General features: G+C 63.3%; 53 protein-coding genes and 1 riboswitch (2 of these 54 only partly in view). Of the genes, 31 read left to right on the forward strand and 22 right to left on the reverse strand.

Annotation, left to right across the window (positions count from 1 at the left end; all coding sequences use genetic code 11):
• The 3 genes in view from NCR93_RS28420 to NCR93_RS28430 are tightly spaced (each overlapping or abutting the next) and all read right to left on the reverse strand, a layout consistent with a single transcriptional unit that may run on beyond the window.
• A protein-coding gene (locus NCR93_RS28420; protein WP_175980173.1) for an ABC transporter ATP-binding protein crosses the window boundary here: on the reverse strand, nt 1–756 show its 5' portion. It extends 42 nt beyond the left edge of the window; the window shows 756 of its 798 coding nt (coding positions 1–756); its start codon is at nt 754–756; its stop codon lies off the left edge, out of view.
• On the reverse strand, nt 753–1463 hold the full coding sequence (locus NCR93_RS28425) for an ABC transporter permease (protein ID WP_175980172.1): 711 nt from the start codon (nt 1461–1463) through the stop codon (nt 753–755). The genes NCR93_RS28420 and NCR93_RS28425 overlap by 4 nt, the downstream gene beginning before the upstream one ends.
• The gene (locus NCR93_RS28430; protein ID WP_008346526.1) at nt 1460–2155 is read right to left on the reverse strand and encodes an ABC transporter permease; all 696 of its coding nucleotides are present in this window, start codon (nt 2153–2155) and stop codon (nt 1460–1462) included. Before NCR93_RS28430 ends, NCR93_RS28425 begins: the two co-directional genes overlap by 4 nt.
• A 178-nt stretch (nt 2156–2333) precedes the next feature.
• Here NCR93_RS28430 and NCR93_RS28435 point away from each other — a divergent pair, with 178 nt between their 5' ends.
• Nucleotides 2334–3416 (forward strand): M14 family metallopeptidase, encoded by a 1083-nt coding sequence (locus NCR93_RS28435; RefSeq protein WP_008346529.1) that lies wholly within the window; start codon nt 2334–2336, stop codon nt 3414–3416.
• Here the strand turns inward: NCR93_RS28435 and NCR93_RS28440 are convergent, their stop codons facing one another.
• Complete coding sequence (locus NCR93_RS28440; RefSeq protein WP_008346531.1) at nt 3417–4271, reverse strand: IclR family transcriptional regulator; 855 nt, start codon at nt 4269–4271, stop codon at nt 3417–3419.
• Nucleotides 4272–4574: 303 nt separating this feature from the next.
• On the opposite strand from NCR93_RS28440, the gene NCR93_RS28445 reads away from it, so the two are divergent.
• Nucleotides 4575–5750, forward strand: a complete 1176-nt coding sequence (locus NCR93_RS28445; protein WP_175980170.1) for an aminotransferase class V-fold PLP-dependent enzyme — start codon at nt 4575–4577, stop codon at nt 5748–5750.
• A 27-nt stretch (nt 5751–5777) separates the two neighbouring features.
• On the opposite strand, the gene NCR93_RS28450 is transcribed toward NCR93_RS28445, so the two are convergent.
• Nucleotides 5778–7331, reverse strand: a complete 1554-nt coding sequence (locus tag NCR93_RS28450; RefSeq protein WP_175980169.1) for an amino acid adenylation domain-containing protein — start codon at nt 7329–7331, stop codon at nt 5778–5780.
• Between the two features lie 241 nt (nt 7332–7572).
• Nucleotides 7573–8604: an AraC family transcriptional regulator gene (locus tag NCR93_RS28455; RefSeq protein WP_175980168.1), complete on the reverse strand. Its 1032-nt coding sequence runs from the start codon at nt 8602–8604 to the stop codon at nt 7573–7575.
• Between the two features lie 311 nt (nt 8605–8915).
• Here NCR93_RS28455 and kce point away from each other — a divergent pair, with 311 nt between their 5' ends.
• Genes kce through NCR93_RS28470 form a run of 3 tightly spaced genes read left to right on the forward strand, consistent with a single transcriptional unit; the run spans nt 8916 to nt 12035 of the window.
• Entirely contained in the window at nt 8916–9854 is a 939-nt protein-coding gene (kce, locus tag NCR93_RS28460) for a 3,5-dioxohexanoate:acetyl-CoA acetone transferase (RefSeq protein ID WP_008346539.1), read from the forward strand.
• Nucleotides 9855–9881: 27 nt separating this feature from the next.
• A complete protein-coding gene (locus NCR93_RS28465; protein ID WP_033536003.1) occupies nt 9882–11216 on the forward strand; it encodes an MFS transporter in 1335 nt (444 codons plus the stop codon).
• A 27-nt stretch (nt 11217–11243) separates the two neighbouring features.
• Nucleotides 11244–12035: an SDR family oxidoreductase gene (locus NCR93_RS28470; RefSeq protein WP_175980167.1), complete on the forward strand. Its 792-nt coding sequence runs from the start codon at nt 11244–11246 to the stop codon at nt 12033–12035.
• A gap of 57 nt (nt 12036–12092) precedes the next feature.
• Here the strand turns inward: NCR93_RS28470 and NCR93_RS28475 are convergent, their stop codons facing one another.
• The gene (locus NCR93_RS28475) at nt 12093–12842 is read right to left on the reverse strand and encodes an SDR family oxidoreductase (protein ID WP_008346543.1); all 750 of its coding nucleotides are present in this window, start codon (nt 12840–12842) and stop codon (nt 12093–12095) included.
• Nucleotides 12843–12956: 114 nt separating this feature from the next.
• Here NCR93_RS28475 and pdxR point away from each other — a divergent pair, with 114 nt between their 5' ends.
• Complete coding sequence (pdxR, locus tag NCR93_RS28480) at nt 12957–14435, forward strand: MocR-like pyridoxine biosynthesis transcription factor PdxR (RefSeq protein WP_175980166.1); 1479 nt, start codon at nt 12957–12959, stop codon at nt 14433–14435.
• On the opposite strand, the gene NCR93_RS28485 is transcribed toward pdxR, so the two are convergent.
• The 4 genes from NCR93_RS28485 to NCR93_RS28500 form a co-directional block, all read right to left on the reverse strand.
• Nucleotides 14432–15052 carry an FMN-dependent NADH-azoreductase gene (locus NCR93_RS28485; protein ID WP_175980165.1) on the reverse strand — a complete coding sequence of 207 codons (621 nt, stop codon included), beginning with the start codon at nt 15050–15052 and terminating at the stop codon, nt 14432–14434. The genes pdxR and NCR93_RS28485 overlap by 4 nt on opposite strands.
• Entirely contained in the window at nt 15049–15513 is a 465-nt protein-coding gene (locus tag NCR93_RS28490) for a GNAT family N-acetyltransferase (RefSeq protein ID WP_175980164.1), read from the reverse strand. The genes NCR93_RS28485 and NCR93_RS28490 overlap by 4 nt, the downstream gene beginning before the upstream one ends.
• 152 nt (nt 15514–15665) lie before the next feature.
• A complete protein-coding gene (locus NCR93_RS28495) occupies nt 15666–16907 on the reverse strand; it encodes an NAD(P)/FAD-dependent oxidoreductase (protein WP_008346551.1) in 1242 nt (413 codons plus the stop codon).
• A gap of 24 nt (nt 16908–16931) precedes the next feature.
• Nucleotides 16932–17714, reverse strand: a complete 783-nt coding sequence (locus NCR93_RS28500) for an ABC transporter substrate-binding protein (RefSeq protein ID WP_008346553.1) — start codon at nt 17712–17714, stop codon at nt 16932–16934.
• A gap of 184 nt (nt 17715–17898) precedes the next feature.
• Between NCR93_RS28500 and NCR93_RS28505 the strand changes: the two genes are divergently transcribed.
• Both NCR93_RS28505 and NCR93_RS28510 read left to right on the forward strand, forming a co-directional pair.
• Nucleotides 17899–18900: an ornithine cyclodeaminase family protein gene (locus tag NCR93_RS28505; RefSeq protein ID WP_239295319.1), complete on the forward strand. Its 1002-nt coding sequence runs from the start codon at nt 17899–17901 to the stop codon at nt 18898–18900.
• Between the two features lie 43 nt (nt 18901–18943).
• Nucleotides 18944–19597: a helix-turn-helix transcriptional regulator gene (locus NCR93_RS28510; RefSeq protein ID WP_033536029.1), complete on the forward strand. Its 654-nt coding sequence runs from the start codon at nt 18944–18946 to the stop codon at nt 19595–19597.
• Between the two features lie 300 nt (nt 19598–19897).
• On the opposite strand, the gene NCR93_RS28515 is transcribed toward NCR93_RS28510, so the two are convergent.
• Nucleotides 19898–20221 (reverse strand): hypothetical protein, encoded by a 324-nt coding sequence (locus NCR93_RS28515; protein WP_175980163.1) that lies wholly within the window; start codon nt 20219–20221, stop codon nt 19898–19900.
• A 1303-nt stretch (nt 20222–21524) separates the two neighbouring features.
• Between NCR93_RS28515 and NCR93_RS28520 the strand changes: the two genes are divergently transcribed.
• The 5 genes from NCR93_RS28520 to NCR93_RS28540 all read left to right on the forward strand — a co-directional run bounded on the left by NCR93_RS28520 (nt 21525) and on the right by NCR93_RS28540 (nt 27196).
• The gene (locus NCR93_RS28520) at nt 21525–23015 is read left to right on the forward strand and encodes a sensor histidine kinase (RefSeq protein WP_175980353.1); all 1491 of its coding nucleotides are present in this window, start codon (nt 21525–21527) and stop codon (nt 23013–23015) included.
• The gene (locus NCR93_RS28525; protein WP_175980162.1) at nt 23000–24370 is read left to right on the forward strand and encodes a sigma-54-dependent transcriptional regulator; all 1371 of its coding nucleotides are present in this window, start codon (nt 23000–23002) and stop codon (nt 24368–24370) included. The genes NCR93_RS28520 and NCR93_RS28525 overlap by 16 nt, the downstream gene beginning before the upstream one ends.
• A gap of 148 nt (nt 24371–24518) precedes the next feature.
• Nucleotides 24519–25283 (forward strand): hypothetical protein, encoded by a 765-nt coding sequence (locus NCR93_RS28530; protein ID WP_175980161.1) that lies wholly within the window; start codon nt 24519–24521, stop codon nt 25281–25283.
• Between the two features lie 49 nt (nt 25284–25332).
• On the forward strand, nt 25333–25884 hold the full coding sequence (locus NCR93_RS28535; RefSeq protein WP_175980160.1) for a hypothetical protein: 552 nt from the start codon (nt 25333–25335) through the stop codon (nt 25882–25884).
• A 79-nt stretch (nt 25885–25963) separates the two neighbouring features.
• Nucleotides 25964–27196, forward strand: coding sequence for an MFS transporter (locus NCR93_RS28540; RefSeq protein ID WP_175980159.1), 1233 nt, complete (start codon nt 25964–25966; stop codon nt 27194–27196).
• Nucleotides 27197–27259: 63 nt separating this feature from the next.
• On the opposite strand, the gene atzF is transcribed toward NCR93_RS28540, so the two are convergent.
• The 7 genes from atzF to NCR93_RS28575 form a co-directional block, all read right to left on the reverse strand.
• Complete coding sequence (gene atzF, locus NCR93_RS28545; RefSeq protein WP_175980158.1) at nt 27260–29080, reverse strand: allophanate hydrolase; 1821 nt, start codon at nt 29078–29080, stop codon at nt 27260–27262.
• Nucleotides 29081–29099: 19 nt separating this feature from the next.
• Nucleotides 29100–32699: an urea carboxylase gene (gene uca / locus NCR93_RS28550; protein ID WP_175980157.1), complete on the reverse strand. Its 3600-nt coding sequence runs from the start codon at nt 32697–32699 to the stop codon at nt 29100–29102.
• Between the two features lie 174 nt (nt 32700–32873).
• Nucleotides 32874–33515 (reverse strand): urea amidolyase associated protein UAAP2, encoded by a 642-nt coding sequence (locus NCR93_RS28555; protein ID WP_008346571.1) that lies wholly within the window; start codon nt 33513–33515, stop codon nt 32874–32876.
• 22 nt (nt 33516–33537) lie between these two features.
• A complete protein-coding gene (locus tag NCR93_RS28560; RefSeq protein WP_033536001.1) occupies nt 33538–34242 on the reverse strand; it encodes an urea amidolyase associated protein UAAP1 in 705 nt (234 codons plus the stop codon).
• A 15-nt stretch (nt 34243–34257) separates the two neighbouring features.
• A complete protein-coding gene (locus tag NCR93_RS28565) occupies nt 34258–35049 on the reverse strand; it encodes an ABC transporter ATP-binding protein (RefSeq protein WP_008346574.1) in 792 nt (263 codons plus the stop codon).
• Nucleotides 35046–35861 (reverse strand): ABC transporter permease, encoded by an 816-nt coding sequence (locus NCR93_RS28570; RefSeq protein WP_175980156.1) that lies wholly within the window; start codon nt 35859–35861, stop codon nt 35046–35048. The genes NCR93_RS28565 and NCR93_RS28570 overlap by 4 nt, the downstream gene beginning before the upstream one ends.
• Before the next feature lie 31 nt (nt 35862–35892).
• Nucleotides 35893–36963, reverse strand: a complete 1071-nt coding sequence (locus tag NCR93_RS28575; protein WP_008346580.1) for a putative urea ABC transporter substrate-binding protein — start codon at nt 36961–36963, stop codon at nt 35893–35895.
• A 60-nt stretch (nt 36964–37023) separates the two neighbouring features.
• Nucleotides 37024–37123: riboswitch (guanidine-I (ykkC/yxkD leader) on the reverse strand.
• A gap of 409 nt (nt 37124–37532) precedes the next feature.
• Here NCR93_RS28575 and NCR93_RS28580 point away from each other — a divergent pair.
• The 6 genes from NCR93_RS28580 (at nt 37533) to NCR93_RS28605 (ending at nt 42161) form a co-directional block, all read left to right on the forward strand.
• Nucleotides 37533–38195, forward strand: coding sequence for a CsgE family curli-type amyloid fiber assembly protein (locus tag NCR93_RS28580; RefSeq protein WP_175980155.1), 663 nt, complete (start codon nt 37533–37535; stop codon nt 38193–38195).
• Nucleotides 38196–38253: 58 nt separating this feature from the next.
• Nucleotides 38254–38694, forward strand: a complete 441-nt coding sequence (locus NCR93_RS28585; protein ID WP_008346584.1) for a curli assembly protein CsgF — start codon at nt 38254–38256, stop codon at nt 38692–38694.
• Nucleotides 38695–38712: 18 nt separating this feature from the next.
• Complete coding sequence (locus NCR93_RS28590; protein WP_175980154.1) at nt 38713–39645, forward strand: CsgG/HfaB family protein; 933 nt, start codon at nt 38713–38715, stop codon at nt 39643–39645.
• A 24-nt stretch (nt 39646–39669) separates the two neighbouring features.
• Entirely contained in the window at nt 39670–40200 is a 531-nt protein-coding gene (locus tag NCR93_RS28595) for a hypothetical protein (RefSeq protein WP_008346589.1), read from the forward strand.
• Nucleotides 40201–40326: 126 nt separating this feature from the next.
• Nucleotides 40327–41604, forward strand: a complete 1278-nt coding sequence (locus NCR93_RS28600; RefSeq protein ID WP_175980153.1) for a hypothetical protein — start codon at nt 40327–40329, stop codon at nt 41602–41604.
• 326 nt (nt 41605–41930) lie between these two features.
• A complete protein-coding gene (locus NCR93_RS28605) occupies nt 41931–42161 on the forward strand; it encodes a hypothetical protein (RefSeq protein WP_144403629.1) in 231 nt (76 codons plus the stop codon).
• Nucleotides 42162–42244: 83 nt separating this feature from the next.
• Here NCR93_RS28605 and NCR93_RS28610 read toward each other — a convergent pair whose 3' ends face one another.
• Together NCR93_RS28610 and NCR93_RS28615 are read right to left on the reverse strand one after the other, a co-directional pair.
• Nucleotides 42245–43603, reverse strand: coding sequence for an epoxide hydrolase family protein (locus NCR93_RS28610; RefSeq protein WP_175980152.1), 1359 nt, complete (start codon nt 43601–43603; stop codon nt 42245–42247).
• Between the two features lie 273 nt (nt 43604–43876).
• Nucleotides 43877–44218 carry a YciI family protein gene (locus NCR93_RS28615; RefSeq protein ID WP_175980151.1) on the reverse strand — a complete coding sequence of 114 codons (342 nt, stop codon included), beginning with the start codon at nt 44216–44218 and terminating at the stop codon, nt 43877–43879.
• Nucleotides 44219–44620: 402 nt separating this feature from the next.
• On the opposite strand from NCR93_RS28615, the gene NCR93_RS31960 reads away from it, so the two are divergent.
• Nucleotides 44621–46831, forward strand: a complete 2211-nt coding sequence (locus tag NCR93_RS31960; protein WP_241814120.1) for a hypothetical protein — start codon at nt 44621–44623, stop codon at nt 46829–46831.
• Between the two features lie 34 nt (nt 46832–46865).
• Here the strand turns inward: NCR93_RS31960 and NCR93_RS28625 are convergent, their stop codons facing one another.
• Nucleotides 46866–47198, reverse strand: coding sequence for a hypothetical protein (locus tag NCR93_RS28625; protein ID WP_008346602.1), 333 nt, complete (start codon nt 47196–47198; stop codon nt 46866–46868).
• A 211-nt stretch (nt 47199–47409) separates the two neighbouring features.
• On the opposite strand from NCR93_RS28625, the gene NCR93_RS28630 reads away from it, so the two are divergent.
• The 11 genes from NCR93_RS28630 to NCR93_RS28680 form a co-directional block, all read left to right on the forward strand.
• Complete coding sequence (locus NCR93_RS28630; RefSeq protein WP_034470174.1) at nt 47410–47985, forward strand: isochorismatase family protein; 576 nt, start codon at nt 47410–47412, stop codon at nt 47983–47985.
• Nucleotides 47982–48959, forward strand: a complete 978-nt coding sequence (locus NCR93_RS28635; RefSeq protein WP_175980149.1) for a GlxA family transcriptional regulator — start codon at nt 47982–47984, stop codon at nt 48957–48959. The genes NCR93_RS28630 and NCR93_RS28635 overlap by 4 nt, the downstream gene beginning before the upstream one ends.
• A gap of 277 nt (nt 48960–49236) precedes the next feature.
• Nucleotides 49237–50667 (forward strand): 3-isopropylmalate dehydratase large subunit, encoded by a 1431-nt coding sequence (leuC, locus tag NCR93_RS28640; RefSeq protein ID WP_175980148.1) that lies wholly within the window; start codon nt 49237–49239, stop codon nt 50665–50667.
• A 1-nt stretch (nt 50668) separates the two neighbouring features.
• Entirely contained in the window at nt 50669–51265 is a 597-nt protein-coding gene (gene leuD, locus NCR93_RS28645; RefSeq protein WP_175980147.1) for a 3-isopropylmalate dehydratase small subunit, read from the forward strand.
• Between the two features lie 36 nt (nt 51266–51301).
• Nucleotides 51302–52372, forward strand: coding sequence for a 3-isopropylmalate dehydrogenase (gene leuB, locus NCR93_RS28650; protein WP_008346610.1), 1071 nt, complete (start codon nt 51302–51304; stop codon nt 52370–52372).
• A 107-nt stretch (nt 52373–52479) separates the two neighbouring features.
• Nucleotides 52480–53505, forward strand: a complete 1026-nt coding sequence (locus NCR93_RS28655; RefSeq protein ID WP_008346612.1) for an ABC transporter substrate-binding protein — start codon at nt 52480–52482, stop codon at nt 53503–53505.
• Nucleotides 53502–54356 (forward strand): ABC transporter ATP-binding protein, encoded by an 855-nt coding sequence (locus NCR93_RS28660; RefSeq protein ID WP_175980146.1) that lies wholly within the window; start codon nt 53502–53504, stop codon nt 54354–54356. The genes NCR93_RS28655 and NCR93_RS28660 overlap by 4 nt, the downstream gene beginning before the upstream one ends.
• Nucleotides 54337–55143 carry an ABC transporter permease gene (locus NCR93_RS28665; RefSeq protein WP_008346615.1) on the forward strand — a complete coding sequence of 269 codons (807 nt, stop codon included), beginning with the start codon at nt 54337–54339 and terminating at the stop codon, nt 55141–55143. The genes NCR93_RS28660 and NCR93_RS28665 overlap by 20 nt, the downstream gene beginning before the upstream one ends.
• 28 nt (nt 55144–55171) lie before the next feature.
• Complete coding sequence (locus NCR93_RS28670) at nt 55172–55927, forward strand: SDR family NAD(P)-dependent oxidoreductase (protein ID WP_008346617.1); 756 nt, start codon at nt 55172–55174, stop codon at nt 55925–55927.
• Between the two features lie 13 nt (nt 55928–55940).
• Nucleotides 55941–56783, forward strand: a complete 843-nt coding sequence (locus tag NCR93_RS28675; RefSeq protein WP_175980145.1) for a fumarylacetoacetate hydrolase family protein — start codon at nt 55941–55943, stop codon at nt 56781–56783.
• A 50-nt stretch (nt 56784–56833) separates the two neighbouring features.
• Nucleotides 56834–57066 carry the beginning of an ABC transporter substrate-binding protein gene (locus NCR93_RS28680; protein WP_175980144.1) on the forward strand. The gene runs 793 nt beyond the window's last position, so 233 of the gene's 1026 nt are visible here — the first part of the coding sequence; its start codon is at nt 56834–56836; its stop codon lies off the right edge, out of view.

The following is a 57066-nucleotide window of genomic DNA, read 5'->3' on the forward strand; positions in this document are numbered from 1 at the left end:
ATTGGCGAACAGGTCCGCCGGTTTTCCTTGCTCTTCGATTCGTCCTTCATGCAGAAAAATGATCTCGCTGGAAACATTGCGGGCGAAGTTCATCTCATGCGTCACCACGATCATCGTCCGTCCTTCCGCCGCGAGTTTCTGCATGACCTTCAACACTTCGGACACGAGTTCGGGATCGAGAGCGGAAGTCGGCTCGTCGAAAAGCAGAACGTCGGGATCCATCGTCAGTGCGCGGGCGATTGCGACGCGCTGTTGCTGGCCACCCGAGAGATGCGCAGGGTAACGGCCGGCGATATCGACGCCCAAACCGACCTTGTCGAGATTGGCCCGGCCATATTCTTCGGCTTCGCGCCGACCGAGTCGGAGTACGTGAATCGGCGCATGAATCACGTTTTCGAGCACCGTCATATGCGGCCATAAGTTGAAGTGCTGAAACACCATCGCGAGCTTGGACCGTATGCGCCGCAACTGATGTTTGTCGACCGGCTTAAGCGTGCCCGTCCTGTCCTGCTTCATGCGGATTTCCGTCTGATTGACGAAGATGCGGCCCGCCGACGGATGTTCGAGCAAGTTCATGCAGCGCAAGAGCGTGCTTTTGCCCGAGCCCGACGAGCCGAGAACGCTGATGACGTCGCCGGCGCGCGCGCTGAGCGACACGCCTTTCAGCACTTCGTGCGTACCGAAGCTCTTGTGAAGATCGGCGACCACGACTTTTTCAGGTGAACGCGACGATTCGATGCAGACATCGTTAGTCATTTTTGCGGTGTCAGGTAAGCGAGCCAACGGTTTTCCGCCTGGCGAAAGAGCCAGACCAGCGAAAAGGTGATCGCGGAATAGAGCAGAAACGCAATGCCGAATGCGGCGAACGATTGATAGGTCGCGGAATTCACGTCGCGCGCCACTTTCAGCAGATCCGGCACGGTTGCGGCGAATGCAACGGAAGTCGAATGGAAGACCAGAATGACTTCATTGCTATAACTCGGTAACGAGCGCCGCAGCGCGGAGGGGAGAATGACGTGCAGATAAAGCTGCAACGTCGACATTCCCGCGGCCACGCCGGCTTCGATCTCGCCCGCAGGCGTGGCCTTGATCGCGCCGGCGAAAATCTCGGTCGTATAGGCGCATGTATTCAATGCGAAAACCAGTAGCGAACAATGCATTCCGTCCCGAAAGAACGCGTTCGTGAGCTCGTGATTTCGAATCACGTCGAGGCTGAACACGCCTGTATAGCAAAGCAGTAACTGAACGAATAGCGGTGTGCCGCGAAACAGATAGGTGTAAAGCCAGACCGCGCGCGACAGGAAACGGTTCGCGGAACTGCGCGCGATGGCCATCGGCACCGCCAGTGCGGATCCGAGCACGACGGAGAACAGCAGCAGCCAGATCGTGACGATCAATCCGGTGAACTGATAGCCGTCGGTATAAAGATAGTGCCGCCAGTATTCGCGGAAGATGTCGATCATACGTTCACCTTGCGCACGCCGACGTCATATCGATTTTCGAGGTGACGTAATACGAGATTGGATGCTGTCGTGATCAGCAAATAAACGAATGCGGCCACGCCGATAAAAAAGAAGTAGTGCGTGGTGGTCTTGCCTGCGTCTTGCGCGGCTTTGACGACATCCGAGAGTCCGATGATGGATACGAGCGCCGTCGATTTGACGATGACTTGCCAGTTGTTTCCGAGCGCCGGCAGCGCATAGCGCATCATTTGCGGAAACAGGATATGCGCAAGGACATGACCGAACGACATGCCGAGCGAAGTGCCCGATTCGAGTTGCCCGCGCGGAATCGCCAGAAAAGCGCCACGGAGCGTCTCGGTAAAGTACGCGCCGTGGATCAGACCCAGCACGATCACACCGGCCGCGAAAGGCTTGATATCGATCTGCGTCCAATGCAAACGCTCGGTGATGCCGTTCAGCAGAATCTGGATGCTGTAGTAGAGCAGCAGCATCAGCACGAGATCCGGCGCGCCGCGCACGATCGTCGTGTAGAGACGGGCCAGTTTTGCGATCCATCGGCTGCCGAACAGCTTCGCGCAGGCGCCGAGCAAGCCGATCGCGAAGGCCAGCGCCAGCGAACAGACCGCCAGTTGCACGGTCTGCAGCGCGCCTTCGAGAACGAGCGCGCCATATCCGTGTAGAAGAGAACTCATGGACGATGTCCCTTGTGTGTCCGATGTGGCACATTTGAGCGCATGCCAAATTCGATGTCAATGAAGTTCCGATAAGTGGAACTACTTAGAACCGTAAACGGCATTTTTCAGATGCGCGAGTTTAGAATCTCGTTGCGCAGCCGGAACCTCGCGCGTCATCGTAGAAAGGAGACGAAAGGTGCTACTCAAGCGGACGCCGTTACTCGCAGCGACCATCGGTACGCAGCGCGATCTCGTAAGCCTGACGTTCGGGCCGCCGGACGCGGACATGAAGGTTTATCTGCAGGCATCGCTTCATGCCGACGAAACGCCCGCGATGCTCACGGCGCACGTCCTGCGCGACGAACTCCAGGCGCTCGAAGCCGCGGGCAAGCTCGACGCGACCGTCACGCTCGTTCCGATAGCGAATCCGATCGGACTGAGTCAGCATGTCTTCGGCCAGTTCTTCGGCTGCTTCGAGCTGAATAGCGCCGCGAACTTCAATCGCGGCGTCGCGCGTCCCTCGGACATCTGCGCGCATCTGGAAGGCCGTCTCGGCAGCGACGAAGACGCGAACAGGCGCGCGATAAAGAACGCAATGCGCGCATCGCTCGATGCTTGCGCGCCGACGACGGAATTCGACGCGCTGCGTTCGACCCTGCTGAAGCTGTCTTGCGATGCCGACATCGTTCTCGACATTCATTGCTCGCTGGAAGCGGTCGTCCACGTCTATGCCGACACCGCCGCGTGGCCGCGCGTCGAACCGCTCGCGCGCCATCTGCAATCGCGGGCGCAGATGCTGTTCGACGGCGCGGATCTCGGGCTTTTCATCGACTGGACGCGCCTGGCGTGGGCCGACGTCGAAGCGCGCTTCGGCGACCGGTATCCGGTTGGCGAGGGCGCTGTCGCCGCCATCGTCGAGTGCGCCGGCGAGCGCGACGTCACGTATGAATCGGCGCGGCGTCATGCGCGAGCGATCGTTGCCTATCTCGTCGATCGGGGCGCTATCCGCGATACGCCGTCGCCATGCCCCGCCTTGATTCATCCGGCGACGCGACAAGCGGCGAGCGAGCATTTCTACGCCGCGACCAGCGGCATCGTGGTGTACGCGGCGAACATCGGCGACGTGGTGGAGGTCGGCGAGGCGATCTGCGACATCGTCGACCCGATCACCGGCGCAACGACGACGCTCAGAAGCCGCACGAAAGGCGTGTTCTACATGCGCCGCGCGATCCGCTTCGTCACCGCCGGCGCGGAGATCGGTCGCGTGACGGGCGGTTGATCAGGAGCGCTTGCGGCGCGTCGCCTTGCTATCGGTATCGGCATTGTCTTCGGCGGTCGTTCCGCCGTCGATCACGCCGAGAATCTTTGTGATTCGCAGCGCCGCTGCCTGCAAGGTCGGCACCAGCAAGGTAATGTCTTCCAGCGACTTGCGCGCTTTGGGCGCCGAGATGCTCAAGCAAGCGATCAGGCGGCCGTGCGGCCCCGAGATCGGCACGGCGGCGCCGACCACGCCGATCGCGAACTCGGAATCGTTGGTCGCATAGCCATTCTTTCGCGCGAGGTCGATTTCGAGCCTGAGCCGTTCCGGATCGACGATGGTGTAGGGCGTGATCGGTTCCCACGGTCCGCTCAGCAGATAAGCGTCGAGCTGCTTCTTCTCCATGTTCGCCAGAAACACGCGCCCGCTGGACGTGCAGTGCACGGGCGCGCGATGCCCTTTCTGAAAATTGAGCGTCAACGGCGAATTGCCGATCGCGCTGTCGATATACACGACCTCGGAGCCGCGCATGACGCCGAGGCTCACCGTTTCATCCGTGCGTCGCGACAGTTCCATCAGCAGCGCGTGGATCGGCCCATGCGAGGTGGACGCCGCGAGGATGTTCGTCGCGAGTTCCAGCAGGCGCGGGCCGACCTGATACCGGCCGCGTTCCATGCCGTGTTCGAGAAAGCCGAACTCTTCGAGATTGCTGACGAGGCGATGCGCAGTGGTCTTCGGAATGCCGAGCGCGGTGATGATGTCGGCGGTCGTCACGCGACCGGTTTGCGCAGCCATTTCGATGATGTGAAACGCGCGCTCGGTGGGAGAGACCTCCGGCTCGGACGTCTCGACGATGGCTTGTTCTTCCTTGCGCATGTGTGCTGGGTTTTCTGGTTTTATGGGCCTGTGCCGCGCATCCTTCGCGGATCAGGCGAAAAGCGGTTCCCTAGGATACTCGATTCGAATTGCGGGCCCGGAGGGTGACAGGAAGGTTCGCGATGGTGGGAGACATGCGGCCAGTTTAGCATCTCCGTCTAACGATTCCATAAATAGGAACTCGGTAGTTCCACTTATCGGAATGTGTTTGACATCGCTTCTCGGCGATCGTCTAATGCCTCGACGGATTCGTGCCGTGCCGTGTATGCCCTCGCAAAGAAAACCTGAAATGAGACATCGCTCATGATCCCGACTGCAAAGCTCGCCGCTGTCCGCGAGCAGTTCCCCGTCACCACAAGGCAGCTTTATCTCGACTCCGCCCACCAGACGCCGCTTGCGCTAAGCGTGCGCGAAGCGCTCGAAGCCTTCTTGTCGGAAGGCTTCGAGATGGCCGGTCCGAAGCCGGTCTGGTTGCGACGTGTCGAGGAAACACGCGAGAGCGTCGCGACGTTCTTCAACGCGGCGCCGACCGAAATCGCATTCACCAAGAACACGTCGGAAGGACTCAATATCGCGGCGAACGCGGTCCCGCTCCGGGCCGGCGACAACGTCGTGCTGATAGAAGGCGATCATCCCAACAACGCCTATGCGTGGTTGAACCTCAAGCGCAATGGCATCGAAGTGCGGTTCGCGCCGTTGCCGGACGACGAGATTGCCACCGCCAAGACCTTCGAGCCGTATATCGATGCGCGTACGAAAGTCGTTTCGCTTTCGCATGTGACGTTCCATGCGGGCCAGGTCCATGACCTGATGAGCATCGGACGGCTGTGCAAGGCGCGCGGCATTTACCTGATCGTCGATGCGATGCAGTCCGTCGGCGTCATTCCGCTCGACGTCAAGGCGCTGAACATTTCGGTGCTGGCAACCGGCACGCACAAGGGCTTGCTCGTGCCGCAAGGACTCGGCGTGCTTTATATCGCCGACGGTCTCGACGAATTGCAGCCGGCTTACCTTGCGATGTCCAGCATGGCGAATCCGCCAGCCGACTATGTCGCCCGTCCCGACGACATGGCTTTACGCAAGGACGCGCGGCGCTTCGAATTCGGCAACGTCAATCTCCCGGACCTGCACGCACTTTCCGCGGCGATTTGCCTCATTCAGAGCGTAGGCGTCGCGGCGATCCAGAAGCATGTGCTGGCGCTCGGCGATCTGCTGCTCGAACGCCTCGATGCGCTGGGTGTGAGCGTCGTCGGTCCGCGAGCGCGTGGCAAGCGCAATCACATATACGTGCTGAAACTGCCGGTCGACAAGTGGACCGACTACTTCGCTCGAAACAACGTGCGCGTCTCGCCGGAGCGTGGCGGCATCCGCGTGTCGCTCGCGATGTTCAACACCGTAGGCGACATCGAACGGCTGATAGAAATGCTTCGTATCGGCCTCACGACAGGCACGCTGGCCGCGACGGAGCATATCGATTGAAACGACGCGGGCCGATCGCCCCACGCCTCACGCCGCGACCTCGCCGCGCGCGCAATATTCCGCGAGCGCCTTTCTGTCGATTTTGCCGTTCACCGTCAGCGGGAACGCATCGATGATGACGATCCGTTGCGGCATCGCATAGACCGGCAGACGCTGCCGGCACGCCCGCAAAACATGCGTGGTCTCGACTTCCGGATTCGTCACGAACGCGACGAGGCCGGTTGCTCGTCCGACTTCGTCGAGCGGCCACGGGACAACCGCGCACGACGCTGCGTGGCTGGCCGCTTGCACGACATGTTCGACTTCTTCCAGCTCGAGCCGGTGGCCGCGGATTTTCACCTGTGTATCGAGACGGCCCTGAAACACGATCCCGTGTGGCGTCGTTTCGCGCGCGGCGTCGGAGGATCGATACCAGCGATGCGCGGTCTTGCCCGGATAGTTCATCGCGATGAACCGGCTATTGCCGGGTTCGTCGGACGACAGATAGCCTTCGGCAAGCTGCGGTCCCGCGATCAGCAATTCGCCCGTCTGGCCCGGGGCGACCGGTTCGAGCTCGGCATCCACGATCATGAGTTCCACGCCGGGCAGGCCTTGGCCCAACGGTATGACCGTGTGCTGCGGATCGTCCAGGAATTCGGGCGTGACTTCGAAGCACGTACAGGCGACGGTCGCTTCCGTGGGCCCGTACATGTGCAGCAGCCGGCTGTTCGGCGCGGCACGCATCCACGCCTGCGCGAGCGAGCGAGGCAACGGCTCGCCGCCGAACATCGACACGCGAATGCTCGGAAATGCGCCCGCCGGCAGCTTGCGCATTTGCTGCATGATGCCGGCGACCGATGGCACGCTGCACCAATGCGTGATCCGGTGCGTCTGGACGAAGCTCGCGTTACCGACGGGATCGACGTTTTCGGGCACATATAGGCAGCCGCCGTTCGCCCAGCAGACGAACATGTCATGCACGGACGGATCGAAGCTCAGCTCGCATAGCTGCATGTAACGCGCATCGCGCACCTTGTCGACCAGTTGCAACTGGCCGTTCACGTACGCATCGGCGTTCGCATGCGTGATCGGCACGCCCTTCGGCGATCCCGTCGAACCGGACGTGAAAAGTATGTAGGCGATGTCGTGCGCGGCGCCTCGGCTCTGCATGAGCGAGAAAGCAGGGGATGGAAGTTGCGATTCTTCCGCGTCTGCGTCGAGCAGGACAATCTGCGGAGGTTCGTCGAGCAGGGACAGCACTTCATCGAGCGACTCGGCGCAACGCCGATCGACGAGCATCAACGGCGCGCCGGATTGCCGGATGATCGCCGCGATCCGCGCTGCCGGCATCTTCGGGTTGAGTGGCACATAGGCCATGCCGACATCGAGAATGCCCAGGATGCCGACATACGCGCCGACGCTGCGATATGCAAACAGCAGGCATCGGCTCGTGCAGGTGCTTCGTGCGAACGCCGCCAGTCCCGCCGACAAGCGACGGACCCGGGTTTCAATCTCGCGGTAGCTGTAAAGACGCTCATCGACCCATAACGCAGGGCTGTCCGGCTGGTTCGCAGCAGAATCGAAGAAGTGAGAATGCAGCATCCGACGGTCCCCCTGGCACACGAGTGTTGATGTTTTTTTCGAGTCCGCGACTGCTCGATCCGGTCGATGCGATCGATCGCAATTCGACGGATTCGGATTTCGCACACTCCTCGGTTCAGCCTTCGCTTATTCGCCACTGCCGCGAAGTGAGTGCATTGTTATATTTCTGTAAGGTTACGTATGTGCGCCGTCGAACCCATTTTTGTCTGAAGTAACGAATGAAAAGCCTGCGCGGCCGGCGTCACTCCTGCTCGCGAATTTCGGCGGGGCCTTTGCCGGTCCAGCGCTTCAGCGCCCGGCGGAAATTGGCGGTGTCGGTGAAGCCGACCAGCATGGCGACATCGTCCGTGCTCAGTTTCGTCGTCTTCAGATACTCGGTGGCGAGCGAGCACCGCACATCGTCGACGATGGCGACGAACGACGTGCCTTCCGACTCGAGCCGTCGACGCAGCGTGCGGCTCGTCATCTTCAACGCGCTAGCGACGGTCTCCATGCCGGGAAACTCGCCCGGCTTGCGCATGAGAACCTGATAGACCTCGCCGGAAACACCGGTCGATGTCTTCGCCTGTCCGATGAGCCTGTCGCACGTCTCCTGCAGAAGCGCGGCGGAGTGCCTGTCCGCGAGATGAGGCTTGAGTTCGAGTATCGCGCCGTCGTAGATGAGCTGACATTCGTCGGCGTCGAACTCGCATGGGCAGCCGAGATACTCCGGATAGATGGAGGCGTGCGGCGGCGCGGGATACGAGAAGCGCGCGAGCATCGGCGGACAGCTTCTGCCCGCGACATCCTGCAAGTGCGTCACATGCTGCGTGTACTGCTGTTCGAGCAGGAACTGCTGCACGTCATGCGGGAAGGGCGACGTGAACGCGTCGGGAAACGTCCATACCGACGTGTCCGGATGTTCGTGCCATTCGATGGTGATGGTCGGCGTCGCGAGCCGATGGTATTTGACGCCGAGCCGAAAGTAATCGCGCAGCGACAGGCACGACATCAGCGCGTAGCCGTACATGCCATACGCGGCCAGATGCAGCCGCGCGCCCGTCTTGAACGGCGTTCGCGGGTCGGCGGAAAGCGCGACGGCGTTGCTGCATACAGCGGCGTACTGCCGGACGGACGTCATCACCGAGGCATCATAGATCTCCTCGGGCGCAACGCCGCTTCCCTTCAGGCTGTCCGCCGGCGCAATGCCTTGCTCAGCGAGCACGTCCACCAGCGCGGCGATCTTGTAGGGCGCATAGATGCGCTCGTTCAACAGTGGCAGTCTCGACGACACAGCGCCTCCTCGTGTGTCCTGCGGGGACACCACCTTGTCCGAATATGACCTTTCGCAGCGCATCGTATCCCACTACTATCACCGTAACAAGACGAGTCCGCATCGCGAATGCGCGACTCGCGAATCCATCGGAGACAGCTAATGCAACGCCAACTTCACGTCAGTTCGTCGCCGCCGGCTTAAGCCAGCCGCACGGTCGTTTCCCGTTCCGCCCTACGTTTTCCAACGGCGTCCTCCCGCGCTTGCCTTGTTCAGGCGCGCCGGGGCATTGCCGAAGCTCGCCCATCGAGCGCGTTTTCGAAGGACATTCAATGAGCAATCCGAGCAGCAAAGTCATCATCACCTGCGCCGTGACCGGTTCGGCGCATGTGCCGTCGATGTCGGAATATCTGCCTATCACGCCCGATGACATCAAGCATCAGGCGCTCGAAGCCGCCGAGGCCGGGGCCGCGATTCTTCATCTGCATGCGCGCAATCCGGAAGACGGCCGCCCGACGCCATCGCCCGAAATATTCCGGCGATTCGTGCCCGCGATCGCCGCGCAAACCGACGCCGTCATCAACATTTCGACGGGCGGCAGCACGCGCATGACGCTCGACGAGCGCCTCGCTTACGCACGCGTGGCGAAGCCGGAAATGTGCTCGCTGAACATGGGCTCGATGAATTTTTCGCTTCATCCCGTCGCGGCGAGGATGTCTTCGTGGCGCTTCGACTGGGAGAAGGATTATGTCGAAGGCATGGAGGACATGATCTTCCGCAACACGTTCCGCGACATCAAAAACATCCTCACCGAATTCCGCGACTATGGAACGCGCTTCGAATTCGAGTGCTATGACGTGGGGCATCTGTACAGCCTCGCGCATTTCATCGATATCGGGCTGATCAAGCCGCCATTCTTCATCCAATCCGTGTTCGGCATTCTCGGCGGAATCGGCCACGATCCCGAGAATCTTTCGATGATGCGCGCGACTGCCGACCGTCTTTTCGGACGCGAGAACTACCATCTTTCGATTCTCGGCGCCGGGCGTCATCAGATGTCACTGGTGACGATGGGCGCGATCATGGGCGGCAACGTGCGAGTCGGCCTCGAAGACAGCGTCTACCTGTCGCGAGGCGTGAAGGCGAAATCGAATGCCGAACAGGTCCGCAAGATTCGCCGCATTCTCGAAGAGTTGTCTTTCGACATCGCGACACCCGCCGATGCGCGAGCCATGCTCGGGCTCAAAGGGCGCGACAACGTTTCGCTCTGACTCGAAGAAGTCAAATCTGGAGACATCATGACTGCCGCTACTGTTGACCACAGCCTCGGAGAAACGCATTGGCTTGCGACTCGCAAGGCCATGGCAAGACTGCTTCCGCTGATGTGCGGAATCTACTTCCTGTCGTTCATCGATCGCACGAACGTGGCGCTCGCCAAGAGCGCCCTGGCTGCCGACCTCGGCATCAGCGCCGCGGCGTATGGACTCGGCGCCGGCATCTTCTTCATCGGCTATGCGCTGCTCGAAGTGCCGAGCAATCTGATCGCGCATCGCGTCGGGCCGCGCGCGTGGATCGCGCGAATCGCGGTGACGTGGGGTGCGCTTTCGACCGCGATGATGTTCGTTCAGGGCGAGTGGTCCTTCTACATATTGCGCGTGTTGCTGGGCGTCGCCGAAGCGGGATTGTTTCCCGCGCTGATGTACATGGTCACGCTTTGGTTCGCGCCCAAAGACCGCGCCGTTGCCGTCGGATGGATCTACACCGCGCCGTCGATCGCGCTCATCATCGGCAATCCGCTGGGCGCGGGTCTGATGCAGCTCGGCGGCATCGGCGGTCTTCACGGCTGGCAGTGGATGTTCCTGCTCGAAGGCTTGCCGACCATCGTGTTAGGCATCGTGCTGTTCTTCAAGCTTCCGAATCGTCCCTCCGAAGTGAAGTGGCTGTCCGCGCAGGAAGCGCAGGCGCTCGAAACGCACGCGGTCATCGACACGCACGGACACGCGGACCTCACCACGGCAGACTGGCTCGCCGCGCTCAAGCGCCCGACGACCGTGCTGATCGCGCTCATCTACTTTTTAAATCAGGTGGCGTTCGTCGGCCTGTATTTCTTCACGCCGTCGATCGTCGCGCAGATGCATGTGAGCTCGCCGATTCTCGTCGGCGTTCTGTCGAGCAGTGTCGGCATAGGCTTTCTGCTCGGCGTGCTGACCCTTCCGCGCATTCATCGCCGTGTGAGCAACGAATGCGGCTTTCTCGGCGTGCTGACCGCGGGCGTCGTCGTCAGTGCGTGTGCGTTCCTCGCCAGCCGGAATCAGGCAGTGCAGATTACGCTGCTCGGCATCACGGGCTTCTTTGCAGGCGGCATTCTGCCGTCGTACTGGGCCGTCGCGATGAAGCGGCTGCAAGGCGTGCAAGCGGCGGCCGGCCTCGCGTTCATCAACACGATCGGCTTGCTGGGCGGCTTCGTCGGACCTTATCTTTTCGGGCTCGCCGAAACGATGACCGGCAGAAGCGATGCGGGCTTCAACGTCGTCGTGGCTGCCTCGGTGCTGGGCTTGCTGCTGGTGCCGCTGCTCGCGAAATCGATTCACGCCGCGCAGCGTCCCGTCGCCGATGCTTCTCCCGCTCGCTGATGAACCGAACGAATGTCGATATCGAACATTAATACTTTTGAGCTTCTCAAACCGGTCCCGGGCTTGCGCGTACTCATCTCGGGCGCGGCTGCCGGCATCGGCGCTGCAATCGCGAACGCATTCGTGCAAGCCGACGCGCAAGTCTATATCTGCGACGTGAACCAGCAGGCGGTCGATGGCGCCAAAGCGCGCAATCCGAAGCTGCATGCCGGTGTCGCCGATGTCGGCGCGCGCGAGCAAGTCGATAGCGTCATCGACGACGCGCGCTCGCGGCTCGGCGGGCTCGACCTGCTCATCAACAATGCGGGCATCGCGGGTCCGACTGCCGGGATCGAAGCCATCGATCCGGACGATTGGGAGCGAACCATCGCGACGAATCTCAACAGCCAATACTATTTTCTGCGTCGCGCGGTGCCGCTGCTCAAGGAGACGTCGGATCGCCCCGGCATCATCGCGATGTCGTCCGTCGCTGGCCGGCTGGGTTATGCGTACCGTACGCCGTATGCATCGACGAAATGGGCGATCGTCGGTCTCGTCAAGTCGTTGGCCGTCGAACTCGGGCCGAGCAATATCCGCGTCAACGCGATCCTGCCGGGCGTCGTCGAGGGCGAGCGCATGGACAAGGTGATCGCCGCGCGCGCCGAATCGGCGGGAGTCGGCTTCGATGAAATGAAAGCGCAGTACCTGAAGAAGATTTCGCTGCGCCGCATGGTCACGGTCGACGATATCGCAGCGATGACGCTGTTCCTGGCATCGCCGGCGGCGCGCAACATCTCGGGACAAGCCATCAGCGTCGACGGCAACGTCGAATATCTCTGACCATCCGAAAAGCGCAACCGAAGCGGGCGCCGGGCACGGCGGCGCCCGCCGTCACACTCACGCGTGCGCGCGTGCCAGCCATTCATCCAGACCGATGCCGCCGCGACGCGCTTCGCCGGTCGGCACGAGCGAGTCTTCGCTGATCGTGCCGCCGAAGTACGTCGCGTCCGGATCGACGACGATCTCGCGCACATCGCCCTTCGCCTTCAGATACCGGCCGATGATCCGATTGAGCGGCGCACGCTCCGGCCCCGCGATATCGACGATGCCGAGCAGCGGCGCGCCGAGCGCGACATCCGCGACGATCGCGGCGACATCGTCCGCGGCGATCGGCTGAAACTGTCCCGGCGACAGATGCACCTTGCCGTCCTGCATGCCGGCATCGGCGATGCCGCCGAGAAACTCGTAGAACTGCGTCGCGCGAACGATCGAATACGGCACGCCCGCTTCGGCGATCAGCTTCTCCTGCGCGGCCTTCGCGCGGAAATAGCCGTTGTCCGGCATGCGGTCCGTTCCGACGACCGACAACGCCACATGATGCTGCACGCCCGCCGCGGCCTCGGCCTTGCCGAGATTCGTCGCCGATGCGCGGAAGAAGGCCATGACGTCGTCCGGCGCCCACGAAGGCGCGTTCGTCAGATCGATCACCACTTGCGCATCGCGAAGCGCTTCATGCAATCCTTCGCCCGTTACGGCATTCACACCGCTGCGCGGCGAAGCGGCGACGGCCTCGTGACCCTTCGAACGCAGGATCGCGACCGTTTTCGCGCCGATCAAACCCGAACCTCCCATGACGACGATCTTCATGATGCACCTCGTGCTTAAAGTGAAAAGACAGTGAACGTGAAGTCATTGTGTGAGAATCATGGCTTAGCGAAAAGGGACAAGAATCGTCGATCGAACTAGTCCATGAGACATGTCATGCCATCAGCCGACCATGCGTTGAAGATAGCAATCGACCGGCATGAGGCCGCGCCGATTTACCTGCAGATTTGCGAGCGCTTCAAGACGGCCATTGCGGCGGGTCATCTGAAACCCGGCGACCGCGTGCCCGCGTTGCGCGGCCTCGCGACGCAACTGAACATTGCGCGCGGCACCGTCGAAACAGCCTATACCATTCTCGTCGACGAAGGCTATCTGCAGATGCGCGGCGCCGCGGGCACGTTCGTGTCGTCGTCGCTGCCCGAAGCCGCGACGCCGTCGGGCGCGCGCAAGGACCGCGAGCGCGGGAACGCGCCGCGCACGGCACGCGCAACGCGCGCCGAACCGGCCGCCGAGATCGGCCACGATGCGAAGCCGCTGCGTCCCGGTCTGCCCGCGCTCGATGCCTTTCCGCGCAAGGTATGGAGCCGTCTCGTCGCGCATCGCGCGCGCAGCGGCGATCTCGCCACGCTTGCCTATCCCGACCCCGCCGGATATCGGCCGTTGCGCGAACGCATCGCGACATATCTCGGCCTGTCGCGCGGCGTGGCGTGCGATCCGCAGCAGGTTTTCGTGACGAACGGTTATCGCGCGACGCTCGAACTCGTGCTGCGCGGTCTCGCGAAACCGGAGGATCGCGCGTGGTTCGAAGAGCCCGGCTATCTGCTCGCGCGTAACTTTCTTCTCGATGCCGGCATGCGGCTCGTGCCCGTGCCGACGGATGACGAAGGGCTCGACGTCGATGCCGGCATCGCGCTCGCGGCCGATGCGCGTTTCGCGTTCGTCACGCCAGCGCATCAGAGTCCGCTCGGCGTCACACTGTCGCTCGCGCGGCGCATGAAGCTGCTCGACTGGGCGAGCCGCGCGCAGGGCTGGATCGTCGAGGACGATTACGACAGCGAGTTCCGCTACGCGGGCCGCCCGTTGCCGGCGCTGAAGAGCCTGGATCGCGACGATCGCGTGATCTATTGCGGCACCTTCAGCAAGGTGCTTTTTCCGGGCCTGCGGCTCTCGTATGTGGTCGCGCCCGGCCGGGCCGTGGAGCGCTTCGGCCAGGTCACGGCGAGCATGAACGCGGGCTCGCCGTATCTTTATCAGGCGGCCGTGGCGGACTTCATCGCGCAGGGGCATTTCGCGCGGCATCTGAAGCGCATGCGCGCGCTGTATGCGCAACGGCGCGAGTGGCTTGCGACGGCGATACAGAAGGCGTTCGGAGATCGCGTGAGCATCGGGTTGCCGACGGGCGGCATGCATCTCGTCGCGATCTTCCGTGCGGATCGCGACGGTCCCGTCGACGATCTGGCGATGGCCGGCCGCGCGCGGGAGGCGGGTCTCGCGGTGCTCGCGCTGTCCGCGTGGTATCTCAACGGGCGAAGCAAGGAAACGTTGCGCGGTATCGTCGTCGGCTTCGCGAATGTCGCCGATGCCGGCGAAGCGGCGCGTCTCGCGCGCATGCTTCGCCGGGCGTATGACGGTTAGGGCGTGACGGTGTCGCCGTCGGATGCGAAGAGCGCGTGCCTCGCGATGTCCTCGCGCGCGAGATCGAGCGCCTGTGCGACGGCTTCGCTGCCGCACACGAGGCCTTGGAGCGTCACGAAGCGCAGGTCCTGCAAGCCGATCGAACCGAGCGCGTAACGCAGGTACGGCGTAAGGAAGTCTCGCTGACGCGCAAGCTCACCGCCATGAAATCCGCCGGAACCGACGATCACGAACGTGGGCCGGTCGCGCATCAGACCGACCTTGCCTTCGGGCGTCGAAACGAACGTGCGGTGAATGCGCAGCACGTAGTCGATCCATAGCTTCAGCGCGGCGGGCACGGTGAAGTTGTGCATCGGCGTGTTGATGATGAGCGTGTCGGTGGTTTCGATTTCGCGGATCAATTGTTCGGAGATGTCGAACTGCGCTTCGTCCGGATGGCGCGACGTGATGGCGCGCGCGTAGTCCTGCGTGAGCGGAGGCAGCGGCGTTGCGGCGAGATCGCGTTTCACGATATCCACGCGCGCACGCTTGCGCAACGTATCGATCATTTCGAGCGCGAGCCGGTAGCCGTGACTCGCGTCGCCATGCGGGCTCGCGTTGATGAAGAGCACTTTCATCGCGCGCGCTCCTCGCCGGGCACAGCCAGCGTCTGCACAAAATGCATGCCCTTGGCGAGCAGGCCGTTGCGGTAATAAAAGCGCTGTGCGAGCGCCATATGCAGGCCGGTGTCGAGCACGAAGTGGGCGCAGTGTTCGTCCCGTGCGATCCCGCGGACGGTGTCCAGCAAACGGGCACCGATGCCGCTGCCTTGCAGACGCGCCGTGACGACGAGATCGTCGACATAAACGAAGCGTCCGTACAGCGTGTTCGTCTGCGTTCGATACCCGGCGAGGCCGAGAATCGCGCCTTCGTCGTCACAGGCGGCCAGCAGCCGATAGCTTTCCTCGCGTTGACGGCGCAGTTGTGCGCAAAACGTATCGGGGTCCGTAAGGTGCGGCCGGAGTTCCTTCATTACGTCGAAGGCGCGCGTCCAGTCTTCGGGGGTATCGAGGTGTCGAAAAACGATCGATGTGTCCATGCGTGTTCTCCACAATGCATGACACATACATTACCGATGCGATGGCGCAGTCTGAAGGGCCAAGAAACGCGCTTCGGGGTAGGCCATGACGGCGTGCTCGATCGCGCGGGCGATGCTGCGCCGGATCGGAAACGTTCGCCGCTCGACAAGTGCTAGAACCTGCCCGCGCGATACGGAACTGGATCGGTGAAGCACGCTTCCCCGTTCATCAGCTCGCCGACAAGCCTGCCCGTCACCGGACCGAGCGTGAGGCCGTGATGCGCGTGCCCGAACGCGAACCAGAGCCCGCGATGGCGATCCGCCGGTCCGATCACCGGCCGCATGTCCGGCGTGCAGGGCCGAAGCCCGAGCCACGGCGACTCGTCGATGCGCGCCCCGAGGCCGAACACCGGTCGCGCGATCCGCTCCGCGCGTTCGAGTTGCACGGGGCTCGGCGGCCGGTCAGGGCTCGCGAGCTCGACGCCGGTAGTCAGACGCAAGCCGCGCCGCATCGGCGCGACCACGTAGCCGTTCTGGATATCGACCACCGGCCGCGAGAGCGCGGCGCGTCCGTCGGGTGCGTAGTGCATGTGATAGCCGCGCTTGGCCATCAACGGGATGCGGTATCCGAACCGGCGCACGAGGTCGCCGGACCATACGCCGAGCGCCACCACCGCCGCCTGCGCTTCGACCGGTCCGCTCGACGTCATGACGCGCCAGCCGCTGCCCGATGGTTCGAGCGTCGCGGCGTCGCCGCTCAGAAAGCGTCCGCCCTCGCGCTCGAATAGCGCCGCATAGCCCTTCGTCAGCGCGCCCGGATCGATGACGCTGCGCGGATCGGTCCAGTGCATCGCGCCCGCGTATCCGCCATCGAGCGATGCCTCCAGCCGATGCAGCGCCTCGGCATCGAGCACCTTCAAGCCGAGCCCGTGCTCGCGCGCGATCCGTTCGGCGGCGCTTGCTTCGCGCTCGAACTGCTCGCGCGAGCGATACGCTTCGAGCCAGCCGGTGGGCCGCACGAGATCGGCGAGACCTGCCCGCGCGATCAGCGCCTCATGCTCGGCCACGCTTCGCTGAATGAGCGGCAGCATGTCGCGCGCGGCGGCGGCCAGACGCGCGGGCGCCGATTCCCACCAGAACCGCGTGAGCCACGGCGCATACGCGGGCAGCGAGCGCAGGTCGTAGCGCAGCGCGGTCGAGCGATTCATCGCGAACTTGAGCACGGTGCCCCAGTCGCGCGGAAACGCATAAGGCACGACCGACGACGCCTCGATCAGGCCCGCATTGCCGAAGCTCGTCGCCTCGCCGGGCGCGCGGCGATCGACGAGCGTCACATGCCATCCGCGCTGCCGCAGATGCAGCGCCACGCTCACTCCCACGATGCCCGCGCCGAGCACGATCACGTCCTGAGCCATTTTTTCCGATGCCTGATGAAGTGCCTATTTCGCAATGATGTCGCGTTTGAAGTACTTTTGCGACAAAGCGCTCAGTGTGCCGTCTTTCTTCAGCGAATCGAGCGCGGCGACGACCTTCGCCTTCAACGCCGCATCGTCCTTGCGCAAGCCGATGCCGGTGCCTTCGCCGAGCGTGGACGGGTCGGTGAGGGCGGCGCCCGCGAAATCGAAGTTCTTGCCCTCGGGTTTCGCGAGGAAACCGTCGATGGCGGTCTGCACTTCCTGCACCGCGCCGTCGAGCCGTCCGGCGCTCAGGTCCGCGAAGATCTGGTCCTGGCTCTGGTACGTCACGACCTGCACGCCTTCGCTCGCCCAGTGCTTGCGCACGTAATCCTCTTGCGTCGAGCCTTGCAGCACGCCCACGGACTTGCCCTTGAGGCTCGCGGGTGTCGGCTGCAGCTTCGCGTCGCGGCGCGCGACCATTTGGATCGGCATGACATAGACGGGCGGCGTGAAGTCGATCACCTGCCTGCGTTTGTCGGTGATGTTCATCGCCGAATTGATCGCGTCGAACTTGCGCGCCTGCAGCGCCGGAATCAGCCCGTCGAAGCTGTTCTCCACCCATACGCACTTCATCTTGATGCGCTGGCACACAGCGTTGCCGATGTCGATGTCGAAGCCTTCGAGCTGGCCCGCCGGCGTCTTGCTCTCGAACGGCGGATAGGAGGCCTCGACGCCGAATCGCAAGGTCTGCGACTCCGCGTGCGCCAGTCCAATTGTGAACGCGAGGCTCGCCGCGCCCGCGAAGCAGATCATCTTCCAGTTCATTGTCGTCACCAAGGTCGTTTGTGAACCCGCACCGTCTCTGTCTTGCGCCAGGCGCGCGGAGATGCCCGCGCGCCCAATCGAAATATAGACGAAAAATAAAATAAAAGTCTAGAATGGACAAAATAGTCTACGTCGAAGCAGTCACGAAGCAATCGCTCAACGGCCACGAACCGGAGGTTTTCGAATGATTTCCTTGCCCGAAGAAGCGCGCGAGGCCACGCCCGGCGCGCAGATTCCTTTCATCGTTCACGAAGAGGAAGTGAGGCGGGCGCTGCCTTCGCTCGATATCCGCGGCGCGCTCGAAGACATGTTCGCCGCGCTCGGTGATGGCGAAGCCGTTCAGCCGCCGCAGACGCTCACGCTGTTTCCGCGCAATGCCGGCGATTTCATCACCTATCTCGGCGTTTGGGCGAAGCACGAGGTCTTCGGCGCGAAGCTCTCGCCCTACATCGCGCAGCCTGGCGCGCCGATCGTCACCGCCTGGACCGCGCTCATGTCGATGCGCACCGGCGCGCCGCTGATGTGGTGCGATTCCGCGCTCCTCACGACCGAGCGCACGGCGGGCACGACGGCGCTCGCGGTCGACCGGCTCGCGCGCGTATCGAGCGAGCGGCTCGCGGTCATCGGATCGGGAAGCGTCGCGCTCGCGCATCTGCGGCATGTCGCGCCGTTGCGCGGATGGTCGGAGATCCGCATCCATTCCCCGCGCCTCGCAAGCGATGGCGAGCGTGCGGACGCGCTGCGGGCGCTCGATGCGCGTGTGCGCGTCGCGGCGTCGGTTGACGAGTGCGTGCGCGATGCGGATGTCGTGATGCTGTGCACATCATCGGGCACGCCGGTGCTCGCGCTCGATGCGCTCACGAAGCCTGCGCTTATTACCTCCATCAGCACGAACGTCGCGCGCGCGCACGAGATCGACGCGGCCGCGCTGAACGCGCTCGATGTCTACTGCGACTATCGGCGGACGACGCCCGCGAGCGCCGGCGAAATGGTGATCGCGCGGGAGCGTCACGGCTGGTCGCCCGATGCGATTCGCGGCGATCTTGCAGAGCTTGCGCGCGGCGCGTGTCCCGCACCTTCGCATGAGCGCGCGGTGTTTTTCCGCTCGATCGGGCTCGGCCTCGAGGACATCGCGGTCGCGCACGCGCTGTATGTTCATCTCGCGAAGCAGCGCGCGGCGGCCTAGCGGTATCATCGCCATTCGCCGTTCCGAACTCATGCCGACTTCCATGCCCCGACGCAAGACGCCGAAGCCCGATGACGCCGCTCGCGAATCGCTGCTCGCGCGCTACGCGCACATCGCGGACAGCATCACGACGCTCTTCTTCCCCTATGCGGAAGTGGTGATCCACGATCTCTCCGACCAGACCATCGCGTACCTGTCGAACAATCTGTCGAAGCGCGAGATCGGCGACGACTCGGCGCTCGAAGATGTCGAGGAGACCGCGCGCGAGCGCCTCGTCGGTCCGTACGAAAAGCTCAACTGGGACGGACGCCGCATGCGCTGCGTGAGCACGGCGCTCTTCGACGACGCGGGCAATGCCGCGGGCGTGATGTGCATCAATTTCAACATCGCGGCGTTCGACGAGATGCGCTCGACGCTCGATCTCTTTTTGCGTGGCGCGGGCGTCGTCGCGCAGCCCGTCGAGCTTTTCAAGGACGACTGGCAGGAGCGCATCAACACCTTCCTGCATGGCTGGCTGCGCGAGCGGCAGATCGCGCTCAACTCGCTCACGCGCGATCATCGGCGTGAGCTCGTCGAGGCGCTGCACGCGCAGGGCGCATTCAAAGGCAAGAGTTCGGCGAACTATGTCGCCAAGGTGCTCGGAATGGGCCGCGCGACGGTCTACAAGCATCTGCGCGAGATGAAGGACGGCGGTTGAGGCGCTCTGCTGCATCCGCGGCAGCAGAGCGCCTAATCCGTCTTCCTGATGTAACGCTGACCCCCGTCTGACTCATGCTAACGACGACGAGGACATCGTCAAGTTTACGGTCGGGCGTTTGGCGTGTTGCGCGCGCTGGGTGCCAGGATCCTGCCGATCTGCGAGGTGCGCGTGACGGAACTCTCGTCCGTGGTGTCGCTCGAGTTCTCCGTATCGGGGCATTGCCGCGACGGCGGGACTCGACGCGCCCCTCTCGTCAAACGCGAATCACGATGCATCGCGGCCGCAGTCGCGAAGTATTCACGCTTCGTCCTCCGCAGAAGGACCGCGGTCTACCGCGTTCCAATTCATCGGATTGGCGGTGGTGAATCGAAAGCGTGCGCGTAGTTCCGGATGGGCAGCGCCAAGGTTCAGTACGGCCAAACCTCCCAACTGGTGTAGCAACTCGTCGGTGACCGGCGACTGGCTCTCATCGTCTGCACCGAGCGGAAGGTTCATTGCCGATCCTCGCGCGATTTCACGATCGATCGATCGCTGAACCTCGTCTTGGTTCACCATGCAGATCTGAATTTGCTGCGTATCGGGGTTATAAAAGACGATGCTCACGCGCGGTGGTTTTGCCATCAAAAGCCTCTACAGGTTTGGTAGTTGAAGAATGCGTCCGACGTGCACTTCGCATACGCCCGTAAGTCTTGCGTCATCGCACGAACAAACTGGCAGCGGTCCAGGTCATTCTCGTAAGCGCTGAAGCAATCGGCTTCATCAGTTTCGCTTACAGCGCGGTGACCTGCGAGCTGGAGCGCACTGTCTACGAACGACGAGTCGTCAGCATACTCAAAAGGGGCGTCGCCGGAGGGTGATGCGTTCCCATCGAACCCCAACGCAAGGGTGCCGCCTCCCCCCACGACCACCCCGAGCGCCTGTTGCGCGGCGCTGAGCCAATCGGTCCCGCCGTGGGACTCGCTGTTGCGGCTTCGAATTGCTGTGGCGATACGGCCGTCGGGCAACACGTCACCCGGGTTCGCTCTAAAAATTGCAGGCCCATCTTCGGCAGCTAGTTTGCCCCAGGTTCGAGGCGCGCGTTCGAAATAACTGCTTGACGAAGACGCACGAGCCCGACCAAAAAGTTGAGAGGGCGTCACCGTCGCGTGGCGGTGTCGCGGCGGCTGTTCCGCTGAACCCCCGCTGTATAAGCGCTCTCGTCGGGACGACACGACCACGATCCGCCCGCCTGCAACCGCGTCGCGCAACAGTCGCAAAAGTTCCGAGGGTGGCGCGTGATGAGGCACATAGATGCCTCCAATTCCGCTCAGCAGAAGGCGCACGTCATCGGCCTGCTTCCCCGAAAGATGCACCGACGACGCGTTTTCGATAGCGCGCCGTCCTTCTATATCGCTGACTGTCCGCGCTTCATTGCGCGAAAACATTAGGCAGTCGGTAAATCCAATTGACAAGCGACACGCCATAAACATCAATACGAAATCCGAAAGGATTCAGGATACGACCGCACCTGCCTTCGCGGCTTGGTCGGAACAGAATTCGACAACAAGAGCTGTTCGTCATCATCGTGCGCTAGGCGCCGATGTTCGAAACGAAACACGGTCATGCGTCAAACAAAAGCGTTAGATGGCAACTATTAGCGCAGCGGACTAACCCGACATTGAGACCTACTGCGCGTAAAAATATTGGCTTGGCCCAACCTGAGCGCGCAAATCGAATGACAGCATGCCACCTGCGTGCCCCTTCGAGACGCCCACATCGGGTCCGTCGTGGGCGCTTGGCGTTTTCTGACGCGGACGACTTCCATACCAGTGCCGAACATTCGAATCGTGATAATCGCGACGAAGCGCCGAAAGTGGACGGCCTTTACAGATGGCAGAATACTTGCTTCCCAACGCGCTCACTTTGGCTCGCCGGTAAACCGTCCATGCCGAGACCGTCGTTCTCAACTCAACTCTTCACGCTCTGGCTTCTGGTCGCCGTTCTGTGCGGGCTCTTGAGCGGTGCCGTATGGCTCACGCTTTCGTCGGCGCTTGGGGAACGCGTGGTCGTCGCGAAGGAGCAGGCTGCTGCAGCATGCGAGGCGGTGGCCTCGCGCTACGACATGTCCATGCAGCATCCCGACGAAACCAATGTCGATCTCATGCACGCGGTGCTCGATCTGGTTCTGATACGGACCGAGGGCATCGAAGGCGGGTTCTGGGCGAAAGAGCCGGCATCCGGCGCGCCGAACGGCTTCCTGGCCTATGCCTTTCCGACCTATGGCGGGAGCGGCATGAAACGAGACGTGCCCGAAGCGGAGACGCCGCTTATCCTGCGCACGCTTCAGCACGCAGCCAGCATCGGGCAGATGCGCGCCGATGTCGTTTCGAGCGGAACGGACGCCGTCATCGCGATCGCTTGCCCCGTGCCGCGCCACGCGGGCCTGCTGGCCTGGACGCTCACGCGCGCGCGGCCGCCGCTCGGGCCATACGGACAGCGCGCAGCGGCCATCCTCGCCGGCGTGCTCTCGGTCATCGTCGTGCTCGCCGTGTTTCTGGCGCTGACGCTCAAGCGCTGGAAGCACAACCTGACCCGGCTTGAACGCGCGCTTGCGCCAGAGGGCGAGTTCGAGCGCGGCGAACGGCTGGAACGGTTGGGCGAGCGTGATCTGGATCAGATCGTCGAAGCCCTCAACCGCTACGTCGCGCGTGCGGAGCAGCTCAAGCGGGACGCAGACGCACTGAACGCCCAGCTCGCACAGGCCGAACGGTTCAGCACGCTCGGCAAAATGGCGGCGCAAATCGCGCATGAAATTCGCAATCCGGCTGGCGCCATGCGTCTGAAGGCCGAGAACGCGCTGGCAGGCGATGCTGCGCGCCGCGAAGCAGCGTTGAGGTCGATCATCGAGCAGGTGGGCCGTATCGAGTCGCAGGTGACGAGCCTGCTCGCGCTGACGCAGCCCGTTTCGCTGCAGACGCGTGAGGTCAGCCTGCACGCATGGCTCGACGACATTATTCATACGCATGAGCCGGGCGCCGAACGCCGTGGCATCGCGCTCGGCAAAGATGTGGACGTCGAGCAAGACGCAGGCATGCCGATTTTCGATCCCGTGCAACTGGCGCGCGCGCTCGACAACCTCATCCTGAACGCGCTGAGGCACGCGCCGTCTGGCACGCAGGTAATGCTCCGCGCACGCGGCGTCGAGTCGGCGAACGGGAAGCGGCTTCGGCTCATGGTCATCGATAATGGTCCCGGCGTCGGCGCGGCCGAGCGCGAACGGATCTTCGAGCCATTCGTGACGGGGCGGCCCGACGGGTCCGGCCTGGGCCTTGCCGTCGTGCGGGAGATCGCGTCGGCGCACGGCGGACGTGCTTATCTCGACGACGACTCGAACATGACGTGCTTCGTGATCGACTTGCCATGGCGACCATATTAATCACCGACGATGACGATGCCTTCCGCGAAGGACTCGTGGAAACCGTGCAAGACCTCGGCCACCGGGCGATCGAGGCGCGCTCCGGCGAAGAGGCACTGCATTGGCTGCGCGCGAACCCGGCGCCCGAGTGCATCTTTCTCGACTTCCGCTTGCCGGGCGCGGACGGTCTTGCGGTGCTCGAGTCACTGCGTGCGATCGCGAAGCTGCAAGCCGTGCCCGTCGTCATGCTGACGGCCCACGCCACGAGCGACAACACCATCGGCGCGATGCGGCTCGGCGCGTTCGAACATCTGACCAAGCCGGTCGGACGCGATGAGATCGTCGCGCTGCTGGAGCGGATACTATCGGCGCAGCGAAGCTCCCCCCTCACGCCCGCATTCAGCGACGACGTGACTTCTCGCGAGCCGCGACTGCTCGGCGTAAGCGAAGCCATGCGCGACGTGCAGAAGCGCCTGGGCCGCGCGGCGGGAACGAACTCGACCGTGCTGATCACCGGCGAGACCGGGACCGGCAAGGAAGTGGCCGCTCGCGTGCTCCATCGCGCCTCGGCGCGCGCGAACGGTCCCTTCGTCGCGGTGAACTGCGCGGCCATTCCCGAAGACCTGCTCGAAAGCGAACTCTTCGGGCACGCGCGAGGCGCGTTCACCGGCGCTCAGGGCGAGCGCAAAGGCCGGATCGAAGAGGCGCACGGCGGCACGCTGTTTCTCGACGAGATCGGCGACATGCCGCGTTCCATGCAGGCGAAACTGCTGCGCGCGCTACAGGAACGGCAAGTCACGCCGCTCGGAACGAACCGGACAATATCGGTCGATGTGCGCGTGATCGCGGCAACCCATCGCGATCTTGCCGCGATGGTCGAGGCGGGCACGTTTAGACAGGACCTGCTCTTTCGCCTCAACGTGATCCCGTTGCACATGCCGCCGCTACGGGAGCGTGTGGCCGACATCCTGCCGCTTGCCGAGCACTTTCTGGAAGCTGCATCGACCGAAGCGACGCGCAAGCATCTCTCCGCCGATGCCCAGCGCCTTCTGGCCACTTTCCTTTGGCCAGGGAACGTGCGCGAACTGGCCAACGCGATCGAGCGGGCGAGTGCGCTTGCGCCGGGGCAAGTGCTCACACGCGAAGATTTCGCGTTTCTCGTTGCGGCAAAAGACAAAACCGGCGAGGCAATTCCGCCAGCGTTGCTCGAGCTTCCGCTTACGAAAGCCGTTGCGCGGCTCGAACACGCGCTGATTACTCACGCGCTGGCTGCGTCGGGTGGCAATCGCGCGGAGGCGGCAAGGACGCTCGGCATCAGCCGTCAGTCGCTCTATACGCGGATGACGAGTCTCGGAATGTCCGACGCGTCGTCGTAGGGAAACGAGTGTCAACGAATCGGACAGGCGATGTCCGTTTCGTTGACACATCGACGATCTTCGTTCGCGCAAGACGTCGAAGTCTTCAGCATTCTTCGAATGGCATAGCACTTGCAGAACACTCCGCGCCACGCGAAAGGAGTGAAACATGCAATCGACCCAGCCAGCCAATCGACGAATCGCCGTTCGCCTGCTCGGCGCGACGAGCCTTGCCGCCGCCCTCGTGATGAGCGCGAGTTGCGCAGCGCAAACGAGCGCTGTGACGGCGCCGCCGCCCCCGCCGCCGGTCTCCGCAGACGCGCCGCCGCCTCGGCCTCCGGGCCTGGCCCCGAGGCCGATCTCCAACGCGGCCTCGATGACCACGACGCAAGCGACCGTAGCGCGCTTTCTGACGAATCCCGATGGCGACGTCGACGGCTTTCTCGCCAGCGACGGGACGCTCGTACGGTTCCCGCCGCACATGAGCGCGCAACTGACTTCGACGGTTCGCCAAGGCGACAGCGTGCAGTTGAGCGGCTGGCGCGATGAAGGCGGCAACTTCATCGCGCAACGCATCGCCGACACGCGAAGTGGACAGCAACTGATCGATCAGCCGCCGATGCCCGGCGCGCTACCACTTCCGCGGGAACTGCGCGGCGCCGGTCTCTCGCGCCTCAGTGCGCAGGGGCAGGTGGCGCACGTGACGACCGCGCCGCGTGGCGAGCCCGACGGCGTGATTCTCTCCGATGGCACGGTCATCAAACTCACGCCTCCGGTCGCACAGCAGTTCGGAAGCCTGGTTCGAACGGGAGCCACGGTTTCGGCGCGCGGCTATGGCACGCGCAATCAATACGGCACGGCGCTTCAGGCGACGTCGTTCGGTTCGCCGGGCAATCTCACGCAGATTTACGACCGTCCGCCGACAGCGCCCTGATCGGCGCAAGCCTGACCTACCCCACTCACGCTCATTCAGGAGTAGCAACATGCATTGGATCGATCCCGCCAGCCTTCCCGAGACCCGCGGAAAGGTGACACGTTTTCTGCTCAATTCACACGGAGAAATCGACGGCCTCGTGCTCGGCTCGCGTCAGGTTCATTTTCCACCGCATCTATCGAAGGAACTCGCGCGGCATGTCGCGCCGGGCGATCAGATCCGCGTGCGCGGGATAAAGCCGCGAGACGCGGACAACATCGCCGCTGTCTCGCTGACATCGAAAAGCGGTGTGCTCATTCGCGACGAAGGTCCGCACGCTAACGGCGAAACGCATGAGAGACCGCATGTCGAGCGCAAGGCGATGGAAGCGTCGGGCGAGGTCCGGCTGTCGCTCTTCGGACCGAAAGGCGAATTGCGCGGCGCCTTGCTCGACGATGGCACCTCGTTGCGCATGCCACCGCACGCCGCGGCCGAATTGGCCGATTACCTGAGTCCGGGCGCGCATGTCCACGCCTGGGGGCACGGCGTCAGGAACAGGCATGGTCGGACGATCGAGGTCGATGAAATCGCCCAGCTCGTCGACGCGCCCGAAAACGGTTGAGGGCGATCCCAAAGTCTCAAAGCGAAGCCCGCGCTCGGAACCGACCAAGGCCTAACGAAACGGACGTCATTGGTGAACCATGAATCCCTCATACGCGTTAGAAGGGCTGAACTTCTTCATGGCGGACGTGCAGGCGGGCATCGGGCCGTTTCTCGGCGTTTTCCTGCAGGCGCACGGCTGGCATGCGGATGCGATCGGAACCGTGATGACGTTGGGCGGCATCGCCGGCATGCTGGCCACGTCCCCGGCTGGCGCATTGGTCGATGCGACGCATCACAAGCGCGGCGTCATCGTCATCGCAGGCGTGATGACGACGCTTGCATCGCTCGTGCTATGGGTATCGCACAGCTACTGGATGGTCGCTGCATCGCAGATATTCACCGCGGTCACGGGCGCTGCGCTCGGTCCCGCCGTCGCCGGCGTCACGCTGGGAATCGTGCGCGAGAAAGGATTCGACAGGCAGTTCGGCCGCAATCAGGTGGCCAATCACGCGGGAAACGTCGTAGGCGCCGCGCTGTCCGGCTGGCTCGGATGGCGCTATGGGTTCGGCGCGGTGTTCGTGCTCGCGGGCGTGTTCGGCGCGATGACGGTGATTTCGACGCTGCTCATCCGGCGCGATGCGATCGATCACGACAGCGCGCGCGGCTTGAGCAGTTCGTCCCCGACCGGGCATGAACAGGCGAGCGGATTTCGCGTGCTGCTGACGTGCCGGCCCATCTTGCTCCTCGCCGCCTCGCTGGCGATGTTCCATCTCGGCAACGCGGCGATGCTGCCGCTTTACGGGCTCGCGGTCGTGGCGGCGCATCAGGGCGATCCGAGTGCGTTCACTGCGCAGACCATCGTGATTGCGCAACTCGTGATGGTCGTCGCGGCGGTCTTCGCGAACCGCCTCATCCAGCGAATCGGCTACTGGGGTGTGATCCTGATCACGTTTCTCGCGCTGCCGGCGCGCGGACTCGTGGCGGGAATGTTTATCGCGGCATGGGGCGTGTGGCCCGTGCAGGCGCTCGACGGAATCGGCGCGGGTCTGCAAAGCGTCGCGGTCCCCGCGTTGGTCGTGCGCTTGCTGCGGGGAACCGGACGGGTGAACGTGGGGCAGGGCGTCGTGATGACCGTGCAGGGCATAGGTGCTGCGCTTAGCCCGGCACTGGGCGGCGTGCTCGCGCAGCATTTCGGTTATGCAACGGCGTTCTTCGTGCTGGGAGGCGTATCGACAGGCTCGCTCGCACTCTGGCTCATCTTCGGCGCTTCGCTCAAAAAGGCGTGCGGGATTCACCGCGACGTCGCGCAAGATTCCTCTCTGGCGACATGAATCCGCTTTTCCTTTGCCGGGCCTTGCGCTCGCTACAGACTGCGCGTTGACAAATCCGATCGATCAACCAGGCGCGGCTTGAAGATGCCGACCGTCGAGCCACGCGCGCCATCCGCCGAACGCCGATATGTCTTCGGCGGATTGCACCGCGTACGGCTCGCAGATGAAACCGGCCGTCCACGAACCGTCCGACAGCTCGACCTTGCCCAGCCCGAGCGGAGAAGGAATCGTCGCGAGGAACGATCCGAATTCCGCGCTCGGCATCTCCCAGACCTCCACGGCGATGCCGACGCCATCGTCCGCGACGCGCCACATGCCTGGCCTGCGCGTGCCGTCGGCCGATGCGGGCAACGCGCATAGCCGATAGCAAGGCGCGGTGCGCGTCGCCCGCACGAGACGCGCGCCGCGCGCGACGAGATCGCGATTGAGCGGCAAGCCCTGCATGTGCGCGCCGCATACCGCGACCGTCATGCGATCGTTGGCCGCCGCGCCGTGCGGACTCGCATCGACTTCGCCTCCCCCGACGCAGCGCATGCCGCTTCTGCGCTGAAGCAGATCGGCGACGCCGAGCAGATATTGATCCGTGAACGCGCGGCCGAAGACGGTCACGCCCCACGGCAATCCGTTCTCCATGAAGCCGGCGGGCGCGGCCACCGCCGCATAGTCCAGCAGGTTCATGAAGTTCGTGTAGTAGCCGAGCAGCGAATTCGGGCCGATGGGATCGCGCTCCAGTTCAGCGAGCGTCACCGGTCGCGGATACGTCGGCGTGAGCACGAAGTCGAGCGTATCGAGCGATGCATCGCATAGCGCCTTCAGATCCTGAAGCCGATACTGCGCGCGAAACAGCTCCACGGCAGTCGCGCCCGGCGCTTTCGCCAGCACATCGCGAATGACGGGCAGCACGGCATCCGGCTGCGTCGTCATCAACTCGCCCGTCACGCTATAGCGCTCGGCAACCCACGGTCCCTGATACAGCAATTGCGCCGCCTCGACGAACGGCTGAAAGTCGATCTCGACCGCTTCGCCGCCCGCTGCTTCGAGTAGCGCACGCGTTTGCGCGAACAATGCGGGGCTTTCGCTGCAGCCCGCGAACTCCAGTTGCGCGGGCACGCCGAAACGGAACGCGTGCGGCGTGCCGAACGCACGCGCCGCGTTCCATTGCGGATTGCGTCGGCTGTATGCGTCGCGCGGATCGTGCCGCGCGGTCAGCGCGAGCAGTTCGCTGGCTTCGGCGGCGGTTGCCGTGAAGAACGTCACGCAGTCGAGCGTGCGGCATGCCGGCACGACGCCCGCGGTCGAGAGCAATCCTTTCGTCGGTTTGAGGCCGACGAGATTGTTCAGCGCGGCAGGCACGCGTCCCGATCCGGCCGTGTCGGTGCCGAGCGCGAAGCTCGCGACGCCGAGCGCGACCGCAAGCGACGACCCCGCGCTCGATCCGCCCGACGGATACCCGGGATGCACGCTGTTGCGGCACTTGCCATACGGCGAGCGCGTGCCGTTGAGACCGGTCGCGAACTGGTCGAGATTGGTCTTGCCGAGCGGAATCGCGCCGAGCGCGATCAACTGGCCGACGAGCGTCGCGGATTCATCGGGCGTGTAAGCGAACGCGGGACAGCCCGCCGTCGTTTCGATGCCCGCGAGGTCGATGTTGTCCTTGATCGCGAACGGAATGCCGTAGAGCGGCAAACTGTCCGGATCGTGGCCTTCGAGCCGATCGACGAAAGGCGCGATCTCTTCTTCCGTCAGCAGATGGATGAAGAGATTGAACTCGGGATTGAGCGCGGCGGCTTTGTCGCGCAACCGGGCGATGAGCTTGCGCGGCGTGAGCGAGCCTTCGCGATATTCGCGGCGCAGCGTGGAGAGACGCAGATCGAATGTCGACATGGTTTTCCGTTGGATAGATTCAGTGACGTTCGATGACCGCGATGCGCTGTCCCGCGCGCAGCGGAGAACCCGGCGCGACATGGATCGCGGCGACGGTGCCCGCGCACGGCGCGCAGACGGCAATCTCCATCTTCATCGACTCGATGACGAGCAGCACGTCGCCCGCCGCGACTTCATCGCCAGGGGCCGCTTTCACTTGCCACAGGCTGCCCGCGATCTCGCTGTCGATGGCGAGTTCGCCAGCCTTGAGCGGTGCGAGTTCGGTGTCATCGACGAGTGGCGCATCCTGCGCGTCTTCCGATGCGCCCGCTTCGCGCCAGCGCTCGCGTTCGGCCTGAAACGCCGCTTGCTGACGCGTGCGGAACGCATCGATGCTCGACGCTTCGTCTGCGAGAAACGCCTGATAGTCCGGCAAGGACAGCTCCGTTTCCTCGATGCGCAGCGGATAGCGCCCGAGCGGAAAATCCGCGCGAATGCGCATGAGTTCGTCGGCGGACACTTCGTAGAAGCGGATCTGATCGAAGAAGCGCAGCAGATAGTGCTGGCCGCAGAAATCCGCGGTCTGCGCGTAGCGGTTCCACATCTGCAGCGTGCGTCCGACGAACTGATATCCGCCCGGACCTTCCATGCCGTACACGCACAGATACGCGCCGCCGATGCCGACCGAGTTCTCCGCCGTCCACGTTCGCGCCGGGTTGTACTTCGTCGTCACCAGACGATGACGCGGATCGAGCGGCGTCGCGACCGGCGCGCCAAGATACACGTCGCCGAGACCCATCACGAGATAGCTCGCATCGAAGACGATCTTTCTGACGGCATCGATGGAATCGAGATCGTTGATGCGCCGGATGAACTCCAGATTGCTCGGGCACCACGGCGCATCCTTGCGCACCGTCGTCATGTACTTGTCGATCGCGAGCCTGCACGCCGGATCGTCCCACGAAAGCGGCAGATGCACGATGCGCGACGGCACGCGCAGATCGCCTTGCAGCAGCACTTGCGCCCACGCTTCTTCGACGATCGCAAGCAGACGCGCGAGCGGCAAGTCGTCGGGCCGGTAATGAATCTGCAGCGAGCGGATGCCCGGCGTCAGATCGACCACGCCGGGAAGCGCCTGCGATTCGAGCGACTGCATCAGCGCATGACCGCGAAAGCGCGATACGAGATCGAGTTCCGCCGGGCCGATTTCGAGCAGCAGATGCGTATCGCCGGACACGCGCGCGACGAGTCTTTCGCGGCCCGATCCGCTATCGAGCACGATGGGCGAGGTCAGCGCCGCACGTCGTTCGGTCACTTCGCCGCGTTCGATATCGAGCGATTCGATTTCACGACGCCGCCGCCGCGCGGCCTCACGCGCTTCGCCGATCTCGACGGGAAGGAAGCGCACCTTGTCGCCCGCCTTCAACTGGCCGATCTGCCACAAGTCCGCTTCGATGATCGTCACCGGACACACGAAACCGCCGAGGCTCGGGCCGTCGGGGCCGAGGATCACGGGCATGTCGCCGGTGAAGTCGATCGCGCCGACGGCATACGGATTGTCGTGAATATTCGACGGATGCAGGCCCGCCTCGCCGCCGTCCTCGCGCGCCCATTCGGGCTTCGGCCCGATCAGGCGCACGCCGGTACGGCTCGAATTGAAGTGCACTTCCCATTCGGTATCGAAGAAGCGTTCGATATACGCCGCGCTGAAATACTCGGGCGCGCCATGCGGGCCGTAGATGACGCGGATCGTGCGAACAGGTTCGAGGCGCAGCGCATCGCCGAGCGTCGCGCCTGCTTGCGCGTCGCCGAGCGGATAGACGTGCAGCACGTCGCCGGCGCGGATCGCGCGTCCGCCGTGTCCGCCGAACTGGCCGAGCGTGAACGTGCTGCGGCTGCCGAGATACGACGCGACATCGAAGCCGCCGCGCACGCACAGATAGGCACGCGCGCCCGCGCCGCGAATGGTGCCGAGCGCGAGCGTCGAGCCCGCCGCGACATGGATGCTGGTGTGCATCGGCTGCGCGATATCGTCGAGCGTGACGGGAATGTCAGCGCCCGTGATCGCGATCACCGCATCGGTATTGAAGCGCAGCGTCGGGCCGCTCATCGTCACTTCGAGCGCGGCGGCGTCGGCGGCGTTGCCGATGAGACGATTGCCGAGGCGCATCGAGCGGTCGTCCATCGGTCCCGACGGCGGAATGCCGACCGCCCAATAGCCGAGCCGGCCCGGATAGTCCTGCACCGTCGTCTGTGTGCCGCCGCTCGCGACGTCGATCGTGCTCGCGCGATACTTCAGCGCTTCGAGGCAGCGCGTCCACGGCTCGCCCGACGCGAACGGCGCGTCGCCGATGATCTGCCGCAGATAGTCGCGATTCGTCTCCACGCCGTAAAGCCGCGTGTTCGCGAGCGCCTCGTCGAGCGCGTGGCGCGCTTGGTCGCGCGTCGGCGACCACGCGATGATTTTCGCGAGCATCGGATCGAAGTAGGGCGGCACTTCGCATCCGGCTTCGATCCACGTATCGATGCGCAGCGCGCGGCCATCGGCTTCGGGGAAGGCGACATCGGTCACGAGGCCGGGGCTCGGCTTGAAGTCGCGGCCCGGATCTTCCGCGTACAGGCGCGCCTGGATCGCGTGGCCGCGCGGCTTCAGGCCCGCCATCAGCGAGGAAAGCGGCGCGAGCGTTCCAGCGGCGAGTTCGATCATCCAGCGGACGAGATCGACGCCCCAGACCTGCTCGGTGACGCCGTGCTCGACCTGCAAACGCGTGTTCACTTCGAGGAAATAGAACCGTTCCGCCGCGCTGTCGTAGACGAATTCGACCGTGCCGGCCGACCGGTAATCGACGGCCTTCGCGAGACGGATCGCGGCATCGCACAGCGCAGCCGATACGCCTTCGGGCAACGATGGCGCGGGCGTTTCTTCGAGCACTTTCTGATTGCGCCGCTGCACCGAGCAGTCGCGCACGCCCAATGCGATGGCGTCGCCTTGGCCGTCGCCGAAGACCTGCACTTCGAGATGCCGCGCCCGCTCGATGTACTTCTCGAGGAACACGCCCGCGTCGCTGAAGTTGTTCTCGCCGAGACGGCGCACGGCGTCGAAATGCGCGCCGAGTTCGCCCGCGTTCCAGCACACGCGCATGCCGATGCCGCCGCCGCCCGCCGTGCTCTTCAGCATCACCGGATAGCCGATGCGCTCTGCCGCAGCGAGCGCGGACGGCAAGTCGTCGAGGAGGCCCGTGCCTTCGAGCATCGGCACGCCTTCCTTCGCGGCGATTTCGCGGGCGGTGTGCTTGAGGCCGAACGCGCGCAATTGCGCGGGCGTCGGTCCGATGAACGCGATGCCCGCCGCTTCGCACGCTTCGCCGAACGCCGCGTTCTCCGACAAAAAGCCGTAGCCGGGATGAATCGCCTGCACGCCTTCGGCACGCGCGATGTCGAGGATCTTCGCCGTGTCGAGATAGGTCGTCGCGGCGGGACCGTCGCCGAGCGATTGCGCAATCGAGGCTTCGCTTACATGGCGGCTAGCGCGATCCGCTTCGGCATACACGGCGATGCCGGTGACATCGAGCGCGCGCAAGGTTCTGAGAATGCGGCAGGCGATCGCCCCGCGATTCGCAATCAGGATCTTCTCGAACATGGAAAGGGAAGGGTCGTTCGGAGGCGGGCCGTCCCGCCGTGAGCATGGCGAGCCGCGGTCGTCCGCGGCCGCGATCGCTTCAGCGATAGCTTCGGTTCAGTTGTTCGCGCGTGGTCGTGCAGCAGCGTCCCGAGCGAACGAGCATGACGTGATAGATCCAGCTGCGAATGCGCTTCAGTTCCATATGATCAGCTCCGCGGGTGTCGGGTTATAGGCGTTGCACGGATTGTTCAGTTGCGGACAGTTGGAGATCAGCACGATGACGTCCATCTCCGCGCGCAGCTCGACATACTTGCCCGGCGCCGAGATGCCGTCTTCGAAGGTCAGGCCGCCTTCGGCCGTCACCGGCACGTTCATGAAGAAGTTGACGTTCGCGCCGATATCGCGCTTCGCGAGCCGTCCGTCGTGCGCGCATGCACGCAGGAAGTTGTCGCGGCAGCTATGCATGTAGCGCTTTTCCAGCGCATAACGCACCGTGTTGCTCTCTTGCGCACATGCGCCGCCGAGCGTGTCGTGACGGCCGCAGGTATCGGCGACGATCGTCAGCATCGGATTGCCGAGATTCGAATACAGCACCGAGCCGGACGTCAGATAGAGGCTCTGCTGCCTACGCAACGTGCGTTGCGGATCGAAGCGTTCGCGCGGATCGTGAAGGCTGTAGAAGAGCGTATCGACGGCCTGATTGCCCTCCAGATCGACGATGCGCAGCGTCTGCCCCGCTTTCACTTCATGCAGCCACGGTTCGCCCGCGGCGAGCGTTTCGCGATACACCGCGCTTTCTGGATGTTTTTCACTGACGGTAAGCGCTTGGGTCATGTTGCTCATCTCTCAGGTTCGCTCAAAGGAAAAAGCGTTCGGTGTTGATGAAGCCGCGCACGTTCTCTTCGCATGCGGTACGGCAGATTTCCGCGACTTCGGGATGCGATTCCTTCAGTTCCAGCTTGACGGGCTTCGGCGAGTATTCGGGATGCGGATCGAGCGGATGCTGGATCGCGGTCAGCACGACGAGCGTGTTCATCGGCGCATACAGTTCGACGTAATCGCCCGCTTTCGAATTGCCGGGCACGAAGGCGAGCGCGCCATCGCTCGTCACGTCGATGCGGCTGAAGAGATTGAGCGTCATCAGCAGGTCGGAAACGTCGAGGCCCCACTTGCTCATCTCGACGAGCAGGTTGTCGGTGCCATTGCGATAGAAGCCGTTGCGCAACTCCTGATAGCGGCCCGCGCCGTATCGTTCGAACACTTCCTGCGCATTCGATACCCCGCCGATGCTGTCGTGCCAGCCGCATGTATCCGCAACGATGGCGGCCAGGACGCGCCCCATGTCGGAGTAGAGGCAATGGCCCGTGGTGAGCTTCGCGGTGTGCTGGCACTTCAGCGAATCCGGCAGATTGAGCCGCTCGCTCTTTTCGGCCGCGTTGACCATCATCACGCTGACGTTCGCGCCGCCGCGAATATCGGTGATGCAGAGCGACTGTCCGCGCTTGACGATCAGCGATGCATGACCGCCACCGGGGACCGTTTCTTCGAGTAACACTGTCATGGCGTAGAGCTTCCTTTAGTCGGAGACGAGTTCGATGCTGGATGCGCCCTGCACCGCGGCCTGCGCCATATGCACCGCCGATGCCGAGGCGCGCGTGCGGTCGAGCGGAATGTCGTAGGTGATGCGCGCGCCGTACGCGCCGGGCGCTTGCGGATCGACGCGCACCTTGTCGAAGACGAGCACGCGGCTGCCGAGCGTGAAGCCTTCCTTGAGGTCGTGCGTGACCATGAAAATCGTGAGCTTCGATTCGCGCCACAACTCCGACAACAGCACATGCATGTCCTTGCGGATGCCGGGATCGAGCGCGCCGAAGGGTTCGTCGAGCAGCAGCACGCGCGGCTTCATCATCAGCGCCTGCGCGATGGCGAGCCGTTGCTGCATGCCGCCCGAAAGTTGCTGCGGATACTTGTCGAGCGCCGCGCCAAGACCCACGCGTTCGAGCATCGCGGCGGCTTCGTCGCGTGCGGCGCGTCGTTGTGCGCCGAAGAGCCGTCCCGTGAATTTCGCGCGCGGCAGTTCGAGACCGAGCATCACGTTGCGCAGCACGCTCAGATGATCGAAGACCGAGTAGCGCTGAAACACGACGCCGCGATGCGCGTCCGGTTCGGCGGGAAGCGGTTCGCCGTCGAGCAGAATCTCGCCGCGCGTCGCCCGTTCCTGTCCGAGCAGCAGGCGCAGAAACGTGGACTTGCCGCAGCCGGACGCGCCGACCATCGAACAGAATTCGCCTTCCTTCACGGTGAGATTCAGCCGTTCCAGCACGACCTGATCGCCGTAGTTTTTCCATACGTTGCGAACGACGATCATCGCGCGCCTCCGCCGTACCACGGAAAGCACCACTGCGTGAGTCGACGCAGCAGTTCGTCGGTGAGCCACGCGAGCAGCGTGATCCACGCGACGTAGGGAAGAATGAGATCCATCGACAGATAGCGCCGCACGAGAAAGATGCGATAGCCAAGCCCGTCGGTCGATGCGATCGCTTCCGCTGCAATGAGAAAGAGCCATGCGGCGCCGAGCGAAAGCCGGATCGCGACGAGCAGGCGCGGCAGAAGCTGCGGCAGCACGAGCCGCAGAACAAGCGTCCAACTGTTCGCGCCGAGCGTCTGCGCCTTGATCCACATCTCGGCCGGGATTTCGGCGGCGCGCGCGTGCAGATCGCGAATGATCATCGGCGTGATGCCGATGACGATCAGCACGACCTTCGACAGTTCGTCGAGACCGAAGACGATGAAGAGAATCGGCAGCACGGCGAGCGGCGGCACCATCGATATGACGGTGATGAACGGCGAAAGCGTCGCGCTTGCGAGCGGAAACGATCCCGTCGCGATGGCCGCAACGAGCGCGATCGCCGCGCTCACGACGAGCCCGATGCCGAGCCTTCGCAAGCTCGACGCGGTATCGGTCCAGAGCAGATACTCGCCGGTGCGTTTGTCTTCGGTGAAGGCGGCCGACTTCATCGCATCGCTCATCTGCGTCGCGCTCGGCAACAGCTTGTCGTCGGGATTGTCGGCGAGCCGCATCGAAGAGCCGGTGAAATACACCGCGAGCAGCACGACGAACGGCAGCAGTAACAGCATCAGCGCGCCGGTCCTGCTCGGATGTCGATTGATGAGTCGCATGTTGGCCGCCATGTAGTAGAACCTGACGCGCTCAGAGCTTGCCGGCCGCCGCCATCTCGACGTAGGCCGGATCGAAGCGCAGCTTCACGTTGTTCTTGTTGCCGACGACGACGCCCTTGTCGAACGCCATGCCGACGGCATCCGCGCTCTTCGCGTCTTGCCCCAGCAGGCCGTGATCGAACGAGAACTTGGCGACGCGCGTCATGATCTTCGGCATGTCGGGGCTGGTCACGAATTCGAGCGCGGCCTTCGGCGTGTAGAAGAGGGCGGTGGTCGAGAGCTGGCCTTTGAAGTTGGCGAGATCGGTGCCGGACGCCTTGGCCATCGAAGTCAGCGCGCTCGTGGTTTCGGGGGAATCGCCGTGCATCAGCGCGACCATCTCGAACCATGCGCCGGTCAATGCCTTGCCGAGCGCCGGGTTGTCCTTCAGCGTCTTCGTATTGACGACCATCATGTCCATGATCTCGCCGGGAATCTTGCTGGAGTCGAAGACTTCGGTGACGTTCGGCTGCGCCTTCAAATCGGCGAGCATCGGATTCCATGTGACCGTGTTATGCACGGTGGGCGTGGCGAATGCGCCGGAGATATCGGCGTCGGACGTGTTGACGACCTTGAGGTCGCGCTCGCTCATGTGCGCGCTTTCGAGTGCGCGTGCGAGCAGATAATGCGAGACCGAGAACTGGACGAGGTTGATCTGCTGGCCTTTGAGATCGGCGATCTGCTTGCCCTTGCCCTTCATGAGCACGCCGTCGTTGCCGTTCGAGTAATCGCTGACGATCAGCGCCGTCGAGTCCACGCCGCCCGAAGCCGGGATCGTGAGCGCGTCCATGTTGGTCATCGCGCAGCCGTCGAACTTGCCGGCCGTGTATTGATTGATGGACTCGACGTAGTCGTTCAGCTGGACGACATCGATGTTGATGCCGTACTTCTTCGCCCACTTGGAGACGATGCCCTGCGTCTTGGCCTGGCCCCACGGCATCCAGCCCGCGTAGATAGTCCAGCAGACCTTGAAGTCGTTGCGCGGCGCGGCGGATGCGGCGCTGGACGCGAAAGCGGCGACGGAGAGTGCGGCGATGCCAAGAAAGCGAGCGAGCTTGCGCATGAGGTTGACCTCGAAGGAGACGGTTGGCGACGGCAAGGGAGCAGCGCGACTCATCGCGTTCTCTCCCGGGCTTTTATCCCGCCGTGTAACCTCGCCTGAGGTCGACAGCTCTCGGACCAGCATCCGCGTGAAGCAGACCGGAACCCTAGCCGTCCATTTCCAGATTGTTCGATGAACCGGATGATGCGCCGGCTCCTTGCCATCCCCTCTAAGCGGGAATCGTGCCAACGGTTTTTATGGCTGCTGGCGGCGTTGCGCAGGTTCGGACGGAGCGCATTGCCCATCCGCGGTGAAAGCGGCGCACGTTTGATGTATCGGCTGCACCAACATCGGGCGTCGTCCTTGGTTGCCAGCAAACGTTTCCTTGGGTAGACGCGCGAAAACATCGGCGCAACGCTTTGAGCCGATGCGTCGTTGCTTGCGATTTTCTTGGCATGAATGTGGCGCGGACAACATAGCCATTACCGGTTATTACGGAGAATCCGTCTCGTCGTACAAATAAAAACGAAGCGTTTAAAACAGACCGTCTGAAGGCAGCACCATAGCGGCCAAAGACATACGGGGAAGTCATGCAGCGTGAGAAGAACAACGCGCCTGTCAAAGGGCGGGTCATCGCAGTGTGCATCGGGGTTTCGATCGGCGCGATCAATGCGAATGCGCAGGATGCGGAAACGCAGCCGGCCGCGCACGTGAACACGGCGTCTCGGGCTCAACCGCTCATCTCGCTGCCCAGCACGCCGACGCCCGGTCCGGTCGGCAACACCGGCGAATTGCCGGCCGCCAATGGCGCGCCTCTCACGCCGCGCGGCACGGTGAATGCCGCATCGTCGCTCGACAAGAGCGCCACCCTCGCCGGCACGGCACGCTCGCGCACCGTCGATATCGAAGGCAAGCAAGCGCTCGACGATACGCTCGGCGGCGTGGTCACGACCGACACGGTGACGCTCGCGGGGCAGGACTTCTACACCTGGTTCGCGCAGGCCTGGGGCGCCATCCCGCTGTCCGAGCGCTACATCGTTTCGGTGCACGAGCGGCCGTCGCCGCGCTACGGCAGTCTCGTGTGGGTGGAGTACGGCCAGCGTCGCGTTTTCCAGGCGTTCCTGCCGATTGCGCGCTCGAACGTGAAGCCGATTGCCGAAGGCGCGGCGCAGATCGCCTTTCAGAACGTGATGCAGGCGGACCTGACCCGTCTGCTGTTCCGCGACGCCGACATGGCGATGGACGAACTATAAAAAAATCGCATCATAAGAAAATCGATGCAGTAAGGCCAAAAAATACGGGGAAACCGCAATGAAAACGAATGCGCTCTTGAAACGCGCGTTGCTCGCTTGCGCGCTTGCGATGCCGGTTATCGCCGCGCAAGCCACATCGCTTGTGTATGAACCGGTGAATCCGAACTTCGGCGGCAATCCGCTGAACGGGACGAATCTGCTCAACGAGGCGAACGCGCAGAACAAGTACAAGGATCCGTCGACGGAGAACCTCGGTACGAGCAGCCAGTCCACGCTCGACCAGTTCAACACGCAATTGCAGCAGGCGATTCTGTCGCGCGTCGCGTCGTCGATATCGAGCTCGATCGTCGGCACGGACGGCACGCTGCATCCCGGCACGATCAACACGGGCAACTTCTCGATTGCGATCACGCAAGTTACCGGCGGCAATCTGCAAGTGACGACGACCGACAAGACCACGGGTGCCTCGACGACCTTCGTCGTCGGCAACGGACAGTAACGCGAGCGCGCATACGACATGGACAAAGAAGCTATCACGACACTGGCGACGCGCGCGGCACTGGGCGCCACGCTCCTTGCAACGATGCTGTTGACCGGCTGCGTCACGACGCCGATGCCTTCGGCGGGCAACGCGACGCTCACGCCGCCGACGCGCGTGACGCGCGACCTCACGCACCTGCCGCCGCCGAAAGGGCGCATCGTCGCGGCCGTGTACGGTTTTCGCGATCTGACGGGCCAGTACAAGCCGTCGCCGGACAGCTCGTTCTCGTCGCAGGTGACGCAGGGCGGCGCTTCGTTTCTCGTGAAGGCGATGCGCGATTCCGGCTGGTTCACGCCCGTCGAGCGCGAAAACCTTCAGGACCTCCTGACCGAACGCAAGATCATGCGCGCGCTGGAAACGCCGGACGACAAAAAGAACGCGATACCGCAGATCGGCGCGCTCGCACCGGCGAGCATCGTGCTGGAAGGCGGCATCGTCGGTTACGACACGAACATTCGCACGGGCGGCGCGGGCATCGCGTATCTGGGTATTTCGGCATCCCAACAATATCGCGTGGATCAAGTGACGGTGAACCTGCGCGCCGTGGATATCCGCAACGGCACGATACTCAACAGCGTGTCGACGACCAAGACCATCTATTCGATTCAGGTCGATACCGGCGTGTATCGCTTCATCGGCTTCAAGGATCTGTTGCAGGCCGAAGCCGGCATGACGCGCAACGAGCCGCAGCAGCTGTGCGTGAACGAAGCGATCGAATCGGCGCTCGTGCATCTGATCGTGCAAGGCGTCGCGAACCAGTCGTGGGCGCTCAAGGACACGAAGGACTGGTACGACCCGACGATGCAGCGATATCTGCAGGAAAACCAGGGCTACGCGCAGACGATGGAAGACGTGAACCCGTCGTACAGCCCGGTGAGAATCGATCCGCCGAAGACCATCGGCAGTTAATCAGTCTCAGCGAAGGAGATCAGCATGAAAGCATCGCGTGCGCCAATGCGCGCATCGAAGGTCGCTGTGTGCGCGGCGCTCGGCGCGGTCGTCTCGCTCGCGGTGTATGCGGCGGACCTGTCGTCGGTCTCGGATTTCGGTCCGCCGGAACCGGGCTTCGGCGGCGCGACGCAAGTCGCTCGCGTGTCGCAACACGGCCAGGGTAATCGTCTCGACGCGATTCAGGCCGGACATAACGGCTTGATGGCCAATCAGATCGGCATCGCGAACGCGGCGGCGACGGCGCAGGCCGGCAACGACAACTGGACCGTGCTTCAGCAAAGCGGCGCCGCCAATCTTTACGCCGGTTATCAGTCGGGTCAGTACAACCGGTCGATCGCGATGCAGAACGGCAGCGGTAACGAAGCAACGGTCACGCAGGTCGGGAATTCGATGTCGTCGTCGGTGACGCAGCTTGGCAACAACAACGAGATTTCGATCTTGCAGAGCAGGAACGGTTCAGGATTATCGGTTACGCAGACGGGCGGCGCCCGGGCTGCGGTTCTGATGAAGTAGGCAGGCGAGGAGACCACGCAGTACAGGTAGGTGTGTGAGCGTGCAGGGCCGGGCGTCAGCGGGGGTTGACGTCCGTTAGGGTTACGAATCTACGTGCAAAAAACATCAAGTCAACGAGGCATAAAAATGAAAGTGAAGGCAATCATCATCGCTATGGGTCTGGCAGCATTGGCATCGACGTCGGCTTTTGCAGCGTCGGTCGGCGAAGGCGCGATCGTCGAGCAGTATGGCAACGGCAACACTGCTGGCGTGACGCAGACGGCGTCCAGCCATGACCGCGTGAAGGTCCAGCAGAACGGCGACGGTTCGAGCGCGACCGTTACTTCGAGCAACGGCGGCGCCAACGTGACCGACATCCAGCAAAACGCGGCACGCGTTTCGGGCGAATCGAAGCTGAGCGCGACGCTCACGCAGCAGCAGGCGATCGGTGAAAAGACCACCATCAAGCAAACGGGCAGCAACAGCACGGTGAACGTGACGCAGACGGCTTCGTCGTACGACAAGGACACGGTCACGCAATTCGGCAAGAACGATTCGGCGACCATCAATCGCACCGGCTCGAGCTGGAACACGGTCAACGTCGATCAAGGCACCGGCAAGACGGCAGGCGTGAGCGACGGCGCAAAAGCGACGGTCACGCAGACGACCACGATCGGCAACCGCGTCGACATCCTGCAAGGCAACAAGAACGGCATCGCGACGGTGACGCAGACGAATGGCGGCTACAACTCGGCTCGCATCGATCAGATCGGCGATCATAACGACGGCAAGGTCGAGCAGGTTTCGGAAATCGGCGACAACGTGTCGATCAGGCAGGCCGACTTCGCCCGCGCGCAAGTGCATTCGGAAAACGGCGGCGGCAACACGACCACCATCGACCAGAGCGGCGCAGGCGCACCGCACTATGCGCAGGTGACGCAAGGCAACGCGACCAACGAAACGACGACGATCCTGCAAACCGGCTCGGCCTACAACACGGCATACGTCGATCAGTATCGCGAAGCCAACGATCACACGTATGTCGTTCAGGCGGGCGATCGCAACACGGCGGCCGTTCATCAGACGGATGGCGGCAGCAACCTGGCAGCCGCGGTGCAGGTCGGTTCGAACAACAACATGGATCTGACGCAACAAGGCGCGTTCGAATCGACGCTGCTGGCCGGTCAGGGCGGCGGCTTCAACGAAGCGAAGGGCAAGCAGTCGGGCTCGCACGAAGACATGACGCTAACGCAAGTCGGCTACTTCAACTCCGCGGATGCTTCGCAAACCGGTGCGTATAACACGGCTTCGATCGTCCAGATCGGCAACGCCAACTACGGCTCGGTGACTCAGAGCGGTGTCGGCAATGCGGCTGCGATCACGCAGGGCGGTTCGTTTAACAAGGCTGTCGTCGTTCAGAAGTAAGGAACGCGGCGCAACGAATGGCGGTATGGCGGGCGGCGAGCGGTTCGAAAGTACCGCTCGCCGCTGTTTCATTCACGCGATGTCGCGAATTGGCCGATCGGTGCCATCGGCCGTACACGAGCCCAAAATTCTAGCCCGGCAATTCACGAGGAAGCTGACTGTATTCCGCCTGTTTCGATCTCGGCACCACTGACTTTTTGTCGAGTAATCATGTCGCTCATCCGAGGCGACAATAGATGCGTCGGCACTTGTGCGCCACGCAGGCGCTCGCCCGTTTCGCAGTCGAGACGCATCAGCGTCACAGCACAATCGCAAGGGGTCAAACGATGCTCACCTGCTTCGCAGTAAGCCATACCGATGACGACCAGCTCGTTCAATCCGCCGAGCATGAGATTCTTCAGGCGATTGCCGACGAAGCCGAAGTAAGTTTCGAGCCGGGCTTTGCGGGCAAGAGCTACCTGGACGTTCCGACCAATGCCGACGCACGCGAGGCAATGACTGCACGCCTGGAACAGAACGATATGTCCTTCAGCGTGGTTACGCGCATCGCTTATTAGGCGTGGATCACGAAGCGGGATGCGATCGCGGACATGCCGTCGACGCGCTGAACGTTCGTCTTGCGATGTGGCCCAGCACGCGCTCACGTGCGCAACGACCTCAACCCCGCACGCACTTCCCCGGCGAACAGGTCCGGCTGTTCCCACGCCGCGAAGTGTCCGCCCTTGTCGAGCCGGTTGTACCAGATGAGGTTGTGATAAGCGCGCTCCGTCCAGCTTCGCGGCGCCTGATAGTTCTCGCGCGGGAACACGCTCACGGCCGCGGGAACCGATACGTCGGCGGCCGCAAGGAAGTTGAAGTGCGATTCCCAGTAGAAGCGCGCGGACGAGACACCCGTGTTCGTCAGCCAGTAGAGCGTGATGTCGTCGAGAATGTCGTCTCGCGTCATCGCCCCTGATGATTCGCCGTTGACGTCGCGCCCGAATACCGCCGAAGTCAGCGCCGCCGCAGGCTGCACGTAGCCGTCGCCATGATCGAGCAGCCATGCGGCAAGACCTGTCGGCGAATCCGCGATGCCGTAGAGCGTTTGCGGGCGCGTGCCCATTTCCAGCGCGTACGCCCGGCGTTTTCTTGCGGCGCTGGCAAGCTGCTCGTACGCGTGCTTTTCTTCATCGTTGAGGCCCGCAGGTGGCGGATCGCCTGCCTGCAGCGCTTTGGCGATATCGGCGGGAACGGTCGCCGGGAAGTTGACGTGAATGCCGAGCAACTCGGGCGGCGCCTGCTTGCCCATCACGTTGGCGACCACGCCGCCGAGGTCGCCGCCTTGCGCCGCGAACTTGTCGTATCCGAGCCGCTTCATGAGCGTGACCCAGGCGCGTGCGGTGCGCTCGGGTCCCCAGCCGGTCGCCGTCGGCTTGCCCGAGAAGCCATAGCCCGGCAGCGACGGGATCACCAGATGAAACGCATCCGACGCACTCGCGCCGTGTGCCGTGGGATTGGTCAGCGGATCGATGATCTTGAATTGCTCGATCACCGATCCGGGCCATCCGTGCGTGACGATGAGCGGCATCGCGTTCTCGTGCTTCGAGCGAACGTGGATGAAGTGGATGTCCAGCCCGTCGATCTCGGTGATGAAATTCGGATAGCCGTTCAGTTTCGCCTCGCACTTGCGCCAGTCGTAGTCCGTGGACCAGTGGCGCGCGAGTTCCTGCATCATCGCGAGCGGCACGCCTTGCGATTCGTCGGAAACGGTCTCGCGCTCGGGCCAGCGCGTTGCCTTGATGCGGCGGCGCAGATCGGTGAGTTGCGCTTCGGGAACATGCACGCGAAGCGGACGAATCGCTTCCTTGTCGTTATTCGCGGTCTTCGCGACTGAGACGACCGATGAGTTCGGTTCAGCAAACGCAAGCTTGTTCAGCGATGCCGCTGCGATACCGGCCGCCGCAACCTCGACGAAGCGGCGGCGCGACGGCGACTTGGGAAGCGTCTTGTTATATGACATGAGAACTCCTGATGAAGGCGAAGCTATTTCGGCGGCCGACTCCGTCACGCGTACTGCGCTTCGAACACGATCGTTCGGCTCGGATCGCGTTGCATACGTAATACGGCGGATCCCGCTGCTGGCGCTGCTCACTGCTGCGCGATGGACGTATTGAAGCGCGCCGACGTATCCCGTGCGTGTCGAAATCGAGGCGTTGTGTAATCGCGCGTATCCGCCGCCGCCGCCGATACGTTGCGATACAAGTTGCGGCAGTCGTCGCCTTGGTTGAGCGTGTCAGCTCTCCGGGTCGTACCCGAACTCGCGGAGTTCCTGCGCACAGCGGCAGGCTTTGGCGATGTCAGCGGCCCATTGGACGGCCGCTTCGCGCGATGGAAGTTCCAGCACACAGAAGCCGCCGTCGAACTCTTTCGTCTGCGGATACGTCCCGTTCGTGACGGTGCCGTCGGCGGCGACCATCAGCGGCGTCACGTTCCCATTGATACCGCCGCCGAACACATAGACGCCCGCTTCCTTCGCCTCTCTGATGACCGCGCGTGCCGCTTCGCCGACCGCGTCGATGTCTTCATCGGAGACGTGCATCGCCGATGCAGGGAAGGAGATTAGGTACTTCGTCATCGTTCGATCCTCCGGGTGTGAGTCGGCCTCCCGCGTCGAAAGGCCACTGGAACGGCGCGAAAAAAGAATAAAAATCGCATCGAAAGATTACTAGGCTTTCAATCGGGCCGAGCGAACGCGTCTTACCTAAGGTGCCGATAAAAACGCGCGCTGCAAGGTAAGCGGACGATCTTCGCAATGCGGCCCTCAAAAAACCGTTGCGCCCATTCTGACCAAGAACGCGAATCATGGGCGCCGTATCACGGCGCGTCCCTTCGATCGAGGCTGTATTTCTTCGGCATCCCGATCACTGCGAGCTGACCTGATAGCGCGCAGACGACGAGCGTGTTCAACACGCGCTTCCTGAAGACCCCTTACTCAATGGCCTTCCAGGAAATCCCTATCTCTTCAAAGGAGGTTGAAATGGCCGGTGATATCAACATTCGTGAACGTGTCGTGATCTTGCCCGAGACAGGCGCATTCGCCGAGGCGCGGCGTCATCCCGAATCCACATCGAGCCGCCGTGTCGTGCATGTCTACGGTTCCCGCGTGATCGTGATGGAGGAATCGGCGGAACCCGCCGCAAAGGCGCTGGCGTACGAATCGCTGCAGGCATCCGCGATGGTGGTCGACTCGCTGTCGGCGACGGAGCAGTTGGGCTACAACGCGTTCGCCTTGCGCGAATCGAGCGCGTATCGGACCGCGAAGTCATCGCGTCCGCGCGAGGGCGAATCGTGGGATTCCAGCGAGGAAATGCAGTATTCGTGTACGCCGCCCGAAGACTCCAGGGAGCGCGCCGAAAGGGCGATGGCGCAGGCGGGCGCGCCGACGAGCCAGCGTCTGACCGGCTCGGTCGCGGTGGGAATCGTGATCGTGGAAGGACCGAACGACAATCTCAAGTTTTCGCAGGACGAGCGTACGAAGGTCGTCGCCGAAGTGCAGAACGGACTGAGCTGGCTGGCGACGCAAAACCCGGAAGGCTTGACCTTCAAGTACGACATCAAGATCGTCGCGGTGGAGGTGCAGCCCGGCGCGGACACGCTGACTTTCGATGAAAAAGAGACGCTGTGGCGCGATCCCGCGATGACGCAGCTCGGCTACGGCACGGGCATGGGCGCGGTGACGGCGTACATCGAAAAGCTGCGCACCGATCTCGGCACCGACTGGACGTATTGCGGCTTCTTCACCAAGTATCCGCTCGGGCATTTTGCTTATGCGTCGATCGGCGGCCCGCGTCTCGTGATGAACTACGACAACGATGGATGGGGCCCCGACAACATCGACCGCGTATTCGCGCACGAAAGCGGGCACATTTTCGGCGCGCCGGACGAATACGCGGCGAGCGGCTGCAACTGCGGCGGATCGTGGGGCGTGTACTTCAAACCGAACGCCAACTGCGCGAATTGCGCGCCAGGGGGCGGCGTCGATTGTCTGATGAAGGGCAACACCTGGAACATGTGCGTGCACACGCCGTTCCATCTCGGCTTTCCGCTCGTTACACAGACCTACACCGGCGTATGGCGGCAGGGCAACGACGCGCACTATCTGTGGGTCAACGCATCGTGGAACAGTTTTGTCGCGAAATGGCAGCAACTCGCGGAGCAGAATCTGCGTCTCGCCGATCTCAAGATCACGCGCGAGAACGGTTCCGAGCGATTCCACGGCGTCTGGCGCGAGGGCACGGGCGGCTATTACCTTTGGGTCAACGCGAATCAGGCGGACTTCATCACCAAATGGCAGGAGCTGGGCGCCCAGGGGTTGAGGCTCGTCGATCTCGAAGTGCAGAACGTCAACGGCACGCTGCTGTATTCGGGCGTCTGGCTGCCCGGCGACGATGGCTACTATCTCTGGATCAACGCCGACTGGAACAGCTTTGTCGCGAAGTGGCAGCAGCTCGCGGATCAGAACCTTCGTCTCATCGATCTCAAGATCGTTGACGTGGGCAACGAGCAGCGCTTCTTCGGCGTGTGGCGGCAGGGCACGGGCGGTCATTATCTCTGGGTCAATGCGGACTGGAACAACTTCGTCGCGAAGTGGCAGGAGCTCGCCCAGCAGAATTTGCGTCTCGTCGATATCGAGATCACGCAGTCCGCGCAAGGTCAGCGCTTCTCGGGCGTCTGGCTGCCCGGCGCGGATGCGTACTACCTGTGGTCCGGCGCCGACTGGCAGCACTTCGTCGCGAAATGGGAAGAGGTATCGGCGCAAGGCATGCGGCTCGTCGATCTCGACGTAGTGCCGGGCTCCGGCGCGCAGAGTCCGACGCCATCATCGGTCGCGGCTTCTTACGGCGGCATGGCGAGCGCATCGGCATCGGCGTTCGATTCTTACGAGGATGGCAAGGGCGGTCCCGGCGCAGCCACGCTGGCAGGGGAAGCGGGCTATGGAATGGGGAGCGTGAACGGCGAGGGCACGGCGGTATCGGCCCCGGATTCGGGCAGGCTCGCGGGCGTCGGCGGCGGTTCGTCGAACGGCGGCGGCCTCGCGTCGACTTCGACCGCGACCCGCACCCCTACCGCCGGCGGCGGCAACGCGTTCGGCGGCGGATACTTCGGCGGCAGTCCGCAACCCGGCGATGCGCCCGCGCCGCAACCGGAACTCACGATGGAAGCACTCGGAGGCGGATCGGTTTCCTGAGCGCGATGGGCTAGGGGTCCACGCGGCCGATGCGTCACCGCTTCGGATCGGGCGGTTGCATCGGCGGCGTGTCCCAGTCGAGCTGATCGCCACGGCGCGTCTTGACCTGGCCGAGCCGCGACATCCATGCATCGACGAAAAGCGCTTCGGTATCGTCGAGCCCGTTCGACTGCTTCACCGACGATTCCGCGTGCGTCAGCACGCTGGCGACGCCGTGCATCGACGCGATGCGTGGAACGGCCGAAGCATCCGCGGTGCTCACGTATACGCGGTTCGAGATGGATTGCGTCGGCGGGGCGGCGCGCATGACGGCATCGCGCTCGGCGGCCGATATGGATAGCTGGAGAATGACGAGGACTTCGACCATGACACGTTGCTCCCGCGCGCGATGCGCGTAGCCAAGTGTAGGGCGGGCCGCATCCGGTCGCAACGCAGCGGCATGGATACTCGCGATGCTGCCCGACGAACTTATGGGCTCGTGATGGCGGATTTTGTCCGCAAAGATGACGCGTAATGCTCTTTCCTGTGCGGTTGACGGGGCATTATGATGATTGCACGTTCAATCATCGAGGCCAAAAATGACCGCCGACCAACGCCGTTCCGCTCTCGTCATCATCGACGTTCAGGAATCGTTTCGCCACATGCCCGACTGGTCCGACACGGATCTGCCGGCTTTCAAGGAAGCCGTACTGCGCCTCGACCGCGGCGCGCGCGAAGCCGGCGTTCCGGTGGTTCATATCTTCCATGTCGGCAAGGCCGGACCGTTCAAGAAAGAATCGGGCTTCGTGAAGCCGCTGGACTGGTTGCCCGCTTCGCCCGATGTCGTCTTCGAGAAACACACGCACAACGCGTTCACCGATACCGGCCTGGACCTGTGGCTGCGCCGGCGCCAGATCGATCATCTGGTGATCGCGGGCATCCGCACCGAACAGTGCTGCGAGACGACGACGCGAGTCGCCTCGGACATCGGCTATGCCGTCGACTACGTGACCGAGGCTACCCTCACGTTTCCGATGACTCACGCCATCAGCGGCCGCGTCTACTCGACGTCCGAGATCAAGGCGCATACGGAACTCGTGCTGCAGGGACGCTTCGCGCGCATCGCCACAACCGACGACGCGCTCGCTGCGTGGCGCACGGCAAAAGCCGCATGATTCCGCCGATATCCGTATGGTTCGTGCTGACGCCGCCCGTGCTGATGCTCGACTATGCCGGCCCGGCCGAGGCGATGCGAATGGCGGCCGAAGCCGGCGGGCCTTTCGCGCTGCATCACTGCGGCCCGCTCGAGCGCGCGGCGACGTCGCTCGGCACCTTCATCGACGGTATCGAACCGTTGCCCGACAGGCTGCCGCGGAACAGTCTCGTGATGGTCGTCGGCAGCACGGAGTCGCCGGAGCCGGGCACGAACGCGCCGTTCGATACGGTCGCGCAGTGGCTTCGATGCGCCCCGGCCGAAGACACGCGCATCGCCAGCATCTGTTCCGGCGCGCTCCTGCTTGCGCGCGCGGGGCTGCTTGCGGGACGGCGCTGCACCACGCACTTCGGACTCGTCGATGAACTCGCGCGCGCGGAACCGACGGCGCGCGTGCAATACGACTGCCTGTTCGTCGATGACGGCGACGTGCTGACGAGCGCCGGAATCACCGCGGGTATCGACCTGTCGCTGTATCTGATCGAGCACTATGCGGGAGCCGAGCGCGCCGCCGATATCGCACGCCGTCAGGTGGTCTATCAGCGCCGTGCAGGCGACGACGTGCAGCTTTCGCCGTGGCTTGCGCATCGGAATCACATGCATCCGGCGGTGCATCGCGCGCAGGATGCCATCGCGCAAAACCCTGCGCGCGACTGGAGCGTCGCCGAACTCGCGCGTGCCGCGCATGTGAGCCAGCGGCATCTGAGCCGCCTGTTTGCGGAGCACGCGGGCGTCACCGTACTGGAGTATCAGCAGCGTCTGCGGGTGGCGAGCGCGCAGCGCTTGCTCGCGCAGTCGGACTACAACATCGAGCGCGTGGCGGAGGAATCCGGTTTCGCATCCGTCCGGGATTTCCGGCGCGTGTGGCGGCGGTATCACGACGTGTCGCCCGCGCGGTTTCGCAGCGGTTCGGAGCTCGAATCTTCTGTCGACTGAACGCATCGGAACCCGCCGCCGGGCATATCTCGCCGCTTCCCGTCTGCCGTTTTGCCGCCGTCCACAGTCGGAATCTGGCAAGCATGGAGCCGGGGCTGCACCTCGACTATCGCGTCGTCTACCGCAGGGGCCGCCCCGGCATCGCGTTTCACGATGGTGCCTTGCCGAAATAGCACGTACAACGCAGTGCGTCTGGCGCATGATGCTCTCACAACACCGACCCGCCGAGCGTACGCAAGCGTTCGCAAACGGCGCATTCACGGAGTGAGACGAAGCGATGCAACTCGAACAAGGAGCGGGTCGCCCGCGCACGCTTTACGACAAGATCTGGGACCGTCACCGGGTCATGTCGCGTGACGACGGACAGGATCTGTTGTTCATCGACCGCCATTTCATTCACGACGTCACCGCGCAGTCCTTCGATCTGTTGCGTCAGCGCGGCCTGACGCCACGCTCCCCCGAGCGCATCTTCGGCACGGCGGATCACTACGTTTCCAGCGTCGCAAACGACCTGTCCGCGGTGGCCGACCCGGAGCGGCGCGGCATGATTCAGGCGCTTCAGCGCGACGCCGCCGAGTCTCGGATCACGCTGTTCGACATGGACGATTCCCGTCGCGGCATCGTTCACGTGGTCGGGCCCGAGCAAGGGTTGAGCTTGCCCGGCATGACCGTCGTCTGCGCCGACAGCCACACATCGACACATGGGGCGATGGGCGCGCTTGCTTTCGGAATCGGCGCGACCGAGGTGGCTCACGTGCTCGCCACGCAATGCCTGTGGCAACGCAAGTCGGGCAACATGCGCGTCACACTCGATGGCAGGCCGGGCACGGGCGTCACCGCCAAGGACCTGATTCTCGCCGTGATCGCCCGGATCGGCGTGGCCGGCGCCGTGGGCCACGTCATCGAGTACGCGGGCTCCGCGATCTCCGGCCTGTCGATGGAAGGCCGGCTGACGCTCTGCAACATGACCATCGAAGCTGGCGGGCGAGCAGGCATGATCGCACCGGACGAAACCACGTTCGCGTACATCGCGGGGCGTCCCTACGCACCCGATGGCGATGCGTGGGACCGCGCGATGTCGCAATGGCGCGACTTGTTCACCGATCCCGGCGCGCCCTTCGATCGGGAAATACACATCGACGTCTCCGACATCGCCCCTATGGTCACGTGGGGCACGACGCCCGAATACGCCTGCGGCATCGACGGACGCGTTCCCGATCCCGCGCGACAAGCCGACCCGGATCGACGCGCGGCGATGTCGAAAGCGCTGAACTACATGGGGTTGCCTCCGAACGCGGCGCTGGAAGGCGTGGCGATCGACAGGGTGTTCATCGGATCGTGCACGAACGGGCGCATCGAGGATTTGCGCAGCGCGGCGGAGGTGGCGCGCGGCCGCCGCATCGCATCTGGCGTCGAGGCGTGGGTCGTGCCGGGCTCGCACGAGGTACGGGCTCAGGCCGAGGCGGAAGGACTGGACCGCGTGTTCAAGGAAGCCGGTTTTCAGTGGCGTTATCCCGGCTGCTCGATGTGCCTTGCAACCAACGGCGATATCGCCGCGCCCGGGCAGCGTTGCGCTTCCACTTCGAATCGCAATTTCGTGGGCCGTCAGGGACCGGGGGTGCGCACGCATCTGATGAGTCCGGCCATGGCTGCTGCCGCTGCCGTGACAGGGCGTCTGACCGATGTGCGCCGTCTCCTGGGAGCATGAAATGGAAAGCCTGATTCACCTCGATGCGGTCGCCGTCCCGATCGCCGGCATCGATTGCGACACGGACCAGATCCTGCCCGCGCGCTTCCTGCAAAAACCCCGCTCCGACGATTTCGGCCAGTTCCTCTTTCGTGCGCTGCGCTTCGGTCCGGATGGCGCCGAGAAGCCTGAGTTCGTGCTCAACCAGGCGTCGTTTCGCGAGGCGCGCATCGTGGTGGCGAACCACAACTTCGGTTGCGGCTCTTCGCGGGAGCACGCGGTCTGGGCGCTGTATGACTACGGAATCCGGGCGGTGATCGCCCCGAGCTTCGGCGATATCTTCTTCATCAACTGCCTGAAGAACGGGCTGCTTCCGATCGTGCTGCCGGAGAGCGTCGTGCTTCCGCTCCTGGAAAGCCTCGGCAGCAGGGCAGTCAGCCGGATCTCCATCGACGTGCCCGCGCAGACCGTGACGTTACCCGATGGCGCTTCGCATCCTTTCGATATGGAGCCCTTCGCGAAGGAATGCCTGCTGCGCGGCATGGACGAGATCGATTACACGCTTTCGCATCGAGACCGCATCGATGCATTCGAGCGCAATCGTGCCGATGCATGGTGAGGCGCGCGCTTTCCAAAACGACCTGGAGGAGTTCAGATGAAGATTGCAGTCATGCCCGGTGATGGCATCGGTCCGGAAGTAGTGGCGCAGGCGCTCAAGGTGCTGCAAGTCGTGGCGCCCCATGCAGAGACCCAGGAGGCGCATATCGGCGAGGCCGGCATCCGGGCGCACGGCGTACCCCTTCCGCAGCCCACGCTCGACGTGGCGCGCAAGGCCGACGCCATCCTGTTCGGTGCGGTAGGCGTCGCGGACGAAGCAGGGATACCCCGCGAGCGTCGTCCCGGAACGGGTCTCCTGCAGTTGCGCGAAGCGCTCACGCTGTACGCGAACTTCCGTCCGGCCTATATGTTCCCGGAACTGATCGGCGCTTCGACCTTGCGGCCGGAAGTCGTCGATGGACTCGACATCGTGATCGTTCGCGAGCTGAACGGCGATGCCTATTTCGGTCAGCCGCGCGGCTTCGAGACCAACGAGGCAGGCGAGCGCGTCGGCTTCAACACGATGCGCTATTCGGAATCGGAAGTCGAACGCGTCGCGCACGCGGCTTTCCGCGCCGCTCGTCGACGTCACCACAAGCTGTGCTCGGTGGACAAGGCCAACGTGCTGGAGGCGAGTCAATTGTGGCGCGAAACTGTCACGCGCGTCGGGCGGGACTATCCGGACGTCGAACTGAGCCATCTCTTCGTCGACGCCGCCGCCATGATGCTGATGCGCCGGCCCAAGCAGTTCGATGTCATCGTCACGGGCAACTTGTTCGGCGATATTCTGTCGGACGCCGCGGCCATGCTGACCGGATCGATCGGCATGCTGCCGTCGGCTTCGCTGGGCTACGACCGCAAAGGGCTGTACGAGCCCGTGCATGGGTCGGCGCCGGACATTGCAGGCAAGGACATCGCCAATCCGCTTGCTGCCATCCTGTCGCTCGCGATGATGCTGCGCGAGAGCTTCGAGATGGAAGACGCCGCCGAGCGCGTCGAACAGGCCGTGCGGGCCGTGCTGTCCGCCGGCTACAGAACCGCCGATATCCATCAGGAAGGTACGCAAAGCGTCGGCACCCGTGACATGGGCGATGCAGTGGTCGAAGCCTTGCAGAAAGAAGTCGTTTAGGGCGGATCGCGGCCTGGACCGGCTGGCAGCGCGGCGTCACGATCACGCAAGGCCAGCCTTGCAGGGCAGTTTTCGCACCCACATCCCTTGAAAGGGAGGAGACAACCATGAAGCTGAAACTCGCAGTTGCACTGTGCGCAGCCGTGGGACTCGTTTGCGCATCGGCCACGGCAGTGGCGAAGGACACGCCTGAGAAGCCCGAGCTGCACATCGCGGCGGCGTCGACGGGCATCACATACCTGCCGATGCTCGTCGCCAAGCAGCGCGGCTATTTCAAGGACGAGGGGCTCGACGTAACCATCGCCGCATTCTCGGGCGGCTCGAAGACGCTGGAGGCCTTGTTGGGCGGCAGCTCCGATATGGTGGCGGGCGCGTACTCGAACACGATCACCATGGCGACGAAGGGTCAGCACCTCGTCGTGGTGGCCGCACAAGTGATTTGCCCGGGATGGATCTTCGGCGTATCGCAGAAACACGAGACCGACGTCAAGTCGCCCAAGGATTTGAAGGGCATGCGAATCGGCGTGAGCGCGCCAGGCTCCAGCACGCACATGGCGGTCAACTACATCCTGCACAAGGCGGGGCTGCAGCCTTCGGACGTATCGATCATCGGGGTGGGGCAGGCGGCCGGCGCCGTTGCGGCGGTGCGTGCGGGGCAAATCGATGCGCTTATCGTCAACGATCCCAGTGCCACGATCCTGACGAAAGACGGCAGCCTGAGACCGCTCGAGAACATGCGTACGGCGGACGGCAACGTGAAGGTGTTCGGGGCGGACTATCCCGAGTCGAGCGTATTCGCGACGCAGGACTTCATCGACAAGAATCCGAAGACGGTTCAGGCAGTCGCCAATGCGATCGTGCGCGCGGAAAAGTGGATCGCCACGGCGACGCCGCAACAGGTCGCCGACAACGTGCCGCCGCAGTTTCTGGGCGATAACAAGGCGCTCTACGCCGAGGCCTTCACGAACAGCCGACGCTGCATCGCGCAGAACGGGGAAATCACGGCCAAGGGCGCCCAAACGGTGCATGAAGTGCTTGCGGCCTTCGACCCGGCGGTGGCCTCGGCCAAGATCGACCTCGCCACGACCTACGACAATCGATTTGTCAGAAAGGCGGCAGAGGTCCAGCCATGAGCACCGCCGCGTATAGCGTCCCGCTCGACAGCGGACAGGCGGAAGCGCGCGAAGCGTTACGCTTCGACAACGTGACCTGCACTTTTGCCGGCAACGGCAAGAGAGCGCAGACCTACACCGCGGTTTCCGGCGGAAGCCTGACGATACGAGACGGCGAGTTCGTCTCGATCGTCGGTCCTACGGGTTGCGGCAAGTCGACACTGTTGAACGTCGCCGCCGGGCTTACCCGGCCTTCGTCGGGCAGCCTGAGCGTGTTCGGCAAGAAACTGACTCACGGTCTCAACACGCAGGCCGCCTACCTGTTCCAGGTCGATGCGCTCATGCCGTGGAAGACCGCCGAAGAGAACATTGCCATCGGCCTGATCTTTCGCGGGATGCCGCGCGAAGAAGCCTTGAGCGTCGCCCGCGGCTGGCTCGAGCGAGTAGGGCTGCAAGGTCATGGGAAGAAATATCCGCATCAGATGTCGGGCGGCATGCGCAAGCGGGCCGGTCTCGCGCAAGCCCTGGCGCTCAATCCCCGCATCATTCTGATGGACGAGCCGTTCAGCGCGCTCGATATCCAGACCCGTCATCTGATGGAAAACGAGCTGTTACGGCTGTGGTCGAACGACCGCAAGTCCGTGATGTTCGTGACTCACGATCTCGAAGAGGCGATCTCGCTTTCCGACCGGGTCATCGTGCTATCGGCGGGACCGGGTACACGACCTATCGCTGAGTTCGAGATCGATCTCGAGCGGCCGCGCGAGATGTCGGAGATCCGGATGACGCAGCGTTTCCTTCAACTGCACACCCAGATATGGGACGTGCTTAGAGGCGAGGTTCTGAAAAGCTATGCGCGCAATCGAGTTTAGTCCAGGCAATCGCTTCACCGTTCTGGCGACGCGGCTCGCAATCCTGCTCGGCGTCCTGTTCATCTGGTGGCTCGGCACGTATCAGAAATGGCTGTCGCCGTTCTTCTTCGGCGATCCGGTAGGCGTGGCGCGTCGCATCGTCGAGTGGTTCGTCACGGGCTCGGTGTTTCGCCATCTGTACACGACGCTGCTCGAAACGATGCTTGCGTTCGCAATCGGCACGGTTCTGGGTTTGGGATGCGGTCTCTGGCTTGCCCTTAGCCCGTTTCTGGCGGTCGTGTTCGATCCGTTCATCAAAGCGATGAACTCCATGCCGCGCCTGATTTTCGCGCCGATTTTCGCGCTTTGGTTCGGGCTGGGCATCTGGTCGAAAGTCGCCTTGGGCGTGACGCTCGTCTTCTTCGTGGTTTTTTTCAACGTGTTCCAGGGTGTGCGCGAAGTGAGCCCGACCGTGCTCTCCAATACGCGGATGCTCGGGGCGAACTCGCGTCAACTGATGAGGCATGTGTATCTGCCATCGGCGACGAGCTGGGTGTTTTCGAGCCTGCACAACGCGATCGGCATCGCGTTCGTCGGCAGCGTGGTGGGCGAGTATCTGGGCTCGGAGAAAGGCGTTGGCTATCTGATTCTGCTGGCCGAAGGCGTGTTCGATATCAACTCGGTCATCGCGGGGATTCTGGTGCTGACCGTGTTCGCGCTAGTGCTCGATACGGCCGTATCGATGATCGAAGACTATCTGCTGCGCTGGCGCCCCGTGGCCGGACAGACCGTTGCCGCCAGCGCGTGAACGCGCGATCCAACCTGAAGGGACTAAATTGCAGACGAACACAATCAATCTGGCGGACCGCGTCGCTGTCGTGACGGGCGGCGCCCAAGGCATCGGTCTCGAAGTCGGCCGCCGGCTGCTCGAGTCCGGTGCGCGACTCGTGGTCTGGGACGTGAATCCTGCTGGCATCGAGCAGGCCCGTACTCAACTGCGCCGGCACGACGTTCACTTCGAGCGCGTCGACATTGCCGATTACGCGAGCGTGCAAGCGGCTGTCGCGGCGACGCTGGAATCGATGGGACGTATCGATATCCTCGTCAACAACGCGGCGATCGTCGGCCCGAATGCGCCTCTGATCGACTATCCGATCGATATCTGGAAGCAGGTCATGGAGATCGACGTGAACGGCACGTTCCATTGCTGCCGTGCGGTGGTCCCGGAAATGGTCCGTCAGAACTACGGCCGTATCGTCAATCTCGCTTCGGTCGCCGGCAAGGAAGGCAATCCGAATGCGGCGGCCTACAGCTCGGCGAAGGCCGCGGTCATCGCAATGACGAAGTCGCTGGGAAAGGAGCTGGCACGTCACGACATCGCGGTCAATTGCGTGACACCGGCCGTTGCGCGCACGCCCGGCGCGATGGAGCAGGCGCCCGAGCATATCGAGTACATGCTGGGCAAGATTCCGCGCGGCCGTTTCCTCGAACTGAATGAAGCCGCGGCGATGATCGCGTGGCTCGTCAGCGAAGAAAATTCCTTCACCACCGGAGCGGTTTTCGATCTGTCCGGCGGTCGCGCCACCTACTGAAGCGAGCATACATATGAAGCTGTTGCGCTACGGTTCACCGGGCGAAGAGAAGCCGGGCCTTCTCGATGCCGATGGACATATCCGTGACCTGTCGAACCATGTTGCCGATATCGCCGGCGACGCTCTGCTGCCGGATAGCCTCGCACGCCTGAAAGCGCTGGACATTGCGTCGTTGCCGCGCGTGGAAGGCAATCCGCGTCTGGGCCCCTGCGTGGGCGGCACGCGCAAGTTCATCTGCATCGGCCTGAATTATTCCGACCACGCAGCGGAAACCGGCGCCACGGTGCCGCCAGAGCCGATCATCTTCATGAAGGCCACGAGTGCGATCGTCGGTCCGAACGACTCGATCGAGATTCCGCGCGACTCGCTCAAGACCGACTGGGAAGTCGAGTTAGGCGTGGTCATCGGCAAGACGGCCAAGTATGTCGGCGAGGCCGATGCGATGAACCATGTCGCGGGCTATTGCGTCATCAACGATGTGTCCGAGCGCGCGTTTCAGGCGGAGCGTCAGGGCCAATGGACCAAGGGCAAGTCGGCGGATACGTTCGGTCCGACCGGGCCCTGGCTCGTCACCGCGGACGAAATTCCCGACCCGCAGACGCTGCCGATGTGGCTGGAAGTCAACGGACATCGCTATCAGAACGGCAGTACGGTCACCATGGTGTATGGCGTGCGATATCTGGTTTCATACCTGTCGCAGTTCATGTCATTGCAGCCGGGCGACATTATTTCCACGGGCACGCCGCCCGGAGTCGGCCTGGGGCAGAAGCCTCCGGTCTATCTAAAGGCGGGCGATATCGTGACGCTAGGCATCGAGGGCCTCGGGCAGCAGCGCCAGAACGTCGTGCAGGGTTGAACGCTTCGTGGCACGGTCGCGCGAGAAATATTCGACGGAGACAAACTATCGTGACAGCGCTTTGGCGTCAGGTTTCCATTGCATTGGCAATCTTCGCTGCCGTCTCGACTGCATCGGCCGCGAGCGGCGCGCCTGTGCCGGAGAAGCCGAAGCTGCATCTGGCGGCGGCGGGCGTCGGCTTTCCTTACCTGCCGTTCGTCATTGCGGACAGCCGGGGCTACTTCAAACAGGCCGGGCTGGATGTCGAAATCGGCGTGTTCAGCGGAGGCGCTAAGGCTCTGCA

The organism is Caballeronia sp. ATUFL_F1_KS39 (assembly GCF_023630985.1).
Taxonomy (GTDB): domain Bacteria; phylum Pseudomonadota; class Gammaproteobacteria; order Burkholderiales; family Burkholderiaceae; genus Caballeronia; species Caballeronia zhejiangensis.

Bases quoted from the DNA above. Each gene is read 5' to 3' on its own strand.
- NCR93_RS28615 (WP_175980151.1), bottom strand. From the start codon at position 44,218: ATGACGAAGTACCTAATCTCCTTCCCTGCATCGGCGATGCACGTCTCC.
- pdxR (WP_175980166.1), top strand. From the start codon at position 12,957: ATGCCATCAGCCGACCATGCGTTGAAGATAGCAATCGACCGGCATGAG.
- NCR93_RS28605 (WP_144403629.1), top strand. From the start codon at position 41,931: ATGCTCACCTGCTTCGCAGTAAGCCATACCGATGACGACCAGCTCGTT.
- kce (WP_008346539.1), top strand. From the start codon at position 8,916: ATGAGCAATCCGAGCAGCAAAGTCATCATCACCTGCGCCGTGACCGGT.
- leuC (WP_175980148.1), top strand. From the start codon at position 49,237: ATGCAACTCGAACAAGGAGCGGGTCGCCCGCGCACGCTTTACGACAAG.
- NCR93_RS28560 (WP_033536001.1), bottom strand. From the start codon at position 34,242: ATGACAGTGTTACTCGAAGAAACGGTCCCCGGTGGCGGTCATGCATCG.
- leuD (WP_175980147.1), top strand. From the start codon at position 50,669: ATGGAAAGCCTGATTCACCTCGATGCGGTCGCCGTCCCGATCGCCGGC.
- NCR93_RS28565 (WP_008346574.1), bottom strand. From the start codon at position 35,049: ATGATCGTCGTTCGCAACGTATGGAAAAACTACGGCGATCAGGTCGTG.
- NCR93_RS28575 (WP_008346580.1), bottom strand. From the start codon at position 36,963: ATGCGCAAGCTCGCTCGCTTTCTTGGCATCGCCGCACTCTCCGTCGCC.
- NCR93_RS28555 (WP_008346571.1), bottom strand. From the start codon at position 33,515: ATGACCCAAGCGCTTACCGTCAGTGAAAAACATCCAGAAAGCGCGGTG.
- NCR93_RS28495 (WP_008346551.1), bottom strand. From the start codon at position 16,907: ATGGCTCAGGACGTGATCGTGCTCGGCGCGGGCATCGTGGGAGTGAGC.
- NCR93_RS31960 (WP_241814120.1), top strand. From the start codon at position 44,621: ATGGCCGGTGATATCAACATTCGTGAACGTGTCGTGATCTTGCCCGAG.
- NCR93_RS28570 (WP_175980156.1), bottom strand. From the start codon at position 35,861: ATGCGACTCATCAATCGACATCCGAGCAGGACCGGCGCGCTGATGCTG.
- NCR93_RS28610 (WP_175980152.1), bottom strand. From the start codon at position 43,603: ATGTCATATAACAAGACGCTTCCCAAGTCGCCGTCGCGCCGCCGCTTC.
- NCR93_RS28525 (WP_175980162.1), top strand. From the start codon at position 23,000: ATGGCGACCATATTAATCACCGACGATGACGATGCCTTCCGCGAAGGA.
- NCR93_RS28625 (WP_008346602.1), bottom strand. From the start codon at position 47,198: ATGGTCGAAGTCCTCGTCATTCTCCAGCTATCCATATCGGCCGCCGAG.
- NCR93_RS28675 (WP_175980145.1), top strand. From the start codon at position 55,941: ATGAAGCTGTTGCGCTACGGTTCACCGGGCGAAGAGAAGCCGGGCCTT.
- NCR93_RS28530 (WP_175980161.1), top strand. From the start codon at position 24,519: ATGCAATCGACCCAGCCAGCCAATCGACGAATCGCCGTTCGCCTGCTC.
- NCR93_RS28655 (WP_008346612.1), top strand. From the start codon at position 52,480: ATGAAGCTGAAACTCGCAGTTGCACTGTGCGCAGCCGTGGGACTCGTT.
- NCR93_RS28600 (WP_175980153.1), top strand. From the start codon at position 40,327: ATGAAAGTGAAGGCAATCATCATCGCTATGGGTCTGGCAGCATTGGCA.
- NCR93_RS28510 (WP_033536029.1), top strand. From the start codon at position 18,944: ATGCCCCGACGCAAGACGCCGAAGCCCGATGACGCCGCTCGCGAATCG.
- NCR93_RS28465 (WP_033536003.1), top strand. From the start codon at position 9,882: ATGACTGCCGCTACTGTTGACCACAGCCTCGGAGAAACGCATTGGCTT.
- NCR93_RS28445 (WP_175980170.1), top strand. From the start codon at position 4,575: ATGATCCCGACTGCAAAGCTCGCCGCTGTCCGCGAGCAGTTCCCCGTC.
- NCR93_RS28505 (WP_239295319.1), top strand. From the start codon at position 17,899: ATGATTTCCTTGCCCGAAGAAGCGCGCGAGGCCACGCCCGGCGCGCAG.
- NCR93_RS28520 (WP_175980353.1), top strand. From the start codon at position 21,525: ATGCCGAGACCGTCGTTCTCAACTCAACTCTTCACGCTCTGGCTTCTG.
- NCR93_RS28500 (WP_008346553.1), bottom strand. From the start codon at position 17,714: ATGAACTGGAAGATGATCTGCTTCGCGGGCGCGGCGAGCCTCGCGTTC.
- NCR93_RS28425 (WP_175980172.1), bottom strand. From the start codon at position 1,463: ATGATCGACATCTTCCGCGAATACTGGCGGCACTATCTTTATACCGAC.
- NCR93_RS28475 (WP_008346543.1), bottom strand. From the start codon at position 12,842: ATGAAGATCGTCGTCATGGGAGGTTCGGGTTTGATCGGCGCGAAAACG.
- NCR93_RS28430 (WP_008346526.1), bottom strand. From the start codon at position 2,155: ATGAGTTCTCTTCTACACGGATATGGCGCGCTCGTTCTCGAAGGCGCG.
- NCR93_RS28535 (WP_175980160.1), top strand. From the start codon at position 25,333: ATGCATTGGATCGATCCCGCCAGCCTTCCCGAGACCCGCGGAAAGGTG.
- NCR93_RS28630 (WP_034470174.1), top strand. From the start codon at position 47,410: ATGACCGCCGACCAACGCCGTTCCGCTCTCGTCATCATCGACGTTCAG.
- NCR93_RS28450 (WP_175980169.1), bottom strand. From the start codon at position 7,331: ATGCTGCATTCTCACTTCTTCGATTCTGCTGCGAACCAGCCGGACAGC.
- leuB (WP_008346610.1), top strand. From the start codon at position 51,302: ATGAAGATTGCAGTCATGCCCGGTGATGGCATCGGTCCGGAAGTAGTG.
- NCR93_RS28660 (WP_175980146.1), top strand. From the start codon at position 53,502: ATGAGCACCGCCGCGTATAGCGTCCCGCTCGACAGCGGACAGGCGGAA.
- NCR93_RS28485 (WP_175980165.1), bottom strand. From the start codon at position 15,052: ATGAAAGTGCTCTTCATCAACGCGAGCCCGCATGGCGACGCGAGTCAC.
- NCR93_RS28540 (WP_175980159.1), top strand. From the start codon at position 25,964: ATGAATCCCTCATACGCGTTAGAAGGGCTGAACTTCTTCATGGCGGAC.
- NCR93_RS28580 (WP_175980155.1), top strand. From the start codon at position 37,533: ATGCAGCGTGAGAAGAACAACGCGCCTGTCAAAGGGCGGGTCATCGCA.
- NCR93_RS28440 (WP_008346531.1), bottom strand. From the start codon at position 4,271: ATGCGCAAGGAAGAACAAGCCATCGTCGAGACGTCCGAGCCGGAGGTC.
- NCR93_RS28590 (WP_175980154.1), top strand. From the start codon at position 38,713: ATGGACAAAGAAGCTATCACGACACTGGCGACGCGCGCGGCACTGGGC.
- NCR93_RS28665 (WP_008346615.1), top strand. From the start codon at position 54,337: ATGCGCGCAATCGAGTTTAGTCCAGGCAATCGCTTCACCGTTCTGGCG.
- NCR93_RS28515 (WP_175980163.1), bottom strand. From the start codon at position 20,221: ATGGCAAAACCACCGCGCGTGAGCATCGTCTTTTATAACCCCGATACG.
- NCR93_RS28490 (WP_175980164.1), bottom strand. From the start codon at position 15,513: ATGGACACATCGATCGTTTTTCGACACCTCGATACCCCCGAAGACTGG.
- NCR93_RS28635 (WP_175980149.1), top strand. From the start codon at position 47,982: ATGATTCCGCCGATATCCGTATGGTTCGTGCTGACGCCGCCCGTGCTG.
- NCR93_RS28595 (WP_008346589.1), top strand. From the start codon at position 39,670: ATGAAAGCATCGCGTGCGCCAATGCGCGCATCGAAGGTCGCTGTGTGC.
- uca (WP_175980157.1), bottom strand. From the start codon at position 32,699: ATGTTCGAGAAGATCCTGATTGCGAATCGCGGGGCGATCGCCTGCCGC.
- atzF (WP_175980158.1), bottom strand. From the start codon at position 29,080: ATGTCGACATTCGATCTGCGTCTCTCCACGCTGCGCCGCGAATATCGC.
- NCR93_RS28585 (WP_008346584.1), top strand. From the start codon at position 38,254: ATGAAAACGAATGCGCTCTTGAAACGCGCGTTGCTCGCTTGCGCGCTT.